At 66.8% G+C, this 56404-nt stretch carries 50 protein-coding genes and 1 tRNA gene (2 of these 51 only partly in view); 24 read left to right on the forward strand and 27 right to left on the reverse strand.

All coding sequences use genetic code 11. The features are described from left to right. Together B6S44_RS03820 and B6S44_RS03825 are read right to left on the reverse strand one after the other, a co-directional pair. Nucleotides 1-280, reverse strand: the beginning of a protein-coding gene (locus B6S44_RS03820) for an aldo/keto reductase (RefSeq protein WP_129155399.1). Its footprint begins 755 nt before the window's first position; only the first 280 of its 1035 coding nucleotides appear in the window; the start codon lies at nt 278-280; the stop codon falls past the left edge of the window. A 37-nt stretch (nt 281-317) separates the two neighbouring features. Continuing rightward, complete coding sequence (locus B6S44_RS03825; protein ID WP_129155400.1) at nt 318-1505, reverse strand: MFS transporter; 1188 nt, start codon at nt 1503-1505, stop codon at nt 318-320. A gap of 107 nt (nt 1506-1612) precedes the next feature. On the opposite strand from B6S44_RS03825, the gene B6S44_RS03830 reads away from it, so the two are divergent. Then, entirely contained in the window at nt 1613-2527 is a 915-nt protein-coding gene (locus tag B6S44_RS03830; RefSeq protein ID WP_129155401.1) for a LysR family transcriptional regulator, read from the forward strand. A gap of 12 nt (nt 2528-2539) precedes the next feature. Here the strand turns inward: B6S44_RS03830 and B6S44_RS03835 are convergent, their stop codons facing one another. The 5 genes from B6S44_RS03835 to B6S44_RS03855 all read right to left on the reverse strand — a co-directional run bounded on the left by B6S44_RS03835 (nt 2540) and on the right by B6S44_RS03855 (nt 8949). Continuing rightward, nucleotides 2540-3334: an ABC transporter ATP-binding protein gene (locus tag B6S44_RS03835; protein WP_129155402.1), complete on the reverse strand. Its 795-nt coding sequence runs from the start codon at nt 3332-3334 to the stop codon at nt 2540-2542. Further along, a complete protein-coding gene (locus B6S44_RS03840; RefSeq protein ID WP_129155403.1) occupies nt 3331-4254 on the reverse strand; it encodes an ABC transporter permease in 924 nt (307 codons plus the stop codon). Before B6S44_RS03840 ends, B6S44_RS03835 begins: the two co-directional genes overlap by 4 nt. 74 nt (nt 4255-4328) lie before the next feature. Beyond that, nucleotides 4329-5303 carry an ABC transporter substrate-binding protein gene (locus B6S44_RS03845; protein ID WP_129155404.1) on the reverse strand — a complete coding sequence of 325 codons (975 nt, stop codon included), beginning with the start codon at nt 5301-5303 and terminating at the stop codon, nt 4329-4331. A gap of 213 nt (nt 5304-5516) precedes the next feature. After that, nucleotides 5517-7031, reverse strand: coding sequence for an anthranilate synthase component I (gene trpE, locus B6S44_RS03850; protein WP_129155405.1), 1515 nt, complete (start codon nt 7029-7031; stop codon nt 5517-5519). 10 nt (nt 7032-7041) lie between these two features. Beyond that, complete coding sequence (locus B6S44_RS03855) at nt 7042-8949, reverse strand: SurA N-terminal domain-containing protein (RefSeq protein ID WP_248309422.1); 1908 nt, start codon at nt 8947-8949, stop codon at nt 7042-7044. Between the two features lie 148 nt (nt 8950-9097). Here B6S44_RS03855 and tpiA point away from each other — a divergent pair, with 148 nt between their 5' ends. The 3 genes from tpiA (at nt 9098) to B6S44_RS03870 (ending at nt 12138) form a co-directional block, all read left to right on the forward strand. Continuing rightward, nucleotides 9098-9859: a triose-phosphate isomerase gene (gene tpiA, locus B6S44_RS03860; RefSeq protein WP_129155406.1), complete on the forward strand. Its 762-nt coding sequence runs from the start codon at nt 9098-9100 to the stop codon at nt 9857-9859. A gap of 118 nt (nt 9860-9977) precedes the next feature. Further along, nucleotides 9978-10382 (forward strand): preprotein translocase subunit SecG, encoded by a 405-nt coding sequence (gene secG, locus B6S44_RS03865; protein ID WP_129155407.1) that lies wholly within the window; start codon nt 9978-9980, stop codon nt 10380-10382. A gap of 127 nt (nt 10383-10509) precedes the next feature. Next, nucleotides 10510-12138, forward strand: a complete 1629-nt coding sequence (locus B6S44_RS03870) for a CTP synthase (protein WP_129155408.1) — start codon at nt 10510-10512, stop codon at nt 12136-12138. Nucleotides 12139-12147: 9 nt separating this feature from the next. Here the strand turns inward: B6S44_RS03870 and B6S44_RS03875 are convergent, their stop codons facing one another. Next, nucleotides 12148-12528, reverse strand: a complete 381-nt coding sequence (locus B6S44_RS03875) for a GFA family protein (protein ID WP_129155409.1) — start codon at nt 12526-12528, stop codon at nt 12148-12150. A gap of 121 nt (nt 12529-12649) precedes the next feature. On the opposite strand from B6S44_RS03875, the gene B6S44_RS03880 reads away from it, so the two are divergent. From B6S44_RS03880 to B6S44_RS03895, 4 genes are read left to right on the forward strand one after another with little or no spacing between them, the layout of a single operon-like run. Further along, nucleotides 12650-13051, forward strand: coding sequence for a DUF350 domain-containing protein (locus B6S44_RS03880; RefSeq protein ID WP_129155410.1), 402 nt, complete (start codon nt 12650-12652; stop codon nt 13049-13051). A gap of 10 nt (nt 13052-13061) precedes the next feature. Further along, nucleotides 13062-13694 (forward strand): DUF1190 domain-containing protein, encoded by a 633-nt coding sequence (locus B6S44_RS03885; RefSeq protein WP_129155411.1) that lies wholly within the window; start codon nt 13062-13064, stop codon nt 13692-13694. Nucleotides 13695-13696: 2 nt separating this feature from the next. Continuing rightward, a complete protein-coding gene (locus tag B6S44_RS03890; RefSeq protein WP_129155412.1) occupies nt 13697-14863 on the forward strand; it encodes a glutathionylspermidine synthase family protein in 1167 nt (388 codons plus the stop codon). A 23-nt stretch (nt 14864-14886) separates the two neighbouring features. After that, a complete protein-coding gene (locus B6S44_RS03895) occupies nt 14887-15759 on the forward strand; it encodes a VOC family protein (RefSeq protein WP_129155413.1) in 873 nt (290 codons plus the stop codon). Nucleotides 15760-15777: 18 nt separating this feature from the next. Here B6S44_RS03895 and mdoH read toward each other — a convergent pair whose 3' ends face one another. Then, nucleotides 15778-17976, reverse strand: a complete 2199-nt coding sequence (gene mdoH, locus B6S44_RS03900; RefSeq protein ID WP_282568167.1) for a glucans biosynthesis glucosyltransferase MdoH — start codon at nt 17974-17976, stop codon at nt 15778-15780. Beyond that, nucleotides 17973-19505 (reverse strand): OpgD/OpgG family glucan biosynthesis protein, encoded by a 1533-nt coding sequence (locus B6S44_RS03905; RefSeq protein WP_248309423.1) that lies wholly within the window; start codon nt 19503-19505, stop codon nt 17973-17975. The genes mdoH and B6S44_RS03905 overlap by 4 nt, the downstream gene beginning before the upstream one ends. A 342-nt stretch (nt 19506-19847) precedes the next feature. Here B6S44_RS03905 and glmU point away from each other — a divergent pair, with 342 nt between their 5' ends. Together glmU and glmS are read left to right on the forward strand one after the other, a co-directional pair. Continuing rightward, nucleotides 19848-21203, forward strand: a complete 1356-nt coding sequence (gene glmU, locus B6S44_RS03910) for a bifunctional UDP-N-acetylglucosamine diphosphorylase/glucosamine-1-phosphate N-acetyltransferase GlmU (protein WP_129155598.1) — start codon at nt 19848-19850, stop codon at nt 21201-21203. A 108-nt stretch (nt 21204-21311) separates the two neighbouring features. Next, the gene (gene glmS / locus B6S44_RS03915; RefSeq protein ID WP_129155414.1) at nt 21312-23138 is read left to right on the forward strand and encodes a glutamine--fructose-6-phosphate transaminase (isomerizing); all 1827 of its coding nucleotides are present in this window, start codon (nt 21312-21314) and stop codon (nt 23136-23138) included. 61 nt (nt 23139-23199) lie between these two features. Here glmS and B6S44_RS03920 read toward each other — a convergent pair whose 3' ends face one another. Then, on the reverse strand, nt 23200-23589 hold the full coding sequence (locus B6S44_RS03920; RefSeq protein WP_129155415.1) for a YbaN family protein: 390 nt from the start codon (nt 23587-23589) through the stop codon (nt 23200-23202). Between the two features lie 116 nt (nt 23590-23705). Between B6S44_RS03920 and B6S44_RS03925 the strand changes: the two genes are divergently transcribed. Continuing rightward, entirely contained in the window at nt 23706-24398 is a 693-nt protein-coding gene (locus B6S44_RS03925; RefSeq protein ID WP_129155416.1) for a DUF502 domain-containing protein, read from the forward strand. Nucleotide 24399: 1 nt separating this feature from the next. On the opposite strand, the gene B6S44_RS03930 is transcribed toward B6S44_RS03925, so the two are convergent. Together B6S44_RS03930 and B6S44_RS03935 are read right to left on the reverse strand one after the other, a co-directional pair. Beyond that, nucleotides 24400-25233 carry an AraC family transcriptional regulator gene (locus tag B6S44_RS03930; protein ID WP_129155417.1) on the reverse strand — a complete coding sequence of 278 codons (834 nt, stop codon included), beginning with the start codon at nt 25231-25233 and terminating at the stop codon, nt 24400-24402. A gap of 69 nt (nt 25234-25302) precedes the next feature. Continuing rightward, the gene (locus B6S44_RS03935; protein WP_129155418.1) at nt 25303-26196 is read right to left on the reverse strand and encodes a LysR family transcriptional regulator; all 894 of its coding nucleotides are present in this window, start codon (nt 26194-26196) and stop codon (nt 25303-25305) included. 133 nt (nt 26197-26329) lie between these two features. Here B6S44_RS03935 and B6S44_RS03940 point away from each other — a divergent pair, with 133 nt between their 5' ends. Further along, nucleotides 26330-26752, forward strand: a complete 423-nt coding sequence (locus B6S44_RS03940; RefSeq protein WP_129155419.1) for a RidA family protein — start codon at nt 26330-26332, stop codon at nt 26750-26752. An 8-nt stretch (nt 26753-26760) separates the two neighbouring features. Here the strand turns inward: B6S44_RS03940 and recG are convergent, their stop codons facing one another. Continuing rightward, complete coding sequence (gene recG, locus B6S44_RS03945; RefSeq protein WP_129155599.1) at nt 26761-28863, reverse strand: ATP-dependent DNA helicase RecG; 2103 nt, start codon at nt 28861-28863, stop codon at nt 26761-26763. A gap of 137 nt (nt 28864-29000) precedes the next feature. Here recG and B6S44_RS03950 point away from each other — a divergent pair, with 137 nt between their 5' ends. Next, on the forward strand, nt 29001-29297 hold the full coding sequence (locus B6S44_RS03950; RefSeq protein ID WP_129155420.1) for an FAD assembly factor SdhE: 297 nt from the start codon (nt 29001-29003) through the stop codon (nt 29295-29297). 105 nt (nt 29298-29402) lie between these two features. Then, entirely contained in the window at nt 29403-32951 is a 3549-nt protein-coding gene (gene mfd / locus B6S44_RS03955) for a transcription-repair coupling factor (protein WP_129155421.1), read from the forward strand. A 109-nt stretch (nt 32952-33060) separates the two neighbouring features. On the opposite strand, the gene B6S44_RS03960 is transcribed toward mfd, so the two are convergent. Both B6S44_RS03960 and B6S44_RS03965 read right to left on the reverse strand, forming a co-directional pair. Beyond that, entirely contained in the window at nt 33061-34089 is a 1029-nt protein-coding gene (locus B6S44_RS03960; protein ID WP_164985713.1) for an AMP-binding protein, read from the reverse strand. 14 nt (nt 34090-34103) lie between these two features. Further along, nucleotides 34104-35966: an extracellular solute-binding protein gene (locus tag B6S44_RS03965; RefSeq protein WP_129155423.1), complete on the reverse strand. Its 1863-nt coding sequence runs from the start codon at nt 35964-35966 to the stop codon at nt 34104-34106. A gap of 241 nt (nt 35967-36207) precedes the next feature. On the opposite strand from B6S44_RS03965, the gene B6S44_RS03970 reads away from it, so the two are divergent. Continuing rightward, nucleotides 36208-37059 (forward strand): invasion associated locus B family protein, encoded by an 852-nt coding sequence (locus B6S44_RS03970; protein ID WP_129155424.1) that lies wholly within the window; start codon nt 36208-36210, stop codon nt 37057-37059. A gap of 60 nt (nt 37060-37119) precedes the next feature. On the opposite strand, the gene mazG is transcribed toward B6S44_RS03970, so the two are convergent. Beyond that, nucleotides 37120-37956, reverse strand: a complete 837-nt coding sequence (mazG, locus tag B6S44_RS03975) for a nucleoside triphosphate pyrophosphohydrolase (protein WP_129155425.1) — start codon at nt 37954-37956, stop codon at nt 37120-37122. 37 nt (nt 37957-37993) lie between these two features. Between mazG and arfB the strand changes: the two genes are divergently transcribed. Both arfB and B6S44_RS03985 read left to right on the forward strand, forming a co-directional pair. Continuing rightward, nucleotides 37994-38413 (forward strand): alternative ribosome rescue aminoacyl-tRNA hydrolase ArfB, encoded by a 420-nt coding sequence (gene arfB / locus B6S44_RS03980; protein WP_129155426.1) that lies wholly within the window; start codon nt 37994-37996, stop codon nt 38411-38413. A 126-nt stretch (nt 38414-38539) separates the two neighbouring features. Then, nucleotides 38540-39091: a regulatory protein RecX gene (locus B6S44_RS03985; RefSeq protein ID WP_248309425.1), complete on the forward strand. Its 552-nt coding sequence runs from the start codon at nt 38540-38542 to the stop codon at nt 39089-39091. Nucleotides 39092-39103: 12 nt separating this feature from the next. Here the strand turns inward: B6S44_RS03985 and B6S44_RS03990 are convergent, their stop codons facing one another. From B6S44_RS03990 to B6S44_RS04025, 8 genes are all read right to left on the reverse strand, one after another. Next, a complete protein-coding gene (locus B6S44_RS03990; protein WP_129155428.1) occupies nt 39104-40084 on the reverse strand; it encodes a Bug family tripartite tricarboxylate transporter substrate binding protein in 981 nt (326 codons plus the stop codon). Between the two features lie 392 nt (nt 40085-40476). After that, entirely contained in the window at nt 40477-41274 is a 798-nt protein-coding gene (locus B6S44_RS03995) for an MBL fold metallo-hydrolase (protein WP_129155429.1), read from the reverse strand. A 15-nt stretch (nt 41275-41289) separates the two neighbouring features. Continuing rightward, nucleotides 41290-42090 (reverse strand): TatD family hydrolase, encoded by an 801-nt coding sequence (locus B6S44_RS04000; protein ID WP_129155430.1) that lies wholly within the window; start codon nt 42088-42090, stop codon nt 41290-41292. Beyond that, a complete protein-coding gene (metG, locus tag B6S44_RS04005; RefSeq protein ID WP_129155431.1) occupies nt 42090-43649 on the reverse strand; it encodes a methionine--tRNA ligase in 1560 nt (519 codons plus the stop codon). The genes B6S44_RS04000 and metG overlap by 1 nt, the downstream gene beginning before the upstream one ends. Nucleotides 43650-43672: 23 nt before the next feature. Further along, nucleotides 43673-44740, reverse strand: coding sequence for a DNA polymerase III subunit delta' (locus B6S44_RS04010; RefSeq protein ID WP_129155432.1), 1068 nt, complete (start codon nt 44738-44740; stop codon nt 43673-43675). Further along, nucleotides 44737-45411 carry a dTMP kinase gene (tmk, locus tag B6S44_RS04015; RefSeq protein WP_248309426.1) on the reverse strand — a complete coding sequence of 225 codons (675 nt, stop codon included), beginning with the start codon at nt 45409-45411 and terminating at the stop codon, nt 44737-44739. Before tmk ends, B6S44_RS04010 begins: the two co-directional genes overlap by 4 nt. A 2-nt stretch (nt 45412-45413) precedes the next feature. Then, nucleotides 45414-46607 carry a D-alanyl-D-alanine carboxypeptidase family protein gene (locus tag B6S44_RS04020; protein ID WP_129155433.1) on the reverse strand — a complete coding sequence of 398 codons (1194 nt, stop codon included), beginning with the start codon at nt 46605-46607 and terminating at the stop codon, nt 45414-45416. A 70-nt stretch (nt 46608-46677) separates the two neighbouring features. Then, entirely contained in the window at nt 46678-47793 is a 1116-nt protein-coding gene (locus B6S44_RS04025; protein WP_282568164.1) for a septal ring lytic transglycosylase RlpA family protein, read from the reverse strand. Nucleotides 47794-48191: 398 nt separating this feature from the next. Here B6S44_RS04025 and B6S44_RS04030 point away from each other — a divergent pair. Beyond that, nucleotides 48192-48281, forward strand: a tRNA-Ser gene (locus B6S44_RS04030). A 66-nt stretch (nt 48282-48347) separates the two neighbouring features. On the opposite strand, the gene B6S44_RS04035 is transcribed toward B6S44_RS04030, so the two are convergent. Then, complete coding sequence (locus B6S44_RS04035; protein WP_248309427.1) at nt 48348-48569, reverse strand: CoA transferase; 222 nt, start codon at nt 48567-48569, stop codon at nt 48348-48350. Nucleotides 48570-48589: 20 nt separating this feature from the next. Beyond that, nucleotides 48590-49999 carry an aminotransferase-like domain-containing protein gene (locus tag B6S44_RS04040; protein WP_129155434.1) on the reverse strand — a complete coding sequence of 470 codons (1410 nt, stop codon included), beginning with the start codon at nt 49997-49999 and terminating at the stop codon, nt 48590-48592. 160 nt (nt 50000-50159) lie between these two features. On the opposite strand from B6S44_RS04040, the gene B6S44_RS04045 reads away from it, so the two are divergent. From B6S44_RS04045 to B6S44_RS04070, 6 genes are all read left to right on the forward strand, one after another. After that, complete coding sequence (locus B6S44_RS04045; protein ID WP_129155435.1) at nt 50160-51479, forward strand: hydroxymethylglutaryl-CoA reductase, degradative; 1320 nt, start codon at nt 50160-50162, stop codon at nt 51477-51479. 66 nt (nt 51480-51545) lie between these two features. Then, the gene (locus tag B6S44_RS04050; protein WP_129155436.1) at nt 51546-52748 is read left to right on the forward strand and encodes an ABC transporter substrate-binding protein; all 1203 of its coding nucleotides are present in this window, start codon (nt 51546-51548) and stop codon (nt 52746-52748) included. 187 nt (nt 52749-52935) lie between these two features. After that, nucleotides 52936-53853, forward strand: a complete 918-nt coding sequence (locus tag B6S44_RS04055) for a branched-chain amino acid ABC transporter permease (protein ID WP_129155437.1) — start codon at nt 52936-52938, stop codon at nt 53851-53853. Continuing rightward, a complete protein-coding gene (locus B6S44_RS04060; protein ID WP_129155438.1) occupies nt 53853-55631 on the forward strand; it encodes a branched-chain amino acid ABC transporter ATP-binding protein/permease in 1779 nt (592 codons plus the stop codon). The genes B6S44_RS04055 and B6S44_RS04060 overlap by 1 nt, the downstream gene beginning before the upstream one ends. A 2-nt stretch (nt 55632-55633) precedes the next feature. Next, a complete protein-coding gene (locus tag B6S44_RS04065; protein ID WP_129155602.1) occupies nt 55634-56338 on the forward strand; it encodes an ABC transporter ATP-binding protein in 705 nt (234 codons plus the stop codon). Nucleotides 56339-56340: 2 nt separating this feature from the next. Then, nucleotides 56341-56404: the 5' end (the start) of a hydroxymethylglutaryl-CoA lyase gene (locus B6S44_RS04070; protein ID WP_129155439.1), read on the forward strand. The gene runs 812 nt beyond the window's last position; the window shows 64 of its 876 coding nt (coding positions 1-64); it begins with the start codon at nt 56341-56343; its stop codon lies beyond the right edge, outside the window.

Raw genomic sequence — 56404 nt, forward strand, 5'->3', positions numbered from 1 at the left:
CGCCCATCGGCAGGGTCATCTTGGTCGAGATCAGGACCTTGTCGCGCCGACCCTTGATCGCAGCGCCGAGGATCTCCTCGGAGGCACCGTTCGAATAGACGTCGGCGGTGTCGAACAGGTTGAGCCCGGCTTCGAGGCAGATGTCGACGAGGCGGGTCGCATCCTTGGCGTCGCTGGTGCCCCAGGCGCTGAAGAGCGGACCCTGGCCGCCGAAGGTGCCGGCGCCGAAGCTGAGCGCCGGGACCTTGAGGCCGGAGCGGCCGAGATATCTGTAGTCCATGGTTGAGTTCCTTCTGCGAAACTTTTGAAAATACTGGTCACTGGCAGGAGGCGGGGGCGGTCTGCAGCGCCACCCGCCCGCACTTGTCGAGGCGCAGGCTGATCATGGCCAGCGCCAGGCTCGCCAGCGGCACCAGGGCGGCGACCCAGGTCACGGCGGCAAGCCCCGGCCCATGGTCGATGGTAATGCCGCCGAGCCAGGCGCCGAAGGCATTGCCGAGGTTGAAGGCGGCGATGTTGAGGCTGGAGGCGAGATTACGCCCAGCCGGCCCCGCCTTGTCGAGCACGCGCATCTGCAAGGGGGCGACGGTGGCGAAGGCGGCGGCGCCGATCAGCCCGACGAAGATCGTGACCGCAATCGGGTTATGCAGTGCTGCCGTCATCGCGAAGAGCACGATGGCGAGCGTGGCCGTGGTCGCGAGCAGGGCGACGGGCAGGTTGCGATCGGCGAGCTTGCCGCCGAGCATGTTGCCGACGATCAGGCCGAGGCCGAAGAGCAGCAGGATCGGCGAGACGGCCTCCTGCGAGAAGCCGGTGATCTCGACCAGGATCGGCTGGATGTAAGTGAACACCGCGAAGACACCGCCGAAGCCGAGCACGGTCATGGCGAGGCCGAGCAGCACCTGGGGGTCGGCGAGCGTTGCGAGTTCCTGGCGCAGCGGGGCGACCTCGACCTTGCCCTTATCCGCCGGAACCAGGCGGGCGAGCACCAGCATGGCGATAACGCCGATCGCGGCGATGGTCCAGAAGGTGGCGCGCCAGCCGAAATGCAGGCCGAGCCAGGCGCCGGCGGGGACGCCGAGCAGGGTCGCGATGGTGAGGCCGGTGAACATCACGGCGATGGCCGAGGCCTTCTTGTCCTCGGGGACGAGGCTGGTCGCGACGACCGAGCCGACGCCGAAGAAGGTGCCATGCGCGAGCGAGGTGACGATGCGCGCGACCATCAGCAGCCCGTAGCTCGGCGCGATCGCACAGGCGATGTTGCCGAGGGTGAAGATCGCCATCAGCAGGATCAGCACCTGCTTGCGCGGCAGCTTGCGTGTCGCCAGCGTCAGGATGGGCGCGCCGACGAAGACGCCGAGCGCATAGCCGGAGATCAGGAGGCCGGCCATCGAGACGGACACGCCGAGATCGGTCGCGACCTGCAACAACAGGCCCATGATGACGAATTCGGTGGTGCCGATGCCAAAGGCACCGGCGGTGAGGGCATAGACGGCAATGGGCATGGCAGGCTCCGCGCATGGCGCATGGGAACGGTCCCCGAGCAGATGGCGCGGCGCAGCTAATGGAACTAGGATGCCGTCCGTAACATCACTTGTGACTTGAGTTCATCATGGCAGCTCTGCTCAGCAACCGCTCTGGCGAGATGGAGGTGTTCTCCGCCGTGGTCGAGCGCGGCGGTTTCTCCGCTGCCGCCAAGATATTCGGCATGACGCCGTCGGCGGTCAGCAAGCTGGTGACCCGGCTGGAGGCCCGGCTCGGCGCCCGGTTGGTCAATCGCTCGACGCGCAAGCTGCAATTGACGGCGGAAGGGCAGGCCTTCCACCAGCGCTGCGTCACCATCCTCTCCGATATCGCCGAGGCGGAATGCGAGGCGGCAGCGGGGCGGGCGCCGCGCGGCCGGGTGCGGGTCAACGCCAATGTCGCCTTCGGCAATCAGGTACTGCTGCCGCTGGTGCCAGCTTTCCTCGCCGAGCATCCCGAGCTCTCGCTCGATCTCGTCCTGACCGACCAGGTCGTCGACCTGATCGAGGAGCGGGCGGATATCGCGATCCGCGTCGCGCCCGGTCCCTTGCGCGGCAACCAGTTGATGGCGCGCAAGATCGGCGAGAGCGGCGTCGCCGTCGTCGCCTCACCCGATTACCTTGCCCGCCATGGCGAGCCGAAGACGCCGGCCGAACTCGAGAAGCACAATCTGATCGGCTTCAACTTCGCCCGTTCGGTCGAGGGCTGGCCGTTTCGCGTCAATGGCGAGCTGATCTCGATCGCGGCGGTCGGCAATCTGCTGGTCGGCGATGGCGAGATCGCGCGCCAGCTCGCCGTCGCCGGCACTGGGCTCGCCCGGCTCGGGCGCTTTCACACCGAGGCCGAGGTCGCCGCAGGGCGGCTCGTCACGGTGCTGGAGGATTTCAACGCCGGCGACATCGAGGTGATCCACGCCGTCTATCTTGGCCAGGGCGGCTTCGTGCCGGCGCGGATGCGGGCGTTCATCGACTTCCTGGCGAGGAATGTCCGAATACGAGCCTAACAACCGTTAGAATTAGCTCAGCAGCAAACTGTCGTCGGCGAGCTCCTCGCCGCGCACCTGCTTGAACAGCTGCAGGAGGTCCGGCACGTCCATCGTCTTGCGGCGCTCGCCGGCGATGTCGAAGGCGACCTTGCCTTCGTGGAGCATCACGGTGCGGTTGCCATGGTCGAGCGCGTCGCGCATCGAATGGGTGACCATCAGCGCGGTCAGCTTCTGGTCCTCGACGATGCGCTGCGTCAGGTCGAGCACGAAGGCTGCGGTGCGCGGATCGAGCGCGGCGGTATGCTCGTCGAGCAGCAATGTCTTGGTTCCCGCCAGCGTCGACATCAGCAGGCTGACCGCCTGGCGCTGTCCGCCCGACAGGAGCCCCATCGAATCGCCGAGTCGGTTCTCCAAGCCAAGACCGAGCATCGCCAGCTTGTCGCGGAACAGAGCCCGGCGTGGCTTGTCGAGTGCCGGGCCGAGGCCACGAACGCGGCCGCGTGCCTGGGCCAGCGCCATGTTCTCCTCGATCGTCAGCCGCTCGCAGGTGCCGGCCATCGGGTCCTGGAAGACGCGGGCGATCAGGCCGGCCCGTTTTGCGGTCGGCCAGCGCGTCACGTCGATGCCGTCGACCTCAACCGTGCCGCGCTCGGCCCGGGCATCGCCGCTGAGGACGTTGAGCAGCGTCGACTTGCCGGCGCCGTTCGAGCCGATGACGGTGATGAACTCACCATCCGACACCGTCAGGTCGAGCCCGCGCAGCGCCCGGTTCTCCAGCGGCGTGCCGCGCCCGAAGGTGACATGGACGTCCCGGACGCTGATCATGGCGCGCTCCGCTTGAACAGGTCGCGCAGCGGATTGGCGACACCAGGCAGCATCAGGGCGATGCCGACCAGCACCGCCGTGACGAGGTTGAGATCGGAGGCGCGCAGGCCGAGCCAGCCGGCATTCAGGGCGAGCGCGATGGCGAGGCGGTAGGCGATGGCGCCGATCAGGCAGGAGAAGATGGCGACGACGATCGACCTCGTGCGGAAGATGGTCTCACCCAGGATCACGGCGGCGAGGCCGGCGATGATGGTGCCGGTGCCGATGCTGACATCGGCGAAGCCCGCCGTCTGCGCGAACAGCGCGCCGGCCAAGGCAACGAGGCCATTGGAGAGGGCGACGCCGACATAGATGTACATGTCGGTGCGGATGCCCTGCGCCCGCGCCATGCGCGGATTGGCGCCGGTGGCGCGCATTGCAAGGCCAAACTCGGTCTTCAGGAAGCGGGAGAGCAGGGCGGCGATCACGGTGACGATGATCAACAGGGCGAGCACCCGCAAGGTCGGACGGGCGGGCAATCCCATCGCCGCGATGAACGGGTTCAGCCAGGTGAAGAAGTCGATCACCGTCGGCCGATTCATCAGCGGGATGTTGGGCACGCCCATCACCCGCAGGTTGATCGAGAACAGCGCCGTCATCGTCAGGATGCCGGCGAGCAGATGCAGGATCGCGAAGCGGATGTTGAGCCAGGCGGTGACCGTGCCTGCGAGGCAGCCGGCGACGATCGCCGCCAACGTGGCGAAGACCGGATTGATGCCGCCCGCGATCATCGCCGCGGCGACGGCGGCGCCGAGCGGCAAGGTCCCGTCGACCGTCAGATCGGGAAAGTCGAGGACACGGAAGGTGATGTAGACGCCGAGCGCCACGAGAGCGAACACCAGTCCGATCTCGATGGCGCCCAGGGTGGCGATGAGACTCATCGGTCGCCCTGCTTGTTCTGTTCTGGAATGAGTGAGCGGCCGGTCGCGGAGGCGCAGAATGCCGCCGCCTCAGATCAGTTGATCACCTGCTTGGCGCGCGCCTGCACGGCCGGCGGGATGGTCACGCCCATGGCGGCAGCCGCTTTGGCATTGATGACGAGATTGCTGCCGCTGGCGTTCTTGACCGGGATGCTACCGGGCTTCTCGCCCTTGAGGACGCGCCCGACCACCGCGCCCGTCTCCAGACCGACCTGGAAATAGTCGAAGCCGATCGAGGCGACCGAGCCCTTCTGGACGGACTCGGTGTCGCCGGTGAAGACCGGCAGCTTGTTGTCGGCGCCGACGTTCAGAACCGTGCCAAGCGCGGAGATGATGGTGTTGTCGGTGGGCAGGTAGATCGCATCGACCTTGCCGACCAGGTTCTGCGCTGCGCCGGAGACATCGGCGGTGCGGCCAGCCGAGGCCTCGACGATCTGCAGGCTGCGGGCCGGCGCCAGGGCCTTGATCGCGTTGAGAAGCGCGACGCTGTTGGCCTCGCCCGGATTGTAGACGACGCCGATCTTCTTGGCCGCCGGGACCAGCTCCTTGATCAGGTCGAACTGGGCTTCCAGTGGCGAGAAGTCGGAAATGCCGGTGACGTTGCCGCCCGGCGCCTGCCTGTCCTTGACGATCTGGGCTGCGACCGGATCCGTCACTGCGGTGAACACCACCGGAATCGTCTGCGTCGCCGTGACCATCGCCTGGGCGGAAGGGGTCGCGATCGCGACGATCACGTTCGGGTTCTCGCCCGCGAACTTCTGGGCGATCTGCGCCGCCGTCGCGGGCGAGCCTTGCGCCGATTCGTAGCGGAAGATCAGGTTGGCGCCGTCCTTGTAGCCGGCCTCCTCCAGCGCCTTCTTGACGCCGTCGCGGGCTGCATCGAGCGCCGGATGCTCGACGATCGCGGTGACGGCCACCGTCACCTTCTGGGCCTGCTGGGCGATGGCGGCCGTGCCGGCCAGAAGCGCCAGAGCGATACCGCTGCTGATCATGGTTGCGCGCAAACGCATGGTTTCCTCTCCGTTTGTTGTCGGGCCGGTCCACCCCGCGCAATCTGCAGCGGTTGGCAGGGCCCTTGAGATTAGTGAGCGGGCCGTTCTCGCAACCTTGAGGCTAGGGAGCGGCACCCTCGATTACCGGCAATATGCGCGGGCAAAAACACGCCATGCAAGTGAGCTGACATGCGTCTGCGGGAAGCGCGCATGCGAACGAGAGGGGCCGGATCACTGACCCCGCCGGCTGCGCGCGGCGAAGCGCACAGCTTCCTCGGCAGCCTTGAACAAGGCTTTTGCCTTGTTGATGCATTCGAGCTGTTCGGAGGCCGGGTTCGAATCGTAGACGATGCCGGCGCCGGCCTGGACCTGCATGCGGCCATCCTGGACGACCGCGGTGCGCAGGACGATGCAGGTGTCCATCTCGCCATTGGCGCCGAAATAGCCGATGCAGCCGCCATAGGCGCCGCGCCCGTCCTTTTCGAGCTCGTCGATGATCTCCATGGCGCGCACCTTCGGCGCGCCGGAGACGGTCCCGGCCGGGAAACCGGCGGCGAGGGCCGAGAGCGCGTCGTGCTCGCTCGAGATGCGTCCCTCGACGTTCGAGACGATGTGCATCACCTGGCTGTAGCGTTCGATGAAAAAGGAATCGGTGACGTTGACGCTGCCGATCTCGGCGACCCGGCCGACATCGTTGCGGCCAAGGTCGAGCAGCATCAGGTGCTCGGCCCGCTCCTTGGGATCGGCCAGCAATTCGTCGGCGAGGGCTTCGTCGGCCGCGGGCGTCGCACCGCGTGGCCGCGTGCCGGCGATCGGCCGGATCGTGACCTTGCCGTCGCGCAAGCGGACCAGGATCTCGGGGCTGGAGCAGACGATCTGGAAGCGCTCGAAATCGAGATAGCAGAGGAAGGGCGCCGGGTTGACCCGCCGCAGCGCGCGATAGAGCGCGAAGGGCGGCAGTTCGAACGGCGCCTCGAAACGCTGCGAGAGCACGACCTGGAAGATGTCGCCGGCGCGGACATATTCCTGCGCGGTCGCCACCATCGCGTGGAACTCGGATTCGCTGGTGTTCGAGACGGATTCGGGGTGGGGAATCGCAGCGATGTCGATGCCGGCCTCGGCGGGCAGGGGGCCTTCGAGAGCCCGCACCACCGCATCGAGCCGCTCCTGCGCCCGCTCATGGGCGATGCGAGCCGACACGCCGGCCTGAGGCCGAACCGGCGTCACCACCGTGATCTCGTCTCGGATCGAATCGAACACGACCATCAGCGTCGGCCGCGTCAGGATGGCATCGGGCACATCCGGCCCGGTCTCCTTCGGCTGTGGCAGGCGCTCCATCAGGCGGACCATGTCGTAGCCGAGATAACCGAACACGCCCGCAGCCATCGGCGGCAGGCCGTCGCGATCTGGAATCGCACTCTCGGCGAGCAGAGCACGCAGGGAGTCGAAGGCGGGACGCGGATCGGAAACGAAATCCGCGCTTTGCGCAGGGTGGCAAAGCGAAGCCTCACCGCGATGGCAGCGCCAGATCAGGTCGGGGTCGAGCCCGATCATCGAGTAGCGGCCGCGCACGGCGCCGCCCTCGACCGATTCGAGCAGGAAGGCGGGACCTTGGTGCGCCTGGCGCAGCTTGAGGAAGGCGGCGACCGGCGTTTCGCAATCGCCGACCAGCGACAGGGTCAGCAATTGCGCCGCGCCAGCCGCATAAGCGGTGGCGAAGCGGGCGAAATCGGCGGCCGGATCCATGTGGCTGGCTTCAGTTCTGACCGCCGGTGGCGTTGCGCAGCGCCGCCTGGTTGACCTGGACGCCGAGATCGTTCTGCAGCTTGCCGACATATTGCGCGAGGATGTCCTCGCTGATGCTTGAGGTCAGCAGGCGGACGAAGTTCTCGGCTTCCTCGGCGGTGCGGACATAGGGGCTGACCGTCGCCGCCTTGACCTCGAAGACGACGCGGCCGGCATTGTCGACCGCCGCCGAGCCCGCCTTGCCGGCAGGCGTGCCGAAGACCAGCGAGACGACGTTGCGCGGCAGCGCGTCGTTCTGGTCCTGACGGCCGAGCGTCGTTTCCTCGAATGCGAACCCCTGCGCGAAGGCGATCGCGTCCAGCTTTTCGCCGGCGTCCAGCTTCTGCACGATCTCGCGCGCCCTGGCCGAGAGCCGGGTGGCGACCTCATCGGCGCGCCATTGCTTTTCGACCTCGGCCTTGACCTCGTCGAAGCTGCGCTCGCGCGGTGGGTCGATCTTGCTGAGATCGAACCAGACATAGCCGCCATTGTTCGGCAAGCGGGTCGCCTCGTTGTCGACGCCGATATCGGAGCGGAAGATCGCCTGCTGCGTCGCGTCGCCGCCGGGGAGGGCGGTCTCCTGCGTGCCGTCGGCCTTGCCGAGGCTGGAATTGGCCGGGCCGAAGGAGCGCAGCGCCAGGCCAAACTCCTTGGCGATCTCGGCCAGCGGCTTTGCCGAAGCGCGCTGGTCCTCGATCTTGTCGTGCAGCTCGGTCATCTGCTCGGCAGCGCGCGAGGTCGCGACGTCACGGCGGACCTCGTCGGCGACCTCCTCGAAGCTCTTCAGCCGTGCCGGTTCGATCGTCGGGACGCGCAGCAGCACGATGCCGAAACCGCCCTGAACAGGCTCGCTGACCGCGCCCTGCGCCAGCGCGAAGGCGGCGTCACGCACGGCCGGGTCGAACAGGCCCTCGCGGGTGAAGGTGCCGAGGGTCAGGTCGGCCTCGGCGATGTTGCGGCTGGCGCCGACCGCCTCGAAGGTCTCGCCGGCATCGATCTTCGCCTTGGCGGCCCTGGCCTCTTCGATGGACGGGAAGCCGATCTGCTGGACAATGCGGCGCTCGGCCGAGCCGAAGCGCTGCGCCTTGATCTGCTCGTAGCGGGCGCGGGCGTCGGCCTCGCTGACCTTGCTCGGGTCGGCGAGGTTGGCGGCCGTCAGGACGAGCACATTGGCGGTCCGGTATTCGGGGGCGCGGAAGGCGGCCTTGCGCTCGTCGAAATATTTGCGCAGCGCGTCCTCCGTCGGAGCGGGGATCTCGCCAGCGGCGCTGTCGGGCAAGGTGACGTAGGCGATCTCGCGCTTCTCATGGCGCAGGCGATGGCCGAGCTCCTGCAGCGCGCCCGGGGCCGTGACGGCGCCGACCACCATCTCGGCAAGCTCCTGCCGCATCGTTGCGGCGCGCTGCTCGCGCACGAAGCCCTGCTCGTTCATCCCAGTCGCACGCAGCAATTCGTTGAAGCGGTTGGGATCGAACTGGCCGGCAGCATTCTTCAGGTTCGGGTCGTTGAAGAGGGTATTGCGCACAGTCTCATCGGAAACGGCGAGGCCCATTTTCGTGGCGGTCTGGTCCAGAGTCGCGTCGGTGACAAGGCGCGAGAGCGCCTGCTGGTCGAGGCCGAGCGCCCGCGCCAGCTCCGGGCTGATCTGGCGACGCTGCTGGCGCATCAACCGCTGGAGGTCGTTCTGATAGGCCGTGCGCAACTGCTCGATGCTGATCTCGGTCTTGCCGACGACGGCGACGGCGTTGCGACCATAGCCGCGGAAGATGTCACCGATGCCCCAGATCGCGAAGGAGATGATCAGGAAGCCGAACATCACGGCGATGATGAGCTTGCCGATCAGGCTCTGCCCCGCCTTGCGGATGCCCTGCATCATCATGGTCTTGTCTTCCCAATCCTGTCGCGGCCGTGCCGCTGCGCGCCGCTTATAGGAAGAGCAACGCCTCCCGGCAATCGCTCTGGATCGCCTCGATTGCGATCAGGAGGCAGCATTGCTAGAGCCGATGGACAAGAATTGGAGAGCAGCCGTGACGCGAACGATCAAGCCGCTGGTGGCGGGCAACTGGAAGATGAACGGGGTGAAGGCGGATCTCGCCATCGCCGCCGAGGTCGCCAAGGGCCATGACGCAGCGCTACGGAGCGCCGTCGACCTCGCCATCTGCCCGCCTGCGACGCTGCTGTTCACACTGACGGCTTCGCTGATCGGTTCGCGCATCGCGACCGGCGGGCAGGATTGCAGCGCCCATGCGAGCGGCGCCTATACCGGCGAGGTTTCGGCGCCGATGCTGGTCGATGCCGGCGCGAGCTATGCTATCGTCGGTCATTCCGAGCGCCGCACCCTGCATGGCGAGAGCAATGTGCAGGTGAAGGCCAAGGCCGAGGCGGCGTTCGCTGCAGGGCTGACGCCAATCGTCTGCGTCGGCGAGACCAAGGACGAGCGCGAGGCCGGCAAGGCGCTGGCGATCGTCAAGAAACAGCTGCGCGGCTCCGTGCCGGATGGCGCGACTGCGGCCAACCTCATCATCGCCTATGAGCCGGTCTGGGCGATCGGCACTGGCCTGACTCCGACGGCAGCGGACGTCGCCGAGATGCATGAAGCGATCCGCTCCGAGCTCGGACGTATCCTCGGCAAGGCGACGGCCGCCGGCGTCAGGTTGCTTTATGGCGGCTCGGTCAAGCCGAGCAATGCAGTCGAACTCATGAACGTCGCCAATGTCGATGGCGCGCTCGTCGGTGGTGCCAGCCTCAAGGCCGAGGACTTCCTTTCGATCGCGCGCGCCTGCGCCTGATCCCGGGGGAGATTAAAATCGCGGGTGGCATGGGCGGAAAGCCCATGCTATGGCCAGCGCCGTTCCGCGGGATGCCGCCATCTTGGCAGGCGCCCGCGCCATACCCATTTCGAGAGCCATGCAGAACGTCCTCATCGTCATCCACTTGCTGATCGTGATCGCGCTCGTCGGCGTCGTGCTGCTCCAGCGTTCCGAAGGCGGCGGCCTCGGCATGGGCTCCGGCGGTGGCGGCGGTGTCGGTGGCTTCATGACCGGCCGCGGCCAGGCCAATGCGCTGACCCGCGCCACGGCGATCCTCGCCGGCCTGTTCTTCATCACCTCGATCGTGCTGGCGGTCATGGCGACGCAGGGCCGCACGCAGCGCTCGATCATCGACGGCGCCCCGGCTCCGGCCGGCACCACCGCGCCGGCGGCTCCGAGCGGGCCTTCGGCCCCTAATGCCGGCGGGGTGCTCGACCAACTCCGGCAGATGCAGAATCAAGGCGGATCACAACCGCCGCAGCCGGGCGCGCCGACGCGGTGACCGGAACGAGACGAGGGCAGGGGCCGGGAAACCGGCCCTTCTCTTTTGTGGACAAGCGTGCGGCGCGGAGCGGACCCGCAAAGGCTCGCTTAGCGAATCGAATTCTTAGCGTTAAAGGTGACCTCCCATGACGCGGTATGTTTTCATCACCGGCGGCGTGGTGTCCTCGCTGGGCAAAGGCTTGGCGGCGGCGGCTCTTGCTGCTCTCCTGCAGGCGCGCGGCCATACGGTCCGCCTGCGCAAGCTTGACCCCTATCTCAATGTCGATCCGGGCACGATGAGCCCGTATCAGCACGGCGAGGTCTTCGTCACAGATGATGGCGCCGAGACGGATCTCGACCTCGGCCATTACGAGCGCTTCACCGGCCGGCCCTGCAACAAGGGCGACAACATCACCACCGGCCGCATCTACATGGACATCCTGACGCGCGAGCGCCGGGGCGACTATCTCGGCGCCACTATCCAGGTAATCCCGCACGTCACCAACGCGATCAAGGAATTCGTCCTCTCGGGCAATGACGGCTACGATTTCGTGCTGGTCGAGATCGGCGGCACGGTCGGCGACATCGAGAGCCTGCCCTTCCTGGAGGCCATTCGCCAGACCGGCCAGCAATTGCCGCGCGGCCAGTGCATCTTCGTGCACTTGACGCTGCTGCCCTATATCCCGACCGCCGGCGAGCTGAAGACCAAGCCGACGCAGCATTCGGTTGCCGAACTGCGCTCGATCGGCATCCAGCCCGACATCCTGCTCTGCCGCACCGATCGCGAGATCCCGGTCGAGGAGCGGCGTAAGCTCGCCTTGTTCTGCAATGTGCGCGAGACGGCGGTGATCGAGGCCCGGGACGTCGCCTCGATCTATGACGTGCCGCTGTCCTACCACGCCGAGGGGCTCGACACCGAGGTGCTGGCGGCGTTCGGCATGGACGATAAGGCGGCGCCCGACATCAGCAATTGGCGCCGCATCTCCGAGCGGATCAAGAACCCGGAGGGCGAGGTCACGATCGCCATCGTCGGCAAATACACCGGGATGAAGGACGCCTACAAGTCGCTGATCGAGGCGCTGACCCATGGCGGCATCGCCAACCGGGTCAAGGTCAATCTCGACTGGATCGAGTCCGAGGTATTCGAGAAGGAGGACCCGGCGCCGTTCCTCGAGCATGTCCACGGCATCCTGGTGCCCGGCGGCTTCGGCCATCGCGGCGCCGAGGGCAAGATCAAGGCGGCAAGCTTCGCCAGGCAGCGCAAGGTGCCCTATTTCGGCATCTGCTTCGGCATGCAGATGGCGGTGATCGAGGCGGCGCGCTCGCTCGCCGGCATCAAGGACGCCAACTCGACGGAATTCGGCCCGACTGAGCAGCCGGTCGTCGGCCTGATGACGGAATGGATGCGCGGCAACGAGCTGGAACAGCGTTTTTCCGGTGGCGATCTCGGCGGCACGATGCGGCTTGGCGCCTACCAGTCGAATCTGTCGGCCGATACCAAGATCGCGAAGATCTACGGCTCGACCGAGATCTCGGAGCGGCACCGCCACCGCTACGAGGTCAATATGGGCTACCGCGAGCAGCTCGAGGGCAAGGGCCTGCGCTTCAGCGGCGTCTCACCTGACGGACTGCTGCCGGAGACGGTCGAATATCCCGACCACCCATGGTTCATCGGCGTGCAGTACCATCCGGAGCTGAAGTCGCGGCCGTTCGAGCCGCACCCGCTCTTCGCCAGCTTCATCGAGGCGGCGGTGGTGCAGAGCCGCTTGGTCTGATCCTGCGATCTAGTCGACCGGCACCGCGACCCAACGGTGGCGGTGCTGGGTGTAGACCTGCTTTCCCGGCGCCGGAAAATCCGGGTCGGCGAAGGCCCCGACGGCGACCGCAATCATGTCCGGCTTGCGCAAGGGTTCCCAATAGACCGTGCTGCCGCAGCGCGGGCAGAAGTGCTGCGTGACCTCGAAGCCGCTGTCGGCCTCCCGGCGATACGCCGTTGCCTGCCCGCTGATCTCGACACCCGGACGCGGGAAGAATGCGGCGATGCCATAGGTACTGCCCGTGCGGCGCTGGCATTCGCGGCAATGGCAGAGCGAGACGAGTGCCGGCTCGCCGCGGCAGATCAGGCTCAGAGACCCGCAAGAGCATTTGGCATGTCTTTCTTTCATGGAGCCTCTCCGTGACGCGCTTGTTTCCTTACGCGCGATGCCCGCCGCGACAGTCTGGCGCAGCGGCGCCGCTGACGTATAGTGAGCGCCTTGACCATCATGGCATGCAAGGGGCGGCAGCATGACGATCTCGATGGCCGGGTTGCCGGCGTTCCTCCTCTATTTCTGCGTCGGCTTCGCGCTGATCGCCGGCTTCGCCGCGGTCTATATGCGGCTGACCGCTCATGACGAGATCGCGCTGATCCGCGGTGGCAACCTCTCGGCGGCGATCGCCTTCGGCGGCAACCTGATCGGTTTCTCGGTGCCGCTCGAAAAGGCGATCGAGCAGGCGGCCAGCGTTCCCGACCTGGTGATCTGGGCGGTGATCGCCATGGTCATCCAGTTCGGCGCCTATGGCTTTGCCCGCCTCGCCATTCCCGATCTCTCGCGCAAGATCGAGGAGGATCGGATCCCCTCGGCCGCGATGCTGGTGGTGATCGCCGTCCTCAGCGGCACGCTCGCCGCCGCCAGCATGACCGAGTGAGGAGGCGTCCATGAAGCGCTCGACCCAGATTGGGCTTGCCGCCGCTGGCGTGGTGCTGGTCGCGACCTACTGGTCGCTCTCCGGCGGCGAGACCGACGATTCGCTGGTCTACAACAACCTCGCCGAGTGCCGGGCGGCCAACCAGCTCAGCGCCAGCCAATGCGAGCAGCGCTTCAACGAGGCCTCGGCGAACCATCTGCGCGATGCCAAGAAGTTCACCAGCAGCGCCTCCTGCGAACAGGAGTTCGGCGCCAGCGGCTGCCAGAGCGCGACCTGGAACAATGCCCAGGTCTTCATTCCGGCGCTCGCCGGCATCATGCTGGCGCGGCAGTTCATGTCCGGCGGCGGCGCGGCCCAGCCGCTGCTGCCACCGACCAGCTCGGCCTGTCCGCCCGGCACGCGCCAGCCCGGCTCCGGCCGGCCGGAATGCGAGCAGCCGACCCGGACCTCGTCGTCCTCATCGTCCAGCGGCGGCTACTATGGCGGCAGCAGCAGCCGCTCGCGCGCCTATACGACGACCTCGGGTCAGGCGATGGTCGCCCGCAACATTTCCTCGACGGGCATGGCGAGCACGCCGAGCGTCGCCTCGCGCGGTGGCTTCGGCTCGACCTCGCGCTCCTTCTCCTCATCCTCCTCATCCTGATCATGCAGCGGCTTCGCGTAACGCCCCGCAAGGACTGGCAGGCGGAGGCCGAGCGCCTCGGCTTTGCCTATCACACGCTCGACGGGCAGACGTATTGGGACGAGAGCGTCGCCTATGCCTTCTCGTTGAAAGAGATCGAGAATGACATCGAGGCTCCGACCAGCGAGATCGAGGGGCTCTGTTTCGCCTTTGTCGAGCGCGCCCTCAAGGACGAGGAGATTTTGCTCCGACTCGCGATTCCCGAGGCACAGTGGACGCTGATCCGCGACAGCTGGCAGCGTGGCGACCGCAATCTCTACGGCCGGCTCGATCTCGCCTATGACGGCAAGGGGCCGGCCAAGCTGCTCGAATACAACGCCGATACGCCGACCTCGCTGTTCGAGGCAGCGGTCGTGCAATGGGACTGGCTCGAGCAGGCGATGGCGCAGGGCCTGATCTCGCGCGGCTGCGACCAGTTCAACTCGCTGCACGAGCGCCTGATCGCCGCCTTCGGCCAATTGCGCAATCCCAAGCCCGAGCGCATGCACTTCACCTGCGTGCAAGGCAGCTTCGAGGACAAGGGCACGGTCGACTATCTGATCGATTGTGCGAGCCAGGCCGGGATCGACGCCCGCTTCACCTTCATCGAGGAGATGGGCCTGCTCGCCGACGGGCGCTTCTGCGACGGCGCCAGCCTGCCGATCGAGCTGCTGTTCAAGCTCTATCCCTGGGAATGGCTGTTCCGGGAGCAATATGCTTCGGCGCTTGCCGGCTCACGCTGCCAGTTCGTCGAGCCGCCCTGGAAGGCGCTGATATCGAGCAAGGGGCTCTTGCCCTATCTCTGGGAGATGGCGCCCGGCCATCCCAATCTGCTGCCGAGCTATTTCGAGGGCGATCCGCGCTGTTCGGAGCTCGGTGCGAACCATGTCCGCAAGCCGCTCTATTCACGCGAAGGCGCCAATGTGACGCTGGTCGAGGGCGGGGCGGTCCGGGACAGCGATGACGGCCCCTATGGTGCCGAAGGCTTCATTTTGCAGGCGAGCGCGATGCTGCCGAATCTCGACGGCAATTATCCGGTGCTCGGCTCCTGGCTCGTCGCCTCACAGCCTTGCGGTCTCGGTATCCGCGAGGATACGACTCCGATCACCAAGAACACCTCGCGCTTCGTGCCGCATTTCATCGAGCCGTAGCGCGTACGGCCTACGGATTGCCCATGCCTGAAACCAACGCCCGCGGCCTCGATCATCTCGTCATCTGCGTCGCCGATCTCGATGCAGCGGGCGCCTTCTATGAGACGCTCGGCTTCCGCGTCGGCGCGCGCAATCGCCATCCCTGGGGTACCGAGAATCGGGTCGTCCAGTTTCCCGGCGCCTTCCTTGAACTGATCACGATCGGCGACGGAACTTTGATTCCGCCGCACGCACCGCAGCGGTTTTCCTTCGGCGCCTTCGTGCGCGATGCTCTGGCGCGCGGCGACGGGATGTCGATGCTGGTGCTGGAAAGCCGCGATGCGGCCGGCGATGCCAAAGGCTTCCGCGCAGCGGGTATCGGCGATTTCGAGCCCTTCTTCTTCGAGCGGCAGGCGCGCCGGCCTGATGGCAGCGAAGTCCGCGTAGCGTTCTCGCTCGCGTTCGCCGAGAACGCGGCCGCCCCAGACTGCGGCTTCTTCGTATGTCAGCAGCATGAGCCGCAGAATTTCTGGAACCCCGCCTTCCAGCGGCACGAGAATGGTGCGAGCGGGCTGTCCGCCGTGTTCATGGTGGCCGAGGAGCCGGCTGCACAGTTGGGTTTCCTCGGCGCTTTTTCGGGCGCGGAAAGCTTCGCGACGCCAGAGGCGGGCTTGCGCCTGCCGCTGCCGCGCGGGCGCCTTGAGGTGCTGATGCCAGAGGCGGCCGCGGCCATGCTCGATGACGATCGCGGACAGGAGCAGGCTTGTTTCGCCGGCTTCGCGGTCACGGTGCCGGATCTCGGACCTGTCAGGGCGCGGCTCGCCGAGCGCGATATCGCATCTCGCCATGACGGCGCGCGTATCGTCGTGCCGGCGAGCGCGGCATTCGGCTGCGCCGTCGTCTTCGAAATGGGCTGAGCGCCGGAGCGCTGCCGATCAGCTCGTCCGGGGCTCGGCACCGGCATGGGCCGGGCCTTCGGGGAGGTTCGCCAGCAGACCGAGCAAGGCGCGGTCGTGCAGCACGACCATGCGCTCTTTTGATTTCAACCAGATCACCGCGTCGCCAATGGTCTCGGCGTCGATCAGCTTGGCCTGCGCCACGGCACGGTCGGGCTCGATCTCGCCGCGGCGCCTCGGCTGCACCTGGGGCAGCATCGCCTCGTGGGTCGCGCGCAGCATCGGGTCGGCATGGAGGGCGGCAAGCCCGTCGGCGTCATCGTGGCCAGCTTGCGCGAATTCGGCCTGGAGCGCATTGGCCCGCGTCGCGATCGCCGGCGGGTCGCCTTCCTCCGGCGTGATCAGGAGGCCCCGCCGCTTCAGCCAGAGCCCGAGCGCGAGGTTTCCGGACGCCCATGAGAGCGGAATCGCCAGGAGCAGGCCGACGATGGTGGGCGACATCCAGGCGAACAGCGAGGTCGCGATCATGAAGGCCGAGAGGCCGGCGACCAGGCCGAGCAACGTATGCATGCGGTGCCGGCGGACGATGTCCTTGAACGGGATCGAGCCGTCGTCGCGTCGCTGCGGATTCCAGCCGGTGTCGCGCCCGACCAGGATCTGGAAGACGGAGCCCGACTGGATCACCATCATGATCGGCGCGAAGAAGGCCGAGAACAGGATCTCAAGCACGGCTGAGAGGACGAGGCGGATGCCGCCGCCGCAGGCGCGCCGGAGCTTGCCGTCGAACAGCGTCAGCAAAAGGCCGAACAGTTTCGGCGCCAGCAGGATCGCCATGGTCAGCCCGAACAGATTGAGCGCGCGCTCGGGGTCGAAGCGCGGCCAGATCGGAAAGAGCCTGAACTCCTCGGTGAAATACTCTGGCCTGGCGTAGTTGACCTGCAGCACGATCAGGATGCCGACCACGAGCTGCATCAGCCAGAAGGGCGAGGCGAGATAGGCCATCATGCCGGTGGCAAAGTGCTGGCGGGTCGCCGTCACCAGGCCCTTGGCGTCGATGATGCGCGAATGCTGCAGATTGCCCTGGCACCAGCGCCGGTCGCGGGTGGCGATGTCGATCAGCGAGGGCGGGCTCTCCTCGTAGGAACCCATGAGATCGGGCAGCATGTAGACCGACCAGCCGGCCCTGCGCATCAGCGCGGCCTCGACGAAGTCGTGGCTGAGCACATGGCCGCCGAAGGGCGGCTTGCCCTTGAGATCGGGCAAGCCACAATGGTCGGCGAAGGCCTTCGTCCGGATGATCGCGTTGTGGCCCCAGTAATTGCCGTCGCGGCCGGACCAGATCGCGAGCCCGGTCGCGATCACCGGGCCGTAGACCCGCGCCGCGAATTGCTGCAGGCGGGCGAAGAAGGTGTTGCGGTTGATGATCAACGGCAGCGACTGGATGATGCCGGCGTCGGAATCGGCTTCCATCGCGGCGGCGAGACGCACGATGCAGGTGCCGGTCATCAGGCTGTCGGCGTCGAGCACGACCATCTGGGGGTAGTGGCCGCCCCAGCGCGTGACGAAGTCGGCGATGTTGCCGGCCTTGCGATGATGGTTCTTCGGCCGGTGCCGGTAGTAGATGCGGGCATCCGGCCCGAGCCGCTGGCGCAAGGCCAGGAAGGCGCGCTCCTCCGCGACCCAGATGTCGGGATTGGTCGTGTCGGAGACGATGAAATAGTCGAAATGGGCGCCGAGCCCCGTCCCTTCGATCGATTCGCGGATCGCCGCCACTGCGGCGAAGGTGCGCGCAGTCGATTCGTTGTAGATCGGCATGACCACGACGGTCTTCTGCGTCAGCGTCTCGGCGCGGGGGCTCTTCATAAGGCGCAGGAGCAGGGCGGAGAAGCCGAGGACGGCGCTGGTGAAGGCGAGCGCGATCCAGGAGAAGTTCACCGTGAAGAGGACGAGCAGCACGTACTGCAGGAAGGTCGTGCGGCTGACCGACACGACATTGTACATTTCCCAGGCGCCATAGGCAGTCACCAACCAGGCGCCGCCGAAGACGAAGATCCGGGCCAGCCAGGGCGTGCGCCAGGCTTGCGGAGCGGCCGGCTTGCGGGCTTCGGAGGCCTTCCAGCTGCGGAAGGACTGCACCGGCATCTCCAGCCGGTTCTCGGGCGGCGTCGCTTCGACCGGCGCCGGGCAGCTGGTCGTGGGCTCGGTATCGCCCCGACGGGCAAGCGCGTCCACGGTCACCAGGTCCACCGGTTCAACAGGGTTTCCGAAGCCGGCTGGCCGCCGGCATCGAGCACAAGACGTAGCTCGGAGAGCGTCTCGCTGCCCGGATCGACTTCGAAGGCGACGCGCATCGTCCGGCGCTCCGGATAGGGCCAGAGACGCAGGTTCTGGATAGTGCCTGGAGTCGCCGTGACATTGGCGCGGATCGCCGCGACGAGTGCCGGGTCGCCGAGCCGGTCGCCACTGAAATCAACGAGAAAACGGCGCCGGCGCGCCTGCGAGCCGCGGCCTTGCCTGATACGGGTCGCGATGGCGAGCGGCGGCCGCTCAGGCGGCTGCCAGCACCAGGCCTGCCGATAGGCGACAGTCGTTTCGCTGCCGGCCGCGATCGGCTGGCGCGGCCGCCAATAGCTGATGATGTTGTCGTTCAGCTCGGACTCGCTTGGAATCTCGATGAGCTGCACCGAGCCCGGTCCCCACTCGCCGAGCGGCTCCATCCAGACGCTTGGCCTGAGCTCGAAGCGCTGATCATCGTCGACGAAAGCGTTCGGATCGCGCTCGCGCTGGATCAGCCCGAAGCCGCGCGGATTGGAGTCCTGAAAAGAGGAAACTTGAAGGTTGGCGGGGTTGCTGACAGGGCGGTAGATCCATTCGCCGTTGCCGGTGAACATTTGGACGCCCGAAACCTCGTGGACCGCTGGCCGCAGATCATCGAAGCCGCGCCGGCTTTGCGGGCCGGAGAGATAGGTGCCCATTACGCAGCCGAAGCCGACATGGTCGAGATTGGTGCGGGCGAACAAGGTCATCTCGACATCGACCAGGGTGATGTCGCCGGGCCGCAAGGTCATCCGCACAGCGCCTGTGACGCTCTCGGAGTCGAGCAGCGCATGGATGACGAGCACGCCGGCGGCCGGGCTCGGCCGCTCGATCCAGTAGGCACGGAAGAAAGGAATCTCCTCGCCGCGCTGTTCGCCCGGCCGCAGGATCAGGGCACGGGCCATCGCGCCGAAATTCTGCCCGCGCGCCAGCGAACGGAAGAAGGTCGCGCCCTGGAAGAGCGCCAGTTCATAGGGACGCTCCAACCCGGCCGAGACCCGGAAGCCAGAGAACTGCAGATCGAGCCCGGCAGGCGGCGGCGTCACGCGGCCATAGTTGAACTTGCCGGCATCGAACGCGACGCGTCTGACGACCTCGTCCTCGACGGTGAACAGGCTGACCGGCGACGAGAAAACATTGCCGCGATGCAGCGGCTCGACGGTAAAGCCACGATTCTCGCCGGCCCAGATCATGCCGGAGGGCTGCGCCCGGATGCCGATGTACTGATCGAAGGGCAGGGTCGCGTAGCCTTCCGGCAAATCGGTCGCGAGGAGCGGCACCATCGGCCGGCGCGAGAGGACACGGGCGGCCTCGATGACGAGCGCGGGATCGAAGCGTTGTCCCTCGGCGATGACCGATTGCACCAGCCCGGCCCAGCTCGTCGGGGCCTGTGCCGTCGCTGTGCCGACGGCAAACCGCTGCGCAATCGCGCCGGTTGCTGCGAGGCTCAAAAATCGACGGCGATTCAAGGATTTCGACATCACATCCAACTTGGGCCGGCAAAGCTCTGCCGCCTTGCGCTTCTAGAGCATTTCGAGCGGAGCTGAAAAGCGCAGTGCAAGGCCAAAGGCGAAAAAAGGGACGCCTCGCATGCAGGAATGCCATGCCGAAAACGAAGCCGCGCCAGATAGTCCGCCCAGAGCCGGTGCGATCGCGCATCGTCCGATGGGCTTTGCCAAATCCGCTCGCTATCGGCTATCCACCGCCGGTGCGGGATCCGCCGCACCCGGGACGACAGCCGGTCGCGGCCGCGTTTCCTCTCAAGAGTATGTGACAGGACGATCATGACGGAAATGCAGCCCGCCCGGACCTGTCTCGCCATCGTGCTGGCGGCGGGCGAGGGGACCCGGATGAAATCGGCACGGCCCAAGGTGCTGCACGAGGTGGCCGGCCGCTCGCTGCTCGGCCATGCCTTGGCCGCCGTGACGGCCGCCGGCGCCGACGAGCTCGCCGTCGTGATCGGACCCGACCGGCCCGATGTCGAGGCAGAGGTGAAGAAGCACGCTCCGCACGCCGCGGTCTTCGTCCAGAGCGAGCGCAAGGGCACGGCGCATGCGGTGCTGGCGGCGCGGGAAAGCCTGACGGGCGCGCATGACGATGTGCTGGTCGCCTTCGCCGACACGCCGCTGGTGCGCCCCGAAACCTTCGCCGATCTGCGCGAGTCCCTGCGTACCGGCGCCGCCGTTGCCGCCCTCGGCTTCGAGGCGCGCGATCCGACCGGCTATGGCCGCTTCGTCACGCAGGATGGCGAGCTGCGGGCAATCGTCGAGCACAAGGACGCCAACGAGGCGACACGCGCCATTACGCTCTGCAATGCCGGTCTGATGGCGCTCGACGGCAGGCAGGCGCTCTCAATCCTCGACGCGATCGGCAGCGCCAATGCGCAGAACGAATACTATCTGACCGATGCCGTCGCGGTGGCGCGTGCGCAGGGCTTGAAGGCCGTTGCCCGGGTCGCGCCGGAGGCCGAGGTGCAGGGCGTCAACGATCGCGCCCAGCTGGCAGCGGTCGAAGCCGATTTCCAGCGCCACAAGCGGCTCGAGGTGATGCTCGCCGGTGCCACGCTGATCGCGCCCGAGACCGTCTTCTTCAGCCACGACACCCAGATCGGGCGCGACGTCCTGATCGAACCCAATGTCGTCTTCGGCAAGGGCGTCAGGATCGCGGACAACGCCGTCATCCACGCATTCTCGCATCTGGAGGGGGCGAGCGTCGGGTCAAGCGCTTCGATCGGCCCCTATGCCCGTTTGCGGCCGGGCGCGGAGCTGGCAAAGGGCGCCAGGGTCGGCAACTTCGTCGAGATCAAGGCGGCGGTGATCGGCGAGGGCGCCAAGGTCAACCACCTGACCTATATCGGTGACGCCGAGATCGGGGCGAACGCCAATATCGGCGCCGGCACGATCACCTGCAATTACGACGGCTTCTCCAAGGCGAAGACGATCATCGGGGAGGGCGCCTTCATCGGTTCGAACTCCGCGCTGGTCGCGCCGGTGACGATCGGCGCCGGCGCCTATGTCGGCTCGGGCTCGGTCATCACCCGCGACGTCAAGCCGGATGCGCTGGCTGTCGCGCGCGGCCGGCAGATGGAGCGCGAGGGCTGGGCGGCGGCATTCCGGACGGCGGCCCAGGCCAGAAAAGCCAGGCAATAGGCGATTTGCAGGGCATTTCGTTCACAGTTCGACATTCAACGTGATTTCGCATTCGCGCCGCCTCGGACTATTGCGATGCACATCGACATCAACGGATGAGGCACATTCATGTGCGGGATCGTGGGCATTCTCGGCAAGCAGGCCGTGGCGGGTCAGGTGGTCGAGGCGCTGCGGCGGCTCGAATACCGCGGCTATGATTCGGCCGGCGTCGCGACGCTCGAAGGCGGCCGGCTCAGCCGCCGCCGGGCCGAGGGCAAGCTCAAGAATCTCGAAGTGCGCCTCTCCAGCGAGCCGCTCGATGGCCTCATCGGCATCGGCCACACGCGTTGGGCGACGCATGGCAAGCCGACCGAGACCAACGCCCATCCGCACGCCACCGAGAAGCTGGCAGTCGTCCATAACGGCATCATCGAGAACTTCCGTGAGCTCAAGGCCGAGCTCGAGGCGGACGGTCATGTCTTCTCGAGCGAGACCGACACCGAGGTCATCGCCCATCTCGTCACCCGCGAGCTCGACCGCGGCAAGGACCCGGTCGCGGCGGTCGGGGCTGCGCTGCCGCATCTGCGCGGCGCCTTCGCGCTCGCCTTCCTGTTCGAAGGACAGGAAGATCTGCTGATCGGCGCCCGCAAGGGCTCGCCGCTCGCAGTCGGCATCGGTGATGGCGAGATGTATCTTGGATCGGACGCGCTGGCATTGGCGCCTTTCACCAATCTCATCGCCTATCTCGACGAGGGCGACTGGGTGGTGCTGAACCGCAAGGGCGCCACTTTCTATGATGCCGACGGCCAGCAGGTCGATCGCCGCGCCCAGCGCGTCGCGGCCGGCACCTTCCTGGTCGAGAAGGGCAATTACCACCATTTCATGGCCAAGGAGATCCACGAGCAGCCGGAAGTGGTCGGCCACACGCTGACGCATTATGTCGACATGGCGAATGGCGTGGCGCGCTTGCCCTTCGAGACGCCGTTCGACTGGAAGAACCTGTCGCGCCTCTCCGTTTCGGCCTGCGGCACTGCCTATTATGCCGGCCTCACCGCCAAATACTGGTTCGAGAAGCTGGCGCGCCTGCCGGTCGAGATCGATGTCGCCTCCGAGTTCCGCTATCGCGAGGCGCCTTTGCCGGCGAATGGACTCGCGCTCTTTGTCTCGCAATCGGGCGAGACGGCCGACACGCTCGCCTGCCTGCGCTATGCCCGCCAGGAAGGCCAGCACGTCATGTCGGTCGTCAACGTGCCGACCTCGACGATCGCCCGCGAGAGCGATGTCGTCGCCCCGACTCTGGCCGGCCCGGAGATCGGCGTCGCCTCGACCAAGGCCTTCACCTGCCAGCTCACCGCGCTCGCCGGCCTCGCCATCGCCGCCGCCCGCGCCCGCGGCACGCTCTCGGCCGAGCAGGAAGCGCGCTATGTTCAGGAGCTGATCGCGCTGCCAGGCCTGATGGCTCAGGCGCTGACCCTGGAGCCGGAGATCGAGAAGCTCGCCCGCAAGCTCTCCAAGGCGCGCGACGTGCTCTATCTCGGCCGTGGCACCGCGTTCCCGCTGGCGCTTGAAGGCGCGCTGAAGCTCAAGGAAATCAGCTATATCCATGCCGAAGGTTATCCGGCGGGCGAGCTCAAGCACGGCCCGATCGCGCTGATCGACGAGGACATGCCGGTCATCGTCATCGCCCCGCACGACGCGCTCTTCGAGAAGACCGCCTCGAACATGCAGGAGGTCGCGGCACGCGGCGGGCGGATCATCCTGATCACCGACGCCAAGGGCGCCGCCGAGGCCGGGATCGTGCCGGAAGCGACGATCATCATGCCGGAGATGGACCCGCTGTTCGCGCCGATCGTCTATGCGGTGCCGATCCAGATGATCGCCTACCAGACGGCCGTCTTCATGGGCAAGGACGTCGACCAGCCGCGCAATCTGGCGAAATCTGTCACCGTCGAGTGAGCTGATCTTTGATGTCGCATCGGGTTGCTCCGGAAAGTGGAATCCACTTTTCGGCCCGATGCTAGCGCGGCTCCGGCCGGCTCGCGACATAGGTGCCGGCCGCGATCAGGCCGGCGCCGCTCAGCCAGAGCGCGATCGGTGGCGCGTCGGTCGCCGCCAGTATGATGAAGCTCAGCAGCATCGAGCCGCAGGCGACGTACTTCGTCTTGCGAGCGATCGCACCCGTCTGCTGCCAGCGCACGACCTGCGAGCCGAGCCGGGGATGGTTGACCAGCCAGTTCTCGAAGCGTGGCGACGAGCGCGAGAAGCACCAGGCGGCCGCGATCAGGAAGACCGTACCAGGCATCAACGGCAGGATCAGCCCGATGATGCCGAGGACCGTGCAGAGCCAGCCGGCGGCAAGATAGAGCGGCCGGTGCCAGCGGCGTTGCGGTCTGGAAGGTTCGGACACGAAACTCGTCGATCCCGGCGAATCGGGGGGTGGCCAGCGGCCCTCGCTCGGCTATCGTCTGATAGTGCGGCGCAATATGGTCAGGCCGCAAGAGCGGACGGAGTCTCGCATCCTCGATGAATGCCCGTATCCCCGATCCGCGCCTCGTCGCCCAGCCCGATCTGCTGCGGCCGACCTTCGGCACCCGGCTCAGGCGCTATTTCCTGACCGGGCTCGTGCTCGCTGCGCCGCTCGCCATCACCGCCTCGGTGACCTGGTGGTTCATCAACCTGGTCGACGGCCTGGTGAAGCCACTGGTGCCGGCCCAGTTTTGGCCCGAAAACTATTTGCCGTTCCCACTGCCTGGCTTCGGGCTGATCATCGCCCTGATCGGCCTGACGGTGATCGGCTTCTTCGCCGCGAACTTGGTCGGGCGCACGCTGATTAGTGCCGGGGAGTCGATCCTCGATCGCATGCCGGTGGTGCGGGGCCTGTACAAGGGCGTGAAGCAGGTCTTCGAGACGATCTTCTCCCAGTCGGGCACCTCATTCCGCAAGGTCGGAATGGTGCAGTTCCCGCAGCCGGGGATGTGGTCGATCGTCTTCATCGCGCAGGAGGCGGCGCCGGACATCGCCGGAAAGCTGCCCGATGGCGAGGAGCAGATCGGCGTTTTCCTGCCCTGTACTCCAAATCCGACCACTGGCTTCTTCTTCTACCTGCCGCGGCGGGAGGTGGTGGAACTTACCATCTCGGTCGAGGACGGCGCCAAGTTGATCATGTCCGCCGGGCTGATCCAGCCCGGCCAGCCGATGTCAGACGGGGCGAAATAGCTCAGCTCTTCAGCGGCACCCAGATCTCGACGATGCCGTTGCCGGTCGCGCCGTCGAAGCGCTGGTCCATGCGCTCGAGCGTCACGCCCATGGCCGGCTCGCGGCCCGATTTCGGTAGCCAGTCGCGCCAGATCGCCTCATAGGTCTGCTTGATTCCGGTGATGTGGCCGCTGTGTTCGAAGACGGCGCAGAGCTGTTCGGGCACGCTCAGCCGCGCGAACTCGTCCGGCAGATCGCTGAAGGACGAGACCTCGGCACCGGCGATATAGTCGAAGGCGCCGACATCGTCGCAATTATAGCTCGCGCCATAGGCGACATAACCCTTCTGGTCGGGGATATGGCCGAAATGCGGAACGATCTTCTGCCAGAGCAGCGGGATGCCTTGCGTGTTGTCGACCGAGAAATGGCCGTTGAAGCCGGCGATCAGGATCGGCTTGCCGGTGACAAGGCGTGGTTCGGCGAGGGGGATTCGAGTTGCGGCGTGCATGGACAGTGGCTCCACGAGAGCAAGGGATGAAAGGTCACGCCTGGCGCGCAGTTCTTCCGGCGTGATGCCGAACTGCTCGCGGAAGGCGCGGGTGAAGGCCTCGTGAGAGCCATAGCCCCAGTCGAGCGCGACCTGGAGGATGTCGGGCGCGCCGTTCGCCAGCTGGCGCGCCGCTTCCGAGAGCCGGCGCTCGCGGACATAGCGCATCACCGAGCGGCCGGTCGCCACGCCGAAGGCGCGGCTGAGATGGAAGCGCGAGACGCCGCTCACCTCCGCGATCTCGTCGAGCGAGAGCTCGGAGGCGAAGCGGCTTTCGATGCACCAGAGGGCTTTCTTGATCGGGTCCATGGCTCACTCACGAAACGCCGGCACCATGGCGGAGGCAAGACGGCCGCGCTTGATCGGGATTGCTGCTGCCTACGATCGCGAGGCCTTGACGGCATCGAGGAAGGCACGCAGCGCCGGCGGCACGGCGCGATGTCCGGGATAGTAGATCGCGATCCGTTCGGGAGCGGGCGTCCAAGCTGCCAGAACCTGGCGCAGGTGCCCGTGAGCCAACGCTACCTCGGCAGCCGGACTGGCGACATAGGCGATTCCCAATCCTTTGATCGCGGCATCCACCATCAGTTCCTCGTCGTCGAGAATGATCGGGCCGGCTGCCTCGATCGTCAGCGCCTGTCCGGCCCGCTCGAACTCCCAGCGATAGAGTTTGCCGCCCGGCACGCGGTGGCCGATGCAGCGATGGCGCGTCAGTTCGTCGGGTGTGGCCGGCTCACCAAAACGTTCGAGATAGGCCGGTGACGCGACGCAGATGAAGCTGACCTCGCCGGCGAACGGTACGGCGATCATATCCTTTGGAATCGAGTCGACCAGCCGCACGCCGGCATCGAACCCGGCCGAAACGATGTCGATCAGCTTCCCTTCGACGACGAGGTCGACCACGACATCGGGAAAGCGCTCCGCCATCACAGGCAGGACGTCGCGGACCAGAAGCGAAGCCCCCAGTCGCGGTGCATTGATCCGTACGGTTCCGGCCACGCTTCCGCGAAAGGTGGCGATGCTGTCGAGTGCTTCGTCCAATGTTGCGAGCGCCGGCTGAAGACGGGATAGCAGCTCGAAGCCGGCTTCCGTCGGCGAAACACTGCGCGTCGTGCGGTTGAGCAGACGCACGCCCATGCGCTCCTCGAGGGCACGCATCGCATGGCTCAGGGTGGATGGCGCCGTGCCGAGCTCATCCGCGGCGCGCCGGAAGCTGCGGCGGGTCGCGACGGTGACGAAAGCGGTGAGGTCGTGGAGCGAATGACGGGCCATTGCTGGTCAATCTGCATCTGCCCGTGTCGATTTCAACGGCTAATGCAAACAATGGTTGCCCGCTATCTCCTGTCGGCAAGAGCGAACCGCGCGGAAAGGCCGCCTGCGTTCGCAGCCCATGAAAGGAATCGACATGGCCAAGCGCGACGCGATTTTCCCCGCCGATCGACATGCCCTCTATGATCTTCATCAGTATTCCGCCGCCATCCGGCATGGCGATCTGCTCTTCATCTCAGGGCAAGTCGGCAGCCGCGAGGACGGAACGCCCGAACCGGTGTTCGAGGATCAGGTCCGGCGGGCCTTTGCCAATCTGCGTGCCGTGCTGGCGGCGGCAGGCGCGAGCTTCGACGACGTGATCGACGTCATCTCCTTCCACACCGACCCGCAGTCGCAGTTCGACACGGTACTGGCCGTCCGAGCCGAGGAAATCGGTGATCCGCCCTATCCGACGTGGACCGCGGTCGGCGTGACCTGGCTCGCCGGGTTCGACTTCGAGCTCAAGGTGGTCGCCCGCATTCCGGCAGCGGCCGGCAGCGGCGCAGGTTCGCAAGGCTGAGTGTCGCCTCAGCCCGCCCGCAGCAGGCGGATCGCGACGTCGCGCTCGAACAGATAGAGCAGCGTCCGGATCGCCTGCCCGCGGGGCGTTTCCAGATGCGGGTCACGCTCGATCAGCAGGCGGGCATCGTCGCGCGCTGCCGCGAGCAGGTCGCCGTCGATCTCCGGCCTGGCGATACGCCAGTCCGGAGAGCCGGACTGCTTGGTGCCGAGCACCTCGCCTTCGCCGCGCAGGCGCAGATCCTCCTCGGCGATGCGGAAACCGTCCTCGGTCTCGCGCAGGATGGTGAGACGCGCCTCCGCAACCGGCCCGAGCGGGCCCTTGTAGAGTAGCAGGCAGGTCGAGGCGGCACTGCCTCGACCGATCCGCCCGCGCAATTGGTGAAGCTGGGCGAGGCCGAAGCGCTCGGCATGCTCGATCACCATCACCGAGGCATTGGGCACGTCGACGCCGACCTCGATCACCGTGGTCGAGACCAGCACACGCGTCTGTCCGCCGGAGAAAGCGGCCATAGCCGCGTCCTTGTCGCGCCCGGGCATCTGGCCGTGCAACAGGCCGACCTTGTCGCTGAACTCTTCCTGCAGCGCCTCGAAGCGCTCCTGCGCCGCCGCAACGTCGAGCGTGTCGGATTCCTGCACCAGCGGGCAGACCCAGTAGACCTGCGCACCGGCATCGATCGCCCGGCCGACCGCGCCGACGACTTCGTCATAGCGCTCGGAGGAAATTGCTTTGGTCGCGATCGGCTTGCGGCCGGCTGGCTTCTCGGCGAGGATCGAGATGTCCATGTCGCCGAACCAGGTCAGCGAGAGCGTGCGCGGAATCGGCGTCGCCGTCATCACCAGGATGTCGACCGCTTCGCCCTTGGCACCGAGCAGCAGGCGCTGGTGCACGCCGAAACGATGCTGCTCGTCGACCACGGCAAGCGCCAGGTCACGGAAGGCGACACCCTCCTGGAACAGGGCGTGGGTGCCGACCGCGATGTCGATCTCGCCATTCGCCAGCCCTTCCAGCACCTGCCGGCGTCCGGCGCCCTTCTCACGGCCGGTCAGCAAGGCGAGCTTGAGGCCGACCTTGTCCGCCAAGGGAGCCAGTCGCTCGGCATGCTGGCGGGCGAGGATCTCGGTCGGCGCCATCAGCACCGATTGCCTGTTGGCTTCGGCGGCGGCAGCCATCGCCATCAGCGCGACGACGGTCTTGCCCGAACCGACATCGCCCTGGAGCAGGCGCAGCATGCGCTCGGGCTTTTCCATGTCGTCATGGATGTCGGCGATCGCCTTGCGCTGGCCATCGGTCAGCGTGAAGGGCAGGGCGGTCTCGATGGCGCGGCGTAAGGCGCCGTCGCCGGCCGTCGCGCGGCCAGCTGCCTTCTTCTGCTGCCGGCGCACTAGCGCGAGCGCGATCTGGCTCGCCAGCAGTTCGTCATAGGCGATGCGCCGGCGCGCGACCGTGTCGCCCTGCGCGGCCTTGAGGTCGACTGGGTGGTGGAGAGCATGAATGGCATCGCGGAAGGGCGCGAAGTCGTTGCGCGCCAGGAAAGCGCCGTCCTGCCATTCCGGCAATTCCGGGCAGCGCTCGGCCGCGCCGGCGGCGATGCGCGCCATGATGCGCCCGCCGACGCCCTCCGTCAGGCCGTAGACCGGCTCGACCGAGGGCATGGTCGCGGCGAGCTTGGGATCGAGGACACGGTCGGGATGCACCATCTGGCGCATGCCGTCCCAGAGTTCGAGCTTGCCCGAGATCAGGCGATAGGCGCCGATCGGCAGGGTCTGCAGGAGATGGCGGACATCGGCGTGGAAGAAGACCAGCGTCACATCGCCGGTCTCGTCCTCGACGATGATGCGATAGGGCGCCTTGGCCTTGGTCGGCGGGGCAGGGCGGTGCTCGGTGACCCGCGCCGAGAAGGTCGCGATCTCGCCGATCGGGGCCTCGGCGATGCTCTCGCTCGGCCGTCGATCGATCGCGCCGGTCGGCAGATGGAAGAGCAGGTCGATGACGCGAGCTGCGTGCGTCTCGTCACCCAGCAGCTTGTCGAGCGCCTTGGCGAGCTTGGGGCCGACGCCGGACAGCGCTGTGGCGGGGGCGAAGAGCGGATCGAGAGCGGATGGACGCAATGGCTTCACGGCATGTCAGGAGTGCGGGATCAGCGGCGTATCAGCCGCTGACTTCGCGTTGTCGGCTCGCTATATAGCCCGCGACGGCAGGCTCCGCGATGGGGCCGGCCCCATTCCTATTTTTTGCGAGGCCGATGATGAGTGGCTCGACCCGTAGCAGCGAAGGTCTCGACCCGCGCCGGCGCAAGATCCTGTTCCGCGCCTGGCATCGCGGCATGCGCGAGACCGATCTGATCATGGGCCGCTTCGCCGATTCGCAGATCGGCGCGCTCAGCGAGGCCGAGCTCGACGAGTTCGAGCGCCTGATCGAGGTGCTCGACCGCGACCTGCTGAGCTGGATCACCGGCGAAGCGCAGGTGCCGGAAAACTATGACAGCGACGTGTTCCGGCGGCTGAAGGCCTTTCATCAGCACGATAAGCCAATCCATGTCTGAACTGCCGTCATGGTCGGGCTTGCCCCGACCATCTCGGAAACCAGTGCGCTCTCGTCCTGAGATTCTCGGGACAAGCCCGAGAATGACGCCTGAGAAAATCGCCCGATGAGCATTCCCCCGCCCGCCCAGATCGCCAAGCCGCAGCTCGAGCGCGTCCTCGATGCGTTGAATCGTGGCGACAAGCCGACGCTCGCCGGCGTGCCCGATGGCTTCGACGCGGTCATCCTCGCCGACCTCACCCGCGCCCGGGCGAAGAAGTCGGAAGGGCCGGCGCTGATCGTCTTCGTCGCGCGCGACGGCCAGCGCCTGCAGGTGCTGGAGAACGCGCTCGCCTTTGTCGCGCCCGATCTCGAGGTGATGAGCTTCCCGGCCTGGGACTGCCAGCCCTATGACCGGGTCTCGCCGGCGCCCTCCATCGTCGCGCATCGCATGACGACGCTGTCACGGCTCGCCAGGACCAAGTCGGGCGACAAGCCGCGCCTGTTGCTGACGACGGTCAATGCCGCGCTGCAGCGCGTGCCGGCTTTCGGCAAGGTCGCCTCCGAGAGCTTCTCGGCCGCACCGGGCAACATGGTCGATACCGAGGAGCTGGCACGCTGGCTCGACGTCAACGGCTATATGCGAACTTCGACCGTGCGCGAGACCGGCGAGTTCGCCGTGCGCGGCGGCATCGTCGACCTCTTCCCGCCGGGCATGCCGGCGCCGATCAGGCTCGACTTCTTCGGCGATACGCTCGAATCGATCCGCACCTTCGATCCGGAGACGCAGCGCACCACCGGGCAATTGCGCGGGCTCGACCTCGTGCCAATGTCCGAAGCGCAGATGACGAGCGACAGCATTCGCCGCTTCCGCCAGTCCTATATCGCGACCTTCGGCACGCCAGGCCGTGACGACACGCTCTACGAGGCTGTGAGCGAGGGCCGGCGCCCGGCGGGCCTTGAGCACTGGCTGCCGCTGCTGGCCGAGAAGCTCGACACGCTCTTCACCTATCTGCCGGATGTCCCGATCGTGCTCGACCATCAGGCCGAGGATGCGGTCGGCGAACGCATCAGCCTGATCAAGGACTATTACGACGCCCGCAGGAGCGCGCTCGGCCAGCCCTCGCCGGGCTCGATCCCCTACAAGCCGCTGCCACCGGAGGCGCTCTATCTCTCGCCGGCTGATTGGCGCGGCATCGTCGGGGAGGCCGGTGTCGCCTCGCTGACGCCGTTCCAGCTGCCAGAGAGCGAAGGCAAGCTCGTCGTCGATCTCGTCGGCAAGCAGGGCCGCAGCTTCGCAGCCGAGCGTGCCGACAATGCCGGCAGCGTCTTCGATGCGGCTGTCGCCCATGTGAAAGCACTGGAGGCGGACGGGCGGCGCGTCATCCTCGCCGCCTGGTCCGAAGGCTCGCGCGAGCGCCTTGCCCATGTGCTGGCCGATCACGGTCTCAAAAGCGTGCAAATGACCGGCTCACTGCGAGCTGCGTTCGACCTCAAGCCCGGCACCACCGCATTGGCTGTCTGGGGCTTCGAGACCGGTTTCGAGGCGGGGAAGCTCGCCGTCATCGGCGAGCAGGACATTCTGGGCGACCGGCTGGTGCGACCGCGCCGCAAGACGCGCCGGCCGCAGGACTTCATCAACGAGCTGTCATCGCTGACGCCCGGCGACATCGTCGTCCATGTCGACCATGGCATCGGCCGCTTCGTCGGCCTGCAGACGATCACGGCCGCCGGGGCGCCGCATGACTGCCTCGAAATCCATTATGCCGGCGACGCCAAGCTGTTCCTGCCGGCGGAGAATATCGAGCTTCTATCGCGCTACGGCTCGGAGGACACCGAGGGCGTGCTCGACCGGCTCGGCGGTGGCGGCTGGCAGGCGCGCAAGGCCAAGCTGAAGCAACGCATCCGCGAGATGGCGGGCAAGCTGATCCAGATCGCTGCTGCCCGTGCGCTCAAGGAGGCGCCGCGCCTCGTGCCGCAGGATGGGCTCTATGACGAGTTCTGCGCCCGCTTCCCCTATGAGGAGACCGAGGACCAGCAGAACACCATCGATGCCGTGCTCGACGACATGGCGGCCGGCCGCCCGATGGACCGCCTGGTCTGCGGCGATGTCGGCTTCGGCAAGACGGAAGTTGCGCTCCGCGCCGCCTTTACCGCGGCGCTCGCCGGCAAGCAGGTCGCGGTCGTGGTGCCGACGACGCTCTTGGCGCGCCAGCACTACCGCAACTTCGCCGAGCGCTTCGCCGGCCTGCCGGTCAAGGTCGGCCAGGCCTCGCGCTTCGTATCGGCGCCCGATCTCAAGGCGGTGAAGCAGGGCATTTCCGACGGCACCATGGACATCACCGTCGGCACTCACGCTTTGCTCGGCAAGGGCATCGACTTCAAGGATCTCGGCCTCGTCATCGTCGACGAGGAGCAGCATTTCGGCGTCGCCCACAAGGAGCGGCTGAAGGAGATGCGCGCCGAGGTCCACATGCTGACGCTGACGGCGACGCCGATCCCGCGCACGCTCCAGCTCGCCATGACCGGGGTGCGCGAGCTCTCGATCATCGCGACGCCGCCGGTCGACCGCCTTGCGGTGCGCACCTTCGTCACCCCGTTCGATCCGCTGATCGTGCGCGAGGCGCTGCTGCGCGAACGCTATCGGGGAGGGCGCTCGTTCTATGTCGTGCCGCGCATCGAGGACATCGCCGAGGTCAAGGACTTCCTCGACAAGCAGGTGCCGGAGGCCAAGGTCGGCATCGCCCATGGCCAAATGGCGGCAGGCACGCTGGAAGACGTGATGACGGCCTTCTACGAGGGCCAGTACGACATCCTGCTCTCGACCACGATCGTCGAATCCGGGCTCGACATCCCGACGGCGAACACGCTGATCGTCCACCGCGCCGACATGTTCGGCCTGGCGCAGCTCTATCAGCTGCGCGGCCGCGTCGGCCGCTCGAAGGTGCGCGCCTATGCGCTCTTCACCGTGCCGGCCAACCGCAAGCTGACCGACCAGGCTGACAAGCGCCTGAAGGTGCTGCAATCACTCGATACGCTGGGCGCCGGCTTTCAGCTCGCCAGCCACGACCTCGACATCAGAGGCGCCGGTAACCTGCTCGGTGACGAGCAGTCCGGCCACATCAAGGAGGTCGGCTACGAGCTCTACCAGCAGATGCTGGAGGAGGCGGTGGCGGCGCTCAAGGCCGGCATCGAGATCGAGAGCGACGCGCAATGGTCGCCGACCATCCAGATCGGTGCACCGGTGATGATCCCCGAGCATTATATCGGCGATCTGACGCTGCGGCTGACGCTCTACAAGCGCCTCTCGACCATGGATGACGATGGCGAGCTGCAATCCTTCGGGGCCGAGCTGGTCGACCGCTTCGGCCCGCTGCCGGAGGAGGTCAAGCAGCTTCTGGAGATCGTCGCGATCAAGGCTTTGTGCAAGCGCGCCAATGTCGAGAAGGTCGAAGCCGGGCCGAAGGGCATCATCGTCGCCTTCCGCGACAACGAGCTCGCCAATCCGGAGGGGCTCGTCTCCTATGTCGCGAAGATCGGCACGCTGGCAAAAGTCCGTCCCGACATGCGTGTCGTCTTCATCGACGATCTGGAGAGCGCCGAGCAGCGGCTGACGGGTACGCGCCGGTTGCTGACCGATCTGGCGCGCATTGCCGAGCGGAAGAAGGCGGCGTAGGCACCTCTCGTCATTGCGAGCGAAGCGAAGCAATCCAGGAAGGCTTGGCGCAACGCTCTGCCGCTCCTGGATTGCTTCGTCGCTTCGCTCCTCGCAACGACGGTGAGGCTCAGCCCGGATTGCGTCGCCTGACCTCGACCCGTTCCGGCGCGTGCGTGATGACATCGACGATGGCGAGATCGGGCCGGTCGAGCTGCGGCAGGCCGTCGTCCTCACCGGCGCGGCGGGTGACGACGAGGCTGGTCAGTGTCTTATGGCTGCCGAGCTTCGAGCGGGCGAGTGCGGGCTCCATCGCAGCGGGAATGACGAGATGGACCATGCGGCCGCCTTCCAGGCAGGCGCGCAGGTCGTCGAGCATGAACAGGCCGAGCGGCAGCAGTTCGACGCCGGTGAGGAGCGCGATGCCGGGGCCGGTCGCGAGCGCTGCGAGGTCACCGCCGACCAGGGTGGTGATCAGACGCGCCGAGGCCAGCGGCTTCAGCACGCGTGAGATCTCGAGCGCCTTGGCCAGCACCTCCTTCTCGCTAACCTGGAACGGGCCGGCCAGGCTATGGCCGTCGACGACCCGGATTGGCGCCCGGATTGCGGCTGGCGGCAGAGCTGTCGGCGTGGCGCCATGGCCGAGCAGCGGTTCGAGGGCCGCGACGCCGTCCGGCACACGCGTCCCGAAACCGCCGATGAAGCGCATGCCGAAGGAGCGCGCCGCGACGTCGCGAAGCAGGTGCAGGGGCTGCAGGTCGCCGATCCGCGGCACGCCGAGCGCCATCACGGCACCGGAGCGCTCGATGATGGGAAGCAGTTCCGCCTCCTTGGCATGTGCCGGCAGGACCATCGGAGACAAGCCCGCCCGGAGACTGGCGAGAATCGAGATCAATGCCTCTGGACCGAGCGGGGCCAGGATCGCGACGCAGGCGCCGGGCTGGGGTTTGGCCAGCAGGAGCAGGTTGGCGAGCCGGTCGACGCGGCTATCGAGCTCGGCGAAACCGAAGGCGCCAGGCGCAAAATCGCTCCAGTCGCGCCGGCCGGGCGGGTCGCGAAAGGCCGGCTCATAGCCGCGGCGGGCGGCGAGCGCCTTGAGCAGGCTGTCGAAATCGAGCCCCTCGACCAGCGCGCCGATGGAGATTTCGTCAGAGCCCATCCGCATCGGCCGGCCTAGTTGGCGGGCGCCGACGGGGCAGGCAGCCGCGCCAGCGTCTCGGTGGAGAAGAAATAGGTCGGTCGCCGCTGGGGCAGGGTGATCTCGCGCGATCGTGCCAGCCACGTTTCGGGCAGGTAGTAGAGTGGCACGGCGTAGAAGCCCGAGAGCAGCAGCCGGTCGAGCGTGCGCACAGCGGCAACAAAGCCCTCGCGCGAGCGCGCCGCCAGCAGCGCCTGCAGCGTCGCGTCGATCGCCGGCGAGCGCACGCCGGCATAGTTCAGCGCGCCCTTGCGTTCGGCATTGGCCGAACCCCAGCGGCCGACCTGTTCGTTGCCCGGCGAGGCCGAGGCCGGCCAGGTCCACTGGATCATGTCGAAATCGAAGGTCGAAAGCCTGCGCCAGTATTGGACGTCGTCGATCAGCCGGACCGTGACCGCGATGCCGAGCCGGGCGAGCGAGGTCGCATAGTTCAGCGCCAGCCGCTCCTGCGGCCGATTGGTCACGGTGATCTCGAAGCTAAAGGCATCGTCTTGGCCGTTCTTCTGGCCGCCCTTGCGCAATTGCCCGTCGCTCAGTCGGTAGCCCGCGGCCTCAAGCAGATCGAGCGCGCGGCGAGCCAGGTCGCGGTCACGGCCGGAGCCGTCGCTTGCGGCAGGAGCCCATGTCCCTGCGAGTATGTCGTCACGCACGGTGCCGGGGAAAGCTGCGAGCAGCGCCTTCTCGCGCTCATCGGCCGGGACACCCAGCGCCGAGAGTTCGCTGTCGGCGAAGAAGCTGCCAGCGCGGCGATAGACGCCGTGGAACAGGTTGCGGTTGGCCCATTCGAAATCGAACAGCATGGCCAGCGCCTCGCGGACGCGGATATCGGCGAATTGCGGGCGGCGTGTGTTGAAGACCAGGCCGGTCATGCCCTTCGGCGTCTGGAAGCGCAGCGTATCGCGTATAATCCGGCCGTCGCGCACCGCCGGGACGTCGTAGCCAGTCATCCAGCGCGTCGGGTCACTTTCGAGACGGACATCATAAAGACCTGCCTTGAAAGCTTCAAACAAGGCGTTGGAATCGCGGTAGAAATCGTATCGGATCTCCTCGGCGTTGAAGAGCCCGCGGGTGAGAGGATGATCCTCGGCCCAGAAATCCTTGCGGCGCTTCAACCGCAGCATCTCGCCGGGCTTGATCTCGTCGACCAGGTAGGGGCCGGAGCCGAGCGCCGGCTTGAAACTGGTGTCGCCGAATTTTTCAGCGTCGGTGGCGTGCCTGGCGAAGATCGGCATGGCGCCGATGACCAGCGGAAGCTCACGATTGGAGCCGTCGCCGAGCTCGAAGACGACGCGATCGGGCGAGGATGCTTCGGCCTTGGTCACCCGCGCCAGACTTGAGCGGTGGAACGGCTTGCCCTTGGTCTTCAGCATCTCGAAGGTGAAGATCACATCCTGCGCGGTGACCGGCTTGCCGTCGGAGAAGCGGGCGCGCGGATCGATCTGGAAGGCGAGCAGGGTTCGCTCCGGATTGAGCTCGACTTTGCTTGCCAGCAGGCCATAGGCCGTGAACGGTTCGTCGGCGGAGCGGAAGAGCAGGCTTTGCTGGACATAGCGCGGCACCGCGTCCGGGGCGACGCCGAGCACGACCAACGGGTTGAGGCTGTCGAAGGTGCCCTGCTGGCCGAAGATGATTCGCCCGCCCTTGGGCGCCTTTGGATCGGCATAAGGCAGGTGCTCGAAGCCCTTGGGCAGGGCAGGTTCGCCGTGCATGGCGATCGCGTTGTCGTTCTCGGCAGCAGTCGCGCGCGCTCCGCCCACGAGGCCGAACGCCGCGAGGCTCGCAAGCACGAGCCCGAAAAGCCAAGCCGGGCGCGCCGAGGCGCTGATGCGTCGATACATGCTCAAACCTGATTCCCTGCCGTAGGATAACATGCGATCAAACTTGTCGCGCCGCGCTCTTCGGGCTGGAAACCGGCGAAAGAAGTCGCTAAACGCAGGGCCGGGCGTCATTCAAACGCCTCAATCGCGCTTGATGTGCTCACGCCACCATCGGCTCCGGCACCTTGCCGGTTGAGCGCTTGGGTGATGCACGCCGCCAGATGCGGCAGCCGAACAAGTTTCCATGGTCAAGGAACCGCAGATGTCAGCTTCGACCCGCCTGTCCCAGAGCCAGGGCGCCACCGCGAAGAGCACGGTCCGCAGCCTCGCGCTCGTGCTGGGCGCCGCCGTTGCTCTCGCTCCCTTTGCTTCCTTCGCGCAGCAGGCCCAGCCGCAGCGCCCGGCGAGCCGCCCAGCCCAGCCGGCGCAACAGCCCGCTCCCGCGCAGCAGCCGGCCCAGGGCCAGGCGGCGCAGACCGGCCCGACCGTCGTTCAGGTCAAGCCCGAGCCCTCGCAGACGACCTGGACCAAGGTCTGCGGCAAGGACCAGGCCGCCAACAAGGAAATCTGCTACACCACGCGCGACTTCGTCTCGGATCAGGGCCAGCCGGTGCTCGCCGTCGCGGTCTATGACGTGAAGGGCGATCCCAACAAGATCGTGCGCTTCCTGATGCCGCTCGGCCTGCTGCTGCAGCCCGGCATCCGCTTCGGCGTCGACACCGCGCAGCCAACGCCGGGTCGCTATGCGGTCTGCTTCCCGAATGGCTGCTTCGCCGAGGCGCAGGTCAAGGACGACTTCATCAACGCGATGAAGAAGGGCACCAACCTCAACATCAGCGTCCAGAACCAGGCGGCCCGCGAGGTTTCCTTCTCGATCCCGCTCTCGGACTTCGCCAAGGGCTTCGACGGCGCGCCGATCGACCCGAAGGTGCTGGAAGAGCAGCAGAAGGCTCTGCAGGACGAGCTCGCCAAGCGCCAGGAGGAGTTGCGCAAGCGTCTCGGCGGCGGCGCGGCCGATGCCACCCCCGGCGCAGCACCGGCTCCGGGTACGCCGGCGGTCCCCGGTCTGGCTCCGGCTCCGGGCGCGACGCCCGCTCCGGCTCCGAGGCCCTGATCTGCCGATCAGACCAAATGATTATCGACGCCGGGCCTCGCGCCCGGCGTTTTCGTTTGGTCAGGAGGTCGTGCGCTCGGCGCGCTTGACCTGCTGCCAGAGCGCCTCCAATTCCTCGAGCGAGGCCTGCCCTGGCTCGCGCCCCTGGCGTTCCAAAGCGGCCTCGATGCCGCCGAAGCGCCGCTCGAACTTGGCGTTGGCCGCGGTGAGGCAAGCCTCCGGATCGGCGTCGACATGGCGGGCGAGGTTGGCGATCACGAAAAGCAGGTCGCCGATCTCCTCCTTGATCGCAGCCTTGTCGCCACCGGCGAGCGCTTCGTCGATCTCGGCGGTCTCCTCGCGGATCTTGTCCAGCACCAGCCGGGCATCGTTCCAGTCGAAGCCGACGGTCGACGCCTTGGCCTGGAGCTTCCAGGCGCGGGTGAGCGAGGGCAGGGTGGTCGGCACGCCGGCGAGCACACCTTTGGCGTCAGCGGGCTCAGGAAGCCCGGCCTCAGCGCGCGCACGCGCCTTGTCCGCCTTTTCCTGTGCCTTGATTTGCCCCCAGAGCGCTTTCACCTCGGCCGGTGACAGGTCGCGGGCCTCGCCGAAGACGTGCGGGTGCCGGCGAATCAGCTTGGTGGTGATCGCCTCGACCACATCGGGGAAAGCGAAGGAGCCTTGCTCCTGCGCCATGCGGGCGTGGAACACGACCTGCAGCAGGAGGTCGCCGAGCTCGTCCTTGAGGTCGACGAGGTCGCCGCGGGCGATCGCGTCGGCAACTTCATAGGCTTCTTCGACGGTATAGGGCGCGATCGAGGCGAAATCCTGCTCAAGATCCCAAGGACAGCCCGTGCCCGGTGTCCGCAGGGCTGCCATGATCTCGATCAGGCCGGCAATGTCACGCGAAGGCTTCATCGCTGCAATTCTCTTCGGGTTGGGCTAGCCTCCTCCCATGATTCAAGTCACCCCGTCCATTGCGATCGACGAGAGCGAGATCGAGGAGAGCTTCGTGCGCGCCTCCGGCCCGGGCGGGCAGAACGTCAACAAGGTCTCGAGCGCGGTCGAGCTCAGATTCGATGTTCGCCGCTCGCAATCGCTTCCCAACGATGTGGCGATCCGCCTGATGAAGCTCGCCGGCAGCCGACTGACGCAGGACGGTGTCATCGTCATCTCGGCACAGGAGCATCGCAGCCAGAGCCGCAACCGCGAGGAGGCGCTGGCGCGGCTGATCGAGCTGATCCGGAAGGCCGAGGTGCGGCCGAAGGTGCGCAGGGTGACCAAGCCGACCAAGGCCTCGAAGGAGCGGCGCCTCGCCTCGAAGGAGCGGCGCTCCTCGGTCAAGTCGGGCCGAGGCAAGCCGAGCTTCGACTAGAGCCGGATGATTTCAGATGGAATCGCAAGGCGCTTCCATCTGAAATCTGAATCCGTCTCTCATCAAAGAGTTAGAGCAGGATCAATGCGAAAAACCGGTTCCCTCTTTTTCGCATCCTGCTCTAGCGTGACGTGGAGGCGGGACGGAGAGGCGGCGCCTAGAGAGCGACCGGCGCCGAGGCGGGTCGATACGGCTTATCTCAGGCGCGCCGCCCTCTACTATCTCGAACGCTATTCGGTGCCTGAGGCGCAATTGCGCCGCGTCCTGCAGCGCAAGATCGACCGAAGCTGCCGGCATCATGATCTCGATCCGCTGGAGTTTTCCGCAGCGGTGGACGAGATCGTCGCGTCCTGCGTTGCTTCCGGCCTGGTCGACGATCGCCGCTTCGCCGAGGCGAGGGCGCAGAGCCTGCGTCGCAAGGGGCGTTCGGCGCGCGCCGTTGCGGCAGGGCTTGCTGCCAAGGGCGTCGGGCGAGAGCTCGTCGCCGAGATGGTTGTCCCCGATGAGGACGCCGACCTGACGGCGGCGCGCATCGCCGCCCGGCGCAAGCGCCTGGGACCATGGAGCCGCGGCGACAGGGCTGCGCAACGCCAGAAAGACATCGCGACGCTAGCGCGCGCCGGCTTCAGCCTGACGATCGCCCGCACCGTGATCGACGGCGCGGGCGAGGGCGTGTGACCACCCGTTCGCTCAGTCGGGCTTGACGTTGGCCTCGGCCACAACCTTGCCCCAGCGCGCCACCTCCAACTTGACGAAGTCGCCGAAGGCCGGCCCGTAAAGGTTCGGGATCTCCGAGCCGTTCCTCTTCCAGGCCTCGCTTACCATCGGCACGGCCAGCGCCTTCTGCAGCTCGGCGGTCATCCTGGCGACGATCTCCGGCGGCGTGTTCTTCGGCGCCCACATCGCATACCAGGTCGAGACCTCGTAGCCCGGCACGCCGGCTTCGGCGGTGGTCGGCACGTCGGGGAAGGCGCTGGCGCGCTTGGGCGCGGCGACAGCGAGCGCGCGCAGCGTGCCGCTGGATATCTGTGCAGCAGAGGAGCCGAGACCGTCGAAGGCGAGATCGACCTGGCCGGCGACGAGGTCCTGCATCAGCGGACCAGCGCCGCGATAGGGCACGTGGGTCAGATTCACCTTCGTGGTGAGCTTGAAGAGCTCGCCGGCGAGGTGGTGCGTGGTGCCGTTGCCGGCCGAACCGTAGTTCAGCTTGTCAGGGTTCTTCTTGGCGTAGTCGATCAGCTCGGCCAGCGTCTTGGCCTGGACCTTGCCCGGGTGGACGACCACGACCTGCGGCGGCTGGGCGATCACCCCGATCGGGATGAAGTCGGTTTGGATGTTGTAGTCGAGCCTGGGATAGAGCGCCGGCGCGATGGCGTGGTGCGCGGCGCCGATGAAGAAGGTGTAGCCGTCGGGCGTCGCCTTGGAAGCGGCAGAGGCACCGACAGTACCGCCGGCGCCGCCGCGGTTGTCGATCAGGATGCGCTGGCCGAGCTGCTGTTCGAGCTGGGCGGCGAGGGGGCGGGCGAAGGCGTCGGTGCCGCCGCCGGCCGGGAACGGCACGATAAAGCTGACCGGCTTCTGCGGCCAGGATTGGGCCGTCGCCGGAGTCGCCGGGACAAGCTGAGCAAAGGTGGCGAGCGCAAGCGCGCCGAGCCAGCCGGACTTCAACATCGAACAGACCTCCCTTGAGATTTTCCCGGGCTCTTCAAGGCCCTTGCGATGGCGCTTCGTGCGATTGCCGAGCGTTTCGGAGATTAGCGCATCGCCATACCGAAATGGCAACCCGACGAAAGCAGGGTCTGCCAGGTCGGCAGTGTCGCCGGTGGCTCACTGCGACTGCGACCATGGATAGCGCTGAACCAGGGAGCTCAGGGCCCAATCGGACGATGCTGAGATCGCTGCGAGGAAGCAGGGAGGCTTCGCCGCAACTGGAGAGGTTGGTCAGTCAACCGGTTCCGAGGAGAGGCTCGATGCTCGCAATGTCGAGGCAAGCTTGATTCGCATAAGACATATTATGGAACTTAAATTGATGCACAGATATGGGCTTGGAGCCTCAACCGAACTCAGATGCTGATCGTCATGCCATCGAATGCCGGTTCAATGTTATCCGGCAAGCGCTTGGACAGGCTGGAGTAATCGAGATCGACGTGCAGGTTCGTCAGGATCGCGCGGCGCGGCTTCAGCTGCGCGATCGCCTCCAGCGACTGCTCCAAATTGAAGTGGCTCGGATGCGGCGCTTCGCGGAGCGCATCGAGGATCAGCACGTCGAGCCCGCTCATCGCCGCCACTGATTCCGGTGGGATCGCGCTGACATCCGGTGCATAGCCGAGCCCGCCGAAGCGGAAGCCGAGCGCATTATAGTTCGGGCCATGCTCAAGCCGGAACGGCAGCGTCTCGATCATACCGCCGGGGCCATCGATCGCCAGCGTCGCGCCGGCGGCCAGCGGTGCGAGATCGAGGATCGGCGGGTACAGGCTGCCGGGCGGCGTCTCGAACAGATAGGCGAAGCGCTCCCGCAGCGTTGCTCCGGTCACCGCGTCGGCATGGACCGGTATGCGCTTGCGCATGTGCAGAACGAGCGCGCGCAGATCGTCGATGCCGTGGGTGTGGTCGGCATGGTCGTGGCTGAACAGCGTCGCATCGAGCCGCGCGACGTTTGCGGACAGAAGCTGCTCGCGAAGGTCCGGCGTGGTGTCGATCAGAACGCTCGTCGTGCCGCTTGGCCCGCGGCGCTCTACCAGTAGCGAGCAGCGGCGGCGTCGGTTCTTCGAATTGTCCGGGTCACAGGCGCCCCAGCCGGAGCCCGGCCGCGGGACGCCGCCGGATGAGCCGCAGCCGAGGATGGTGACGGTCAGGCTCATGCGGTGCGGCCGGCCTCAGGCGACCTTCGCCACAGGCGCGGCGTGGTCCATCTTCCAGTAGCAGCGCCTGGCGTTCTCCGTGGTGATCCGTGCGATCTCGTCGAAAGACACGCCCTTGACGTCAGCGAGAACCTTCGCAGTTTCAACAACATAGGATGGTTCGTTACGCTTGCCGCGATAAGGGGTCGGGGCGAGATAGGGCGCATCGGTCTCGACCAGCAGGTGCTCCAGCGGGATGTCGCGGGCGATCGCGCGTAGCGCTTCGGACGTCTTGAAGGTCAGGATGCCCGAGAAGGAGATGTAGCAGCCGAGCTCGACGCCGGTGCGGGCCAGCATTTCGCCTGCGGTGAAGCAGTGCAGGATGGCAGGGAAGGCGCCCTTCCCCATTTCCTCGCGCAGGATCGCCGCCATGTCCTCGTCGGCTTCGCGCGAATGGATCACCAGCGGTAGCTGGGTCTGGCGCGCGGCCTCGATGTGCGTGCGCAAGCCCTGTTCCTGCGCCTCGCGCGGGCTCTTGTCGTAGTGATAGTCGAGCCCGGCCTCGCCGATGGCGACGCAGCGCGGATGGCGCGACAACTCCACCAGTTGCCCGGCGGTGACGTCGAGCTCCTCATGGGCCCCGTGCGGATGCGTGCCGACCGTGCACCAGACGGCAGGGAAACGCTCGGCCAGCGCCGTATAGGTCGCAAAGCGCGCGACACGGGTCGAGATCGTCACCATCCGGCCGACGCCGGCCGCTTCGGCGCGGCGGACATAGGCTCCGATATCCTCGGCGAAATCCGGGAAATCGAGATGGCAATGCGTATCGATCAGCATCAGGCCGCCTCGCCGCCTTCCGGCTCGACATAGCGCGGGAAGACCGCGCTAGGCGCCGGCAGGGCCGTGCCAGCGACAAGGCGGCCAGCCTCGCCGAGCGCCGCGAAATCGCGCGCTCCGCCGGGAACAGCCAGCAGGTCGAGCAGCTTCGCCATGGCCTGCGGCATCACCGGCTGGACCAGGATCGCGATCTGCCGGATCGTCTCGATCGTGACGTAGAGCACCGTATCGCGCCGGGCCGGGTCGCTCTTGGAGAGCTTCCACGGCTCGTTGTTGGCGAAATAGCGGTTGGCCTCGGCGACCACGGCCCAGATATCGGCGAGCACGACATGCAGGGCGAAATCCTGCATGGCGGCGCGCGTCTTCGCCAGGAGCCCGTCGGCCTGCGCCAGCATGGCAAGGTCGCCTTCCGCCAGCGCGCCGGCCGGCGGCACCCTGCCCTCGCAGTTCTTGGCGATCATCGACAGCGAGCGCTGTGCCAGATTGCCGAGATCATTGGCGAGGTCGGCATTGATGCGCCCGACGATCGCCTCATGGCTGTAGTTGCCGTCCTGGCCGAACGAGACCTCGCGCAGGAAGAAATAGCGCAGCTGGTCGACGCCATAGGCATCGGCGAGATCGAACGGGTCGACGACGTTGCCGACCGATTTCGACATCTTCTCGCCTTTGGAGAGCAGGAAGCCGTGACCGTAAACGCGCTTCGGCAGCGGCAGGCCGGCCGACATCAGCATCGCCGGCCAATAGATCGCGTGGAAGCGCACGATGTCCTTGCCGATGATATGGACATCTGCCGGCCAGAAGCGCCAGCGCGGGTCGTTTCCATCGGGGAAGCCGCAGCCGGTGACGTAGTTGTTGAGTGCGTCGACCCAGACATACATCACATGCTTCGGGTTACCGGGGACCGGCAGTCCCCAGTCGAAGGTGGTGCGGCTGATCGAGAAGTCCTGCAGGCCGCTCTTGGCGAAACTGACAACCTCGTTCCTGCGTGTGTCAGGACCGATGAACTCCGGATTGGCCTCGTAGTGCGCCAGCAACTTGTCCTGGTAGGCCGAGAGCCGGAAGAAATAGCTTTCCTCCTCGGTCCATTCGACCGGCGTGCCCTGCCCGCCGATGCGGATGCCATCGGCGTTGAGATGGGTCTCTTCCTCGCCGTAATAGGCCTCGTCGCGCACCGAGTACCAGCCGGCATAACGGTCGAGGTAGATGTCGCCATTGGCCTCCATCCGCCGCCAGAGCTCCTGGGTCGACGGGAGATGGTCGGCATCGACCGTGCGGATGAAGCGGTCATAGGCGCAGTTCAGCGCGTCGGCCATCGCCTTGAAGCGCGGCGCTGTCCGATCGACCAGCTCCTTCGGCGTCAGGCCTTCCTTGGCCGCGGCCTGGAAGATCTTCAGGCCGTGATCGTCGGTGCCGGTCTGGAAATAGACGTCGAAGCCGTCGAGCCGCTTGAAGCGGGCGATCGCGTCGGCCGCCACGACTTCATAGGCGTGACCGATATGCGGCGCGCCGTTCGGATAGGAGATCGCCGTCGAGATGTAGAAGGTGGGGGCCGAGGCCATAGCTGTCCGGTTTCGTATCGTTGTCAGGCCGCGCGCGAGCGGGAAACCGCCTCCGACAGATCGTGAAACAGCGACATGACGAGGGGGCGGCGATCGAGATTATAGGTTTCGACCTCGTTCGCGGCGCGTGCAAGTCTCTCCCACACCTCCGCAAGGGGCGCAAGCCGGGCCGGGCCGGCGGCGGCATGCGCATAAAGATGGGCGCCGAGCCAGCCCTGCACGGTCTCGATCATGACGGCGAAATCGGCCTCGCCCGCCCTGCCCGCGACATCCTCGCCAAGCGCCAGCAGCGCCGTAAGATCGATCGCGGGCAATGCGTCGAGCCGCGCCCTCACCGCCTCGACCAGCGCCAGCGTCTCGGGATCGACATAGGTCAGCGCCCGTTTGACCGAGCCTTCGGACAAGGATGCGGCCCGTTCGAGCGCCGAAGCGTCGTAGGGCAGGCGCATGCGCTCCAGTGCAATCCCGCCGGCTTTGGCGACGTCATCCTCGCCCAGCGGTTCGAAGGCGAGCAGCCGGCAGCGCGAGCGGATTGTCGGCAAGACGCGGCCGGGCGCATGGGCGACGATCAGGAAAAGGCAACGCGGCGGCGGTTCTTCCAGCAGCTTCAGCAGTGCATTGGCGCCCGGGCGGTCGAGGTCCTCGGCGGAATCGACGATGGCGACGCGCCAGCCGCCCTCGCCCGCGCTGGAGCCGAAGCGGTCGATGACCCGGCGCACCAGATCGACCGGGATGTTGCTGGTGAAGCTCTTGCCGTCCGGCTTGGCGATACGGCGCAGGAGGTGCAGATCCGGATGCGACTGCGCCGCGACCTTGCGGGTGGCACCGTTCTCCTCCGGCATGGCAAGGTCACGGGCAGCCTCCGCGCGACGCAGCGGGTCACCTTCGAGCATGAAGCGGGCGGCGCGGTAGGCGAAGCTCGCCTTGCCAATGCCTTCCGGGCCGCCGAGCAGCCAGCCATGGTGCATGCGGCCGGAGCGCAGCGCCGTCAGGAAAGCCTTTTCCTGGCGCTGATGGCCGATGAGCGCCAGCGTCTCGCGCGGATGCGGCGCGTTCGGCAGGCGGTCGGGGTCGTTGCTTGATTCGATCATGCCGGCGCAATCTGCGGCAAGGGCAGCCGGCTGGAAAGCGCCTCCCAGGCCTTCTCCGCCAGGATCTCCGGTGTGAGGCTGGCATCGAGTACGACGCAGCGCTGCGGTTCCGCCGCGGCGATGTCGAGAAAGCCCTGGCGTAGGCGGCGGTGAAACGCGATCGTTTCGCTCTCGAAACGGTCCGTGGCCTCGCCCGGCTTGCGGCGGCGGGCAGCGCGCGCCAGCCCGGTCTCGGGCGCGAGGTCGAGGATGAAGGTCAGCTCCGGCATCAGCCCGGCGATCGCGACCGCCTCCAGAGCCGCGAGCTTGTCTGCGGCGATCTCGCCAAGCGTGCCCTGGTAGACGCGCGTCGAATCGATGAAGCGGTCGCAGATCACCCAGGCGCCGCGCGCCAGCGCCGGCTTGATCCGGCTGTCGACATGGTCGATGCGGGCGGCCTGGAACATCAGCGCCTCGGCAAAAGCGCCATAGGGCTTGATCTTGCCGGCGAGCAGAGCCTCGCGAATGCGCTCCGCCTTGGACGAGCCACCGGGCTCGCGCGTCAACTCGACGGTGCGCCCCAGTGCCTCGAGCCGCGCCGCGAGCGCCTTGGCGAGGGTCGACTTGCCGGCCCCTTCCCCGCCCTCGAGCGTGATGAAATGCCCAGCGGGCCGCGCTTTCGCTTTCGCCACGCTCAGCTCCGCTTGAAGGCCTTGCGGACCCAGCCGGTCGCGGCCTCCATCAGCGCGTCGAGGGCACGCCGCTGCAGACTGCCGACCGCAACCGTCTCGGCGGCGTAAAGCGGAAGCTCGAGCGTCTTGATCTCGCCGCGTGTGACCAGCAGACGCGCAACCTCCGCCCCTTCCGCCACGGGCGCTTGCAAGGGCCCGCGATAGACGATGCGGGCGGCGAGACGCTCGCTGCTGCCGCGCGGCACAAGCAAATTGACCGGCCCCTTGGCCTTGAGTGCGACGCGGCCCTTCTCGCCGCCGAAGACGCTGGCCTCGCCGACCGTCTCGCCCTCGGCGAAGACCTGTTTCTGCTCGAAGGACCGGAAGCCCCATTCGAGCAGCTTGCGGGCCTCGCTGGCGCGATCACGCGCATTCTTCAGCCCGTTGACGACGACGATCAGCCGCTGGCCCTTCTGCACCGCCGAACCGACGAGGCCATAGCCGGTTTCGTCGATATTGCCGGTTTTCAGGCCGTCGGCGCCGATATCCATGGCGAGCAGCGGGTTACGGTTGCTCTGCTTGATCTTGTTCCAGGTGAAGTCGCGCTGGCCAAAGAGCCTGTAGAGCTCCGGATAGGTCTTGATGATGTGATCGGAGAGGAAGGCAAGCTCGCGCGCCGTCACCTTCTGCTGCGGATCGGCCATGCCACTGGCGTTGCGGAACTGCGACTTCGTCAGGCCGAGCGCATGGACGCGTTCGGTCATCACCCTGGCGAAGCTGGCCTCGTCGCCGGCGACAGCCTCAGCGAGCGCGATCGCGGCGTCGTTGCCGGACTGCACAATCAGGCCCTGCAGGATATCGCCGAGCTTCACCCGGCTGTTGACGATGGCGAACATGGTCGAGCCGCCGGAGATGCCGCCACCCTTGCGCCAGGCGTTCTCCGAGATCGAAATCTCGGTCTCCAGCGTCATCTTGCCGGCAGCGATCTCCTGGAAGGCGACCAGCGCGGTCGCGAGCTTCACCATGCTCGCCGGCACCATCAGCTCGTCGGCAGCCTTCTCGTAGAGCACGGCGCCGCTCGCGGAATCGAGCAGGAGTGCATAGGGCGCAGCCGACTGGAACGCCTGTGCGCGAACAAGGCCCGGCGCAAGCGCGAGTAACATGGCGAGCAGAGCGAGAATTCCGCGCAGAACCCGCGGAACATGAGCGCGCACCATCACTGATCGACCTTGCGTCATAGCGTGATCAGATGATGTGCGGTTCCGGGCGGTCAAGCCCGGGCTTGACTCAATTCCGCGCCAGCGGCTGCAGCGTCTGCGCCTTCATGCTGCTGAAGCTGGCGCGCGGCACCGGCAGCGGCGCGTTGACCGCGGCCGGACGCAGCACCGGGACCGGCTTGCCGGCATTTGCGATCGTGTCGAGATCGAACGGGCGAGAGGGCGGCAAGCGAACGCCGCTGACAGGAACGCCCACTGCTGATGATGTTGCGACGCTGGCAACGATCGGGCTCTGCGCCGCGATCGTGCGCGGCTGCTCGGGGGCATAGGCTTGTACGACCGGTTGGGCCATGACCGGAGCCGGCTCGGCCCGGGCAGGCGCGGGAGCCGGCCTTGCGGGTTCGTCGTCGAGATCCGGCCCAGAGGAACGGCCGAGATCGACCTGCTGCGCAGCGCTCGCGATCATGGTGCGGCTGCTCTGGCCCGGGATCGAGGCCGGCGAGCCGTCGGTGCGCAGCGAAGCGAGCAGCATCTGGTCGTCGGATCCGGCGAGCGAGGCCTGGCCGAGATACTCGATCTTGACGCGTGCCGTGCCAAGATGGCGGAAGGCGAGCGCATCGGCCGTCTTCTGCGAGACGTCCATGACGCGCCCGCCATGGAACGGGCCGCGATCGTTGACGCGCACGATGATCGAACGGCTGTTGGTGACGTTGGTGACGCGGGCATAGGCCGGCAGCGGCATGGTCGGGTGCGCCGCGCTGATGCTCATGCGGTCATAGACTTCGCCATTGGCGGTGCGGCGGCCGTGGAAAGCCTCGCCATACCAGGAAGCCGTCCCGACTGCGGTGAAGCCGACCGGCTTCTCATAGGGCGTGTAGCGCTTGCCGGCGACGGTGTAGCTGCGGCCGATCAGCTCGCGGCCGCCACCTTTCGGCACCGGCTGCCCTTCTTCGACCACACGCGCACTGGCGGGACCGTATTTCGAGGACGGGAAGGCGCCGATCTCTTTCGACTTGCCGCGGCGGGCGACCTGATCGTTGGCACAGTTCGCCAGGAACAAGCCTGCCAGCACGACACAGCCGAGGCGGGTCGCCGTGGAGAAGGATGAAGAGGCGCGCGGGGCGTCGTCGCAATTGGCCGCAGGGGGAATCACCGCCGGTGCCGAAGTGCTCGCGCCTCGCATCATGCCGCATTCCCGTTCGTCGCGCCGAAAACGCTACGCCGCCCCAGCCACCAGCGTGGCAAGGTCGCAGTTTTCGACCAGTTCCATTAAGGGATCGTTAAGCGGCGGAAGCGCGTACGCGCCACCGTCAACGGAAGCCCAGCCCGGCCTTTGGGCGGGCATAAAGGTGTCGGAAATGCGGCAACTGTCAATCCGCCACCTTCCCGGCGCCATTTTTCAGGGGAGCGTGACAGCTGCGCCACGCTTGGGTCCGCGCCTCGACATGGCCTGCGATCAAGGGCGCTGAATTTTCTCAAGCTGTTGAAAGTGTGTTTGTTTTTATAAGATCTGGAGGAGATTTGTCGCAATCAATCAGCGGGCCGCTTGCAAAAATCCGTGGGTGGCGGCAATGACAGGCCACCGGAAGGGTGGCCGAGTGGTTTAAGGCAGCGGTCTTGAAAACCGCCGTGGGTGCAAGCCCACCGTGGGTTCGAATCCCACCCCTTCCGCCATCACACTGCTAAGTCGTTGAGATCATTCTAAGTACATGGCGTCTCAGGGAAAAAATCCCTTAACTGCTACACCGGGGGCGGAGACGAGATGCCTGAGCGCAGATGGGGATCCAGCGGCGAGACCCCGCAATCATAGAGCGTCGCCTCGACGAACTGTCCTCTCCCACTCAATGCTCGTTCGTGCAGCGCCATGAGAATGCCGATCACGGCGTTGAGCCCCGTCACCATGTCGACGACAGGGAGTCCGACCCGCAGTGGCGCCCCGCCGAGCTCGCCGTTGACGCTCATATTCGGTCGGCGCCAATACGCTAGGTCACGTTCGCCAGTTCGGCCTGAAGGAAGGTCAAGAAGGCGGGGTCGTCCGCATAGGCGACGTTGACCCGCATGCCGGCGGCTTTTTCGTCGCCTTCGGGCTGGTGCCTTTCGGGCAGGAAAACCGTGCCGGGCGCGATGAAGATGCCTTGCTCGGAAGCGCGGCGCGCCAGCGCGAGGTCGTCGAGGCCAGGCGGCAATCCGACCCAGAGATAGTAGCCGCCGCCCTGGCGCGCGAAGATCGGCAGGCCGAGGCGCTCCAGACCGCCGAAGGCGATACGGGTCGCCTTGCCGATCCGTTCCTTCAGGCGCTTGAGGTGGTGGCGGTACTGGCCGCTGGCGATCAGGTCGCTGACCAGCCGCTCCAGATAGCCGGAGGAATTGACCACGGTCAGCATCTTCATGTCGCCGAGCGAGCGGGCGAGTGCCGGGCTCGCGGCGATGTAGCCGATGCGCAGGCTCGCCGAGAGCGTCTTCGAGAAGGTGCCGAGATAGATCACCCGCTCGAGCTGATCGAGTGCCGCAAGACGCGGTGCGCTCGCCGGCATCACGTCGGCGAAAGGATCGTCCTCGACGATGGTGAGATCGTGCTGGGCGGCGATCTGCAACAGGCGATGGGCGATCGGCAGCGCGATCGAGCCGCCGGTCGGGTTATGCGCCAGCGACTGGGTGAAGAAGACTTTCGGCCGGTGGCGCGCAATCTGAGCTGCGAGATCGTCGAGATCTGGTCCGTCCGGCAGGCGCTTGACGCCGGCGATCTCAATACGGGCGAGCTTCAGCTTGCCGAAGAGCGGGTAATAGCCGGGGCTGTCGACCAGGACCGTGTCGCCGGGCTGCAGCAGCTGGCGGATGATCAGGTCGAGGGCGTGGTTGGCGCCGAAGGTCAGCAGGATCTGCGCCGGCGAGACCTGGATCGAGCGCTCGGCCAGCATCAGCCCGATCTGGGCGCGCAAGGGCGCATAACCGACCGGATCGCCATAGCCGTGCTCGACCGGCAGGTCGCCCTTGCCGGTGCGCAGGCGCAAATGCCGCCCGAGCTCGGAATCCTCCATCCAGGAGCGCGGCGGGCGACCATCGCCGACGCGCACGGGATGGACCTGGCAGAGCTGCTCGCGCAGCAGCGAGACGATGTCGATCGCCTCGCTCATATGCGGCGGCGGCGCCTCGCTCGGTCGCTGTCCGGGCGCGCGGACATAGAAGCCGGCGCCGCGGCGGGCTTCGAGAAGGCCGCCGGCGACCAGCCGGTCATAGATCTCGACCATGGTGTTCTTGGAGACGCCGTATTCGCCGGCCGCCAGCCGCAGCGAAGCCATGCGCCGGCCGGGCTGGAGCAGCCCCTCGTCGATCATCCGGCTGATCCGGGCGACGATCGCACCGGTCCGGTTGCTGTCGACCTGCTCGTCCATCGGGCCTCGCATTGTACCAGTCAACGAACTGGTACAGAGAATGGGGCATCGCAGAAATTGTGCCTTGCCGCTCTCCAGCGATTGTCCGAGCTTGTCAACCGAAGAAGCGCCGGTGCCCATCGCGCAGCGCATCAAAAACCCCGACTGGGGAGGAAACGACATGACGACGGCCGAGGCGCAGAGCGCCGCCGGGCGCGAGATAAACTCGCGCATCGAGAACTACCGGAATCTGAGCTGTGCCGAGCGGCTGTCCCAAGCCGTCGCGGCGGCCGGGCTTTCCGATGCCGACCGCGCCTTGGTGGCGCAGCCGGGCGCGCTGCCGCTCGCCCTCGCCAACGGCATGATCGAGAATGTCGTCGGCACGTTCGAATTGCCGCTCGGCATCGCCACCAACTTCACGGTCAACGGCAAGGACTACCTGATCCCGATGGCGGTCGAGGAGCCGTCCGTCGTCGCCGCGGCCTCCTATATGGCCCGGATCGCGCGCGGCTCCGGCGGCTTCCGCACGTCGAGCGACCGGCCGATCATGCGGGCGCAGGTCCAGTTGCTCGGCGTCGGCGATCCCGAAGGGGCACGCCACAAGCTGCTGGCGGCGCAGGCCGAAATCGTCGCAGCCGCCAACGCCAAGGACAAGGTGCTGATCTCGCTCGGTGGCGGCTGCCAGGGCATCGAGGTCCATGTCTTCCCGCAGACGCCGCGCGGGCCGATCGTGGTGATGCACCTGCTCGTCGACGTGCGCGACGCGATGGGCGCCAATACCGTCAACACCATGGCCGAGACGGTGGCGCCGATCGTCGAGCGCATCACCGGCGGCACGGTGCGCCTGCGCATCCTCTCCAACCTCGCCGATCTCCGGTTGGCGCGGGCAAGCGTCACCATCCCCGAGGCCGCACTGGCGACCAAGGAATTCTCCGGCCGGCGCATGATCGACGGCATGCTCGACGCCTATACCTTCGCCGCGATCGACCCCTATCGCGCCACCACCCACAACAAGGGCATCATGAACGGCATCGATCCGGTCGTGGTCGCGACCGGCAATGACTGGCGCGCCATCGAGGCCGGCGCCCATGCCTATGCCGCGCGCAGTGGTCGCTACACCTCGCTGACGACCTGGGAAGAGGATCGCGACGGCAATCTCGTCGGCTCGATCGAGCTGCCGATGGCGCTCGGCTTGGTCGGCGGCGCCACCAAGACGCATCCGCTGGCGCAATGGGCGCTGCGCCTGCTCGGCGTTACCAGCGCGCAGGAGCTGGCCGAGGTCACCGTCGCGGTCGGGCTCGCCCAGAACATGGCGGCGCTCCGGGCGCTGGCGACCGAGGGCATCCAGCGCGGCCACATGGCGCTGCACGCCCGCAACATCGCCATCGTCGCCGGTGCCGAGGGCGCCGAGGTCGAGGCGATCGCCGCCGAGCTCGCCCGCACTCACGATGTCCGCGTCGACCGGGCGCGCGAACTGCTGGCGGAGCGGCGCAAAGGCTGACCCTGCACCCTTTTTCAACTCTCACCACAGAACCGCAGCAAGCGGACGACAACCGGAGGAACGTTCATGGACAATCGCATCACCCGCCGCACGCTCAGTGCCCTGCTGGTCTCGACCGGTATGGCGCTGTCGCTGCCGGCCTTCGCGCAGAACGAGATCAAGATCGGCTACAATGCCGACCAGTCGGCCTCCGGCGCGGCCGAGCTCGGCCTGTCCGGCCTCTACGGCTTCCAGGCGGCGATCGAGGATCTGAATGCGCAGGGCGGCGTTCTCGGTCGCAAGCTCGTCGGCGTCGTCCGCGACGATGCCGGCGCCCCGCCGAAGTCGATTCAGAACATGAACGAGCTGATCGACAACGAAAAGGTCGCGGCCGTAGTCGGCCCGACCAACTCAGGCAATGCGCTCGCCTGGCTGCATATCCCGCAGCAGAAGAAGGTGCCGGTGATCTCGCATGTCGCGACCGCGACCGACATCACCGCCCGCTACGCCAAGGAACCGCAAAACTACATCTTCCGCGTCTCGATGGTTGATCGCGAGCAACTCGCTCTGCTCGCCGCCTATGCGGTCAAGGCCTCGAAGACCAAGAATGTCGCGATCATCGCCGACACCACGGGCTACGGCCAGGCCGCGACCAAGGACCTGCAGGAGATCCTGGCCCTGCACGGCATCAAGCCGGTCGGCATCGAGAAGTTCGGGCCGAAGGACACCGACATGACCTCGCAGCTCGCCAAGCTGAAGGCGGCCAGCGCCGATATGATCATCACCGGCTCGCTGGCGGACGCGACGGCGCAGGTGCTGAAGAGCATGGAGAAGATGGACTATTACCCCGGCCTGCTCTCGACCTGGGGCTCGATCAACACGCCGCTGGTCAACATCGCCGGCCCCAAGCTCGCGGAGAAGACGATCTTCGCGGCGTCGACCACCGAGGATGCCAGCGACCGGGCCGCGGCGCTGCACAAGCGCCTCGTCGCCAAGCACCCGAACATGCCGGCCTTCGTCTCGGCCGCTCAGGGCTATGACGCGGTGATGCTGATCGCCGCCGCGATCAAGCAGGCCGACGGTACGGACGGCCCGAAGCTGCAGGCTGCGCTCGAGAACCTCGGCGCGGTGCAGGGCATCATCAAGACGTACGAGAAGCCCTTCAGCAAGGAGCAGCACGAGGCGCTCGGCGTCGCCGACTTTCACCTCGCGCAGTGGAAGGACGGCCGCGTGGTCAAGCTCGACGATCCGGTGGTCAAGGGCCTGACGGCGGCTGATCTGAAGCGCTGATTGATTGCTGATCGGTTTGGCGCAGGAAACACTGCGTCATCCCGGACAAGTCGCGAAGCGGCGCTGATCCGGGATCCATCGGAGGGCACCGCGCTCTACGATGGATCCCGGCGCTCCGCTTCGCTACGGCCGGGATGACGGCGCGGTTCGGCAGGTAACCCAACCCGCCCGACAGAGCGGAGAGACGATGACGGCATTCCTTCAGGCTCTGGCCAGCGGTCTGGCGCTGGGCGCGATCTACGGGCTGATCGCGCTCGGCTTCAACATCACCTACGCCACGACCAAGACCTTCAATTTCGGCCAGGGCGCGTTCCTCGTGCCGGGCAGCCTGGTCGGCGTCTCGCTGCTGCTGTTGGCCGCCGGCAAGCCGCATTTCGGCAACCTCAGCCAGGCCGAGATGACCATGACGGCTTATGTGCTGGCGACGGTCGCCAGCGTCGTCGTGGTCGGCGCCATCGGCATCGTGCTCTACTACTGCGCGATCAAGCCTTTCGTCGGCGCGGGCGGGCTGAACTGGGTGCTGAGCACGATCGGCTTCGGCATCATCATGCAGAACACCGCGCTGGCGATCTGGGGCCCGGCCTCGATCGCGGTGCCCTCGCCACTCGGCAGCGAGGTCTGGCGCATCGCCGGCGCCGGTATCCGCCCGCAGGAGGTGCTGATTGCGGTCGTCGCGGTCGCGGTCATGGCCCTGCTCGACATCGTCCTGCGCAAGACGCGCTTCGGCAAGGCGCTGCGGGCCGTCGCCTTCAACCCGCAGGCGGCGGCGATCGTCGGCATCAATGTCGAGTCGATCGTGATCGCCGCTTTCGTCATCTCCTCTGCTCTGGCGGGGCTCGCCGGCATCCTGATCGCGCCGATCACCACGGCCTCGGTCTTCATCGGGCTCGGCGTCGCGCTGAAGGCCTTCTCGGCCGCGATCGTCGGCGGCTTGACCAGCCCGCGTGGCTGCATGCTCGGCGGCTTCCTGCTCGGCGTGGTCGAGGCGCTTGTCGGCTTGTGGCGCGCCGAGATGCGCGAGATCACCATCTTCCTGCTGATCATCATCGTGCTGGTCGTTCGGCCGAGCGGGCTGATGGGCGCGCGCAGCGTGGAGAAGATCTGATGCCGGCGCTCGCCCACGCCATCGGAGTGGCGGTGCTGGTCGCCGCGCTCGCGCTCGTGCCCTATCTCGGCTTCAACGATTTCTACCTGCAGATCCTGTTCACGATCGGGGTGAACTATCTCGCCGCCGCCGGCTTGAACGTGCTCGTCGGCTATGCCGGTCAGAAATCGCTGGGGCATGCCGGGCTCTTCGCCGTCGGCGCCTATATGGCGGCGATCGCCAACATCGAATGGGGACTGAGCCCCTGGATCTCGCTGCTGCTGGCCTGCGGTTTCGGCGCGATCTTCGGCCTGGTCATCGCGATACCCTCGGTGCGCGTCTCGGGGCCGAGTCTCGCCATGGTGACGATCGGCTTTGGCATCGTCGTTGAGAAGATCGCCACGGAATGGACCGATATCTTCAAGGGTCAGGCCGGCTTCTACGGCATCAGCGCGCCCTCGATCGCCGGCACGAGCTTCACCAACCTGCACTGGGTCTGGTTCGTCGGCGCGCTCTGTATCGCGACGCATCTGACACTGCGCTCGCTGCTCGCCGGCCGCTACGGCCGGGCTTTCCTCGCGGTGCAGATGGCCGAGCCGGCGGCGCAATCGGTCGGCATCTCCGTGGTGCGGGCCAAGACGCTGGCCTTCGTCATCTCGGCGGTGACCTGCGCGCTCGCCGGCGCCGTCGTCGCGCAGCAGAACCAGTACTTCAACTCCGACTTCATCACCTTCAACCTGTCGATCTTCCTGCTGGTCGTGGTGATCTTCGGCGGCTCGGGTTCGCTCTACGGGCCGCTCTTCGGCGCGGTGATCCTGACCCTGCTCGATGCCTGGCTGGCGCGCTGGCCGGCTCTGCAGCACTTCAGCTATGGCGCGCTGCTGCTGTTCTCGCTCTACCTGATGCCGAATGGTATCGCCGGTGCGGTGTCCAGCCTCGCAACGCGGTGGCGGCGGAGCGCCCCTGCCCTGCCGGATGTCGTCGGCCACAGTGTCCTGTCAGCTGCCTCGGCCGCGCCGGCGGGCGGCGAAATCCTGCTCGTGAAGGACCTCTACAAGGCCTATGGCGGCATCGTGCCGGTCCGCAACGTCTCCTTCGCGATCGGCGCCGGCAAGGTCCATGCGCTGATCGGCCCGAATGGCGCCGGCAAGACCACGCTGCTCAACCTGCTCTCCGGCCATGTCGCGCCCGATGGCGGTTCGATCCGCTTCGAAGGACGGGAGACCGTCGGCCTGCCCGCCCATCGCGTCGCCGGGCTCGGCATCGCCCGGACCTTCCAGAACCTGAAGCTGTTCGGCGAACTCTCGGCGCTCGACAATGTTCTGCTCGGCGCGCACCGGCATGTTGAGACCGGCTTTGCCGCCTCGCTGCTCGGCCTGCCGTCGAGCAGGTGCGCCGAAGCCACGGCCCGAGCCGATGCGCTGGCGCTGCTGCGCGATCTCGGCCTCGGCGAGCGCGCCCATGAGCCGGCAAAGAGCCTGCCCTACGGCTTGCAACGGCGGCTCGAGATCGCCCGCGCCCTCGCCTCGCAGCCAAAGCTCCTGCTGCTCGACGAGCCGGCGGCCGGCCTCAACCCGCAGGAGACGCACGAACTCGGCGAGCTCATCCAGCGCATCCAGTTGGCCGGCGTCACCGTGTTGTTGATCGAGCATCACATGGACCTGGTCATGGGCATCTCCCAGCATGTGCTGGTGCTCGACTATGGCGCGCTGATCGCCGAGGGGCGGCCGGAGGCGATCCGCCGCGATCCCAAGGTGGTTGCTGCCTATCTCGGCGCCGATGAGGACGAGGCCGCATGACCATGCTCGCGATTGAGGGGCTGAAGGTCCGCTATGGCGCGGTCGAGGCGCTGAAGGGCATCTCGCTGCGGGTCGGCCAAGGTGAGGTCGTCACGCTGATTGGTGGCAATGGCGCCGGCAAGTCGACACTGATGCGGGCGATCGGGGGGCTGGCGAAAGTCGCCGGCGGCTCGATCCGCTTCGAAGGCCGCGACACCACCGGCATCAAGGGCCATGAGTGCGTCCGGCTTGGCATCGGCCACTCGCCGGAAGGGCGCATGGTCTTCGGCGACCAGAGCGTGCGCGACAATCTCGTGCTCGGCGCTTATGCCCGCCGCGACGAGGATGGCATCGCCGCCGATATCGAGCGCTATTTCAGCGTCTTCCCGCGCCTCGCCGAACGTCAGGACCAGCTCGCCGGGACGCTCTCGGGCGGCGAGCAGCAGATGCTGGCGATCGCTCGCGCCTTGATGGCGCGGCCCAAGCTCCTGCTGCTCGACGAGCCTTCGCTCGGCCTGGCGCCGCTGATCGTGCGCGAGGTCTTCGCCGTGATCCGCCGGCTGCGCGAGGAGGGCATGACGATCCTGCTGGTCGAGCAGATGGCCAATCAGGCGCTCGCCGTTGCCGACCGCGCCTATGTCATCGAGACCGGCACGATCACGCTCGAGGGCACCGGCGCTGAGCTGCTGCGCGACGAGCGCGTACGCTCGGCCTATCTCGGCGCCTGACGATGGCCGCAGAGCGCGTAACCATCGTCGAGGTTGGCCCGCGCGACGGGCTGCAGAACGAGAAGG

Source organism: Allobosea sp. Tri-44, assembly GCF_004123845.1.
Lineage (GTDB): Bacteria > Pseudomonadota > Alphaproteobacteria > Rhizobiales > Beijerinckiaceae > Allobosea.

What these genes read in the sequence shown, in the direction of transcription:
- B6S44_RS03825 (WP_129155400.1), bottom strand. Translation starts at nt 1,505, where the DNA reads ATGCCCATTGCCGTCTATGCCCTCACCGCCGGTGCCTTTGGCATCGGC.
- B6S44_RS03830 (WP_129155401.1), top strand. Translation starts at nt 1,613, where the DNA reads ATGGCAGCTCTGCTCAGCAACCGCTCTGGCGAGATGGAGGTGTTCTCC.
- B6S44_RS03835 (WP_129155402.1), bottom strand. Translation starts at nt 3,334, where the DNA reads ATGATCAGCGTCCGGGACGTCCATGTCACCTTCGGGCGCGGCACGCCG.
- B6S44_RS03840 (WP_129155403.1), bottom strand. Translation starts at nt 4,254, where the DNA reads ATGAGTCTCATCGCCACCCTGGGCGCCATCGAGATCGGACTGGTGTTC.
- B6S44_RS03845 (WP_129155404.1), bottom strand. Translation starts at nt 5,303, where the DNA reads ATGCGTTTGCGCGCAACCATGATCAGCAGCGGTATCGCTCTGGCGCTT.
- trpE (WP_129155405.1), bottom strand. Translation starts at nt 7,031, where the DNA reads ATGGATCCGGCCGCCGATTTCGCCCGCTTCGCCACCGCTTATGCGGCT.
- B6S44_RS03855 (WP_248309422.1), bottom strand. Translation starts at nt 8,949, where the DNA reads ATGATGATGCAGGGCATCCGCAAGGCGGGGCAGAGCCTGATCGGCAAG.
- secG (WP_129155407.1), top strand. Translation starts at nt 9,978, where the DNA reads ATGCAGAACGTCCTCATCGTCATCCACTTGCTGATCGTGATCGCGCTC.
- B6S44_RS03870 (WP_129155408.1), top strand. Translation starts at nt 10,510, where the DNA reads ATGACGCGGTATGTTTTCATCACCGGCGGCGTGGTGTCCTCGCTGGGC.
- B6S44_RS03875 (WP_129155409.1), bottom strand. Translation starts at nt 12,528, where the DNA reads ATGAAAGAAAGACATGCCAAATGCTCTTGCGGGTCTCTGAGCCTGATC.
- B6S44_RS03880 (WP_129155410.1), top strand. Translation starts at nt 12,650, where the DNA reads ATGACGATCTCGATGGCCGGGTTGCCGGCGTTCCTCCTCTATTTCTGC.
- B6S44_RS03885 (WP_129155411.1), top strand. Translation starts at nt 13,062, where the DNA reads ATGAAGCGCTCGACCCAGATTGGGCTTGCCGCCGCTGGCGTGGTGCTG.
- B6S44_RS03890 (WP_129155412.1), top strand. Translation starts at nt 13,697, where the DNA reads ATGCAGCGGCTTCGCGTAACGCCCCGCAAGGACTGGCAGGCGGAGGCC.
- B6S44_RS03895 (WP_129155413.1), top strand. Translation starts at nt 14,887, where the DNA reads ATGCCTGAAACCAACGCCCGCGGCCTCGATCATCTCGTCATCTGCGTC.
- glmU (WP_129155598.1), top strand. Translation starts at nt 19,848, where the DNA reads ATGCAGCCCGCCCGGACCTGTCTCGCCATCGTGCTGGCGGCGGGCGAG.
- glmS (WP_129155414.1), top strand. Translation starts at nt 21,312, where the DNA reads ATGTGCGGGATCGTGGGCATTCTCGGCAAGCAGGCCGTGGCGGGTCAG.
- B6S44_RS03925 (WP_129155416.1), top strand. Translation starts at nt 23,706, where the DNA reads ATGAATGCCCGTATCCCCGATCCGCGCCTCGTCGCCCAGCCCGATCTG.
- B6S44_RS03930 (WP_129155417.1), bottom strand. Translation starts at nt 25,233, where the DNA reads ATGGACCCGATCAAGAAAGCCCTCTGGTGCATCGAAAGCCGCTTCGCC.
- B6S44_RS03935 (WP_129155418.1), bottom strand. Translation starts at nt 26,196, where the DNA reads ATGGCCCGTCATTCGCTCCACGACCTCACCGCTTTCGTCACCGTCGCG.
- B6S44_RS03940 (WP_129155419.1), top strand. Translation starts at nt 26,330, where the DNA reads ATGGCCAAGCGCGACGCGATTTTCCCCGCCGATCGACATGCCCTCTAT.
- B6S44_RS03950 (WP_129155420.1), top strand. Translation starts at nt 29,001, where the DNA reads ATGAGTGGCTCGACCCGTAGCAGCGAAGGTCTCGACCCGCGCCGGCGC.
- mfd (WP_129155421.1), top strand. Translation starts at nt 29,403, where the DNA reads ATGAGCATTCCCCCGCCCGCCCAGATCGCCAAGCCGCAGCTCGAGCGC.
- B6S44_RS03960 (WP_164985713.1), bottom strand. Translation starts at nt 34,089, where the DNA reads ATGGGCTCTGACGAAATCTCCATCGGCGCGCTGGTCGAGGGGCTCGAT.
- B6S44_RS03965 (WP_129155423.1), bottom strand. Translation starts at nt 35,966, where the DNA reads ATGTATCGACGCATCAGCGCCTCGGCGCGCCCGGCTTGGCTTTTCGGG.
- B6S44_RS03970 (WP_129155424.1), top strand. Translation starts at nt 36,208, where the DNA reads ATGTCAGCTTCGACCCGCCTGTCCCAGAGCCAGGGCGCCACCGCGAAG.
- mazG (WP_129155425.1), bottom strand. Translation starts at nt 37,956, where the DNA reads ATGAAGCCTTCGCGTGACATTGCCGGCCTGATCGAGATCATGGCAGCC.
- arfB (WP_129155426.1), top strand. Translation starts at nt 37,994, where the DNA reads ATGATTCAAGTCACCCCGTCCATTGCGATCGACGAGAGCGAGATCGAG.
- B6S44_RS03990 (WP_129155428.1), bottom strand. Translation starts at nt 40,084, where the DNA reads ATGTTGAAGTCCGGCTGGCTCGGCGCGCTTGCGCTCGCCACCTTTGCT.
- B6S44_RS03995 (WP_129155429.1), bottom strand. Translation starts at nt 41,274, where the DNA reads ATGAGCCTGACCGTCACCATCCTCGGCTGCGGCTCATCCGGCGGCGTC.
- B6S44_RS04000 (WP_129155430.1), bottom strand. Translation starts at nt 42,090, where the DNA reads ATGCTGATCGATACGCATTGCCATCTCGATTTCCCGGATTTCGCCGAG.
- metG (WP_129155431.1), bottom strand. Translation starts at nt 43,649, where the DNA reads ATGGCCTCGGCCCCCACCTTCTACATCTCGACGGCGATCTCCTATCCG.
- B6S44_RS04010 (WP_129155432.1), bottom strand. Translation starts at nt 44,740, where the DNA reads ATGATCGAATCAAGCAACGACCCCGACCGCCTGCCGAACGCGCCGCAT.
- B6S44_RS04020 (WP_129155433.1), bottom strand. Translation starts at nt 46,607, where the DNA reads ATGGTGCGCGCTCATGTTCCGCGGGTTCTGCGCGGAATTCTCGCTCTG.
- B6S44_RS04025 (WP_282568164.1), bottom strand. Translation starts at nt 47,793, where the DNA reads ATGATGCGAGGCGCGAGCACTTCGGCACCGGCGGTGATTCCCCCTGCG.
- B6S44_RS04035 (WP_248309427.1), bottom strand. Translation starts at nt 48,569, where the DNA reads ATGAGCGTCAACGGCGAGCTCGGCGGGGCGCCACTGCGGGTCGGACTC.
- B6S44_RS04040 (WP_129155434.1), bottom strand. Translation starts at nt 49,999, where the DNA reads ATGGACGAGCAGGTCGACAGCAACCGGACCGGTGCGATCGTCGCCCGG.
- B6S44_RS04045 (WP_129155435.1), top strand. Translation starts at nt 50,160, where the DNA reads ATGACGACGGCCGAGGCGCAGAGCGCCGCCGGGCGCGAGATAAACTCG.
- B6S44_RS04050 (WP_129155436.1), top strand. Translation starts at nt 51,546, where the DNA reads ATGGACAATCGCATCACCCGCCGCACGCTCAGTGCCCTGCTGGTCTCG.
- B6S44_RS04055 (WP_129155437.1), top strand. Translation starts at nt 52,936, where the DNA reads ATGACGGCATTCCTTCAGGCTCTGGCCAGCGGTCTGGCGCTGGGCGCG.
- B6S44_RS04060 (WP_129155438.1), top strand. Translation starts at nt 53,853, where the DNA reads ATGCCGGCGCTCGCCCACGCCATCGGAGTGGCGGTGCTGGTCGCCGCG.
- B6S44_RS04065 (WP_129155602.1), top strand. Translation starts at nt 55,634, where the DNA reads ATGCTCGCGATTGAGGGGCTGAAGGTCCGCTATGGCGCGGTCGAGGCG.